The sequence below is a fragment of the Desulfobacula phenolica genome, assembly GCF_900105645.1.
GTDB classification, from domain to species: Bacteria; Desulfobacterota; Desulfobacteria; order Desulfobacterales; family Desulfobacteraceae; genus Desulfobacula; species Desulfobacula toluolica.
The window spans coordinates 1-57,671 of record NZ_FNLL01000017.1 but is presented as its reverse complement, the minus strand read 5'-3'; the positions used below and the strand labels follow the sequence as shown (position 1 = coordinate 57,671).

General features: G+C 40.9%; 47 protein-coding genes and 1 riboswitch (1 of these 48 running past the window's edge). Of the genes, 27 read left to right on the top strand and 20 right to left on the bottom strand.

Translation table 11 applies throughout. From position 1 onward, the window contains the following. From BLT94_RS19840 to BLT94_RS19820, 5 genes are all read right to left on the bottom strand, one after another. Positions 1 to 3,799: the 5' portion of a cobaltochelatase subunit CobN gene (locus tag BLT94_RS19840; RefSeq protein WP_092238050.1), read on the bottom strand. 182 nt of this gene lie to the left of the window's left edge; the window shows 3,799 of its 3,981 coding nt (coding positions 1-3,799); the start codon lies at positions 3,797 to 3,799; its stop codon lies beyond the left edge, outside the window. A gap of 30 nt (positions 3,800 to 3,829) precedes the next feature. Continuing rightward, positions 3,830 to 4,165, bottom strand: a complete 336-nt coding sequence (locus BLT94_RS19835; RefSeq protein WP_014958464.1) for a DUF2149 domain-containing protein — start codon at positions 4,163 to 4,165, stop codon at positions 3,830 to 3,832. Further along, positions 4,146 to 4,757, bottom strand: a complete 612-nt coding sequence (locus BLT94_RS19830) for a MotA/TolQ/ExbB proton channel family protein (RefSeq protein ID WP_092238047.1) — start codon at positions 4,755 to 4,757, stop codon at positions 4,146 to 4,148. Before BLT94_RS19830 ends, BLT94_RS19835 begins: the two co-directional genes overlap by 20 nt. A gap of 2 nt (positions 4,758 to 4,759) precedes the next feature. Beyond that, complete coding sequence (locus BLT94_RS19825; RefSeq protein WP_092238044.1) at positions 4,760 to 5,482, bottom strand: DUF2162 domain-containing protein; 723 nt, start codon at positions 5,480 to 5,482, stop codon at positions 4,760 to 4,762. Between the two features lie 66 nt (positions 5,483 to 5,548). Next, on the bottom strand, positions 5,549 to 7,537 hold the full coding sequence (locus BLT94_RS19820; RefSeq protein WP_092238041.1) for a TonB-dependent receptor plug domain-containing protein: 1,989 nt from the start codon (positions 7,535 to 7,537) through the stop codon (positions 5,549 to 5,551). A gap of 234 nt (positions 7,538 to 7,771) precedes the next feature. Then, positions 7,772 to 7,956, bottom strand: a riboswitch (cobalamin riboswitch). 133 nt (positions 7,957 to 8,089) lie between these two features. On the opposite strand from BLT94_RS19820, the gene rplU reads away from it, so the two are divergent. Genes rplU through BLT94_RS19785 form a run of 7 tightly spaced genes read left to right on the top strand, consistent with a single transcriptional unit; the run spans position 8,090 to position 12,770 of the window. Continuing rightward, entirely contained in the window at positions 8,090 to 8,401 is a 312-nt protein-coding gene (rplU, locus tag BLT94_RS19815) for a 50S ribosomal protein L21 (protein WP_014958469.1), read from the top strand. 19 nt (positions 8,402 to 8,420) lie between these two features. Continuing rightward, complete coding sequence (gene rpmA / locus BLT94_RS19810; RefSeq protein ID WP_014958470.1) at positions 8,421 to 8,675, top strand: 50S ribosomal protein L27; 255 nt, start codon at positions 8,421 to 8,423, stop codon at positions 8,673 to 8,675. Further along, the gene (gene obgE, locus BLT94_RS19805; protein WP_092238038.1) at positions 8,672 to 9,667 is read left to right on the top strand and encodes a GTPase ObgE; all 996 of its coding nucleotides are present in this window, start codon (positions 8,672 to 8,674) and stop codon (positions 9,665 to 9,667) included. The genes rpmA and obgE overlap by 4 nt, the downstream gene beginning before the upstream one ends. Positions 9,668 to 9,669: 2 nt before the next feature. Then, positions 9,670 to 10,317: a nicotinate-nucleotide adenylyltransferase gene (gene nadD / locus BLT94_RS19800; RefSeq protein ID WP_092238035.1), complete on the top strand. Its 648-nt coding sequence runs from the start codon at positions 9,670 to 9,672 to the stop codon at positions 10,315 to 10,317. After that, positions 10,314 to 10,712 carry a ribosome silencing factor gene (rsfS, locus tag BLT94_RS19795; RefSeq protein ID WP_092238032.1) on the top strand — a complete coding sequence of 133 codons (399 nt, stop codon included), beginning with the start codon at positions 10,314 to 10,316 and terminating at the stop codon, positions 10,710 to 10,712. The genes nadD and rsfS overlap by 4 nt, the downstream gene beginning before the upstream one ends. Further along, the gene (gene gpmI, locus BLT94_RS19790) at positions 10,702 to 12,258 is read left to right on the top strand and encodes a 2,3-bisphosphoglycerate-independent phosphoglycerate mutase (RefSeq protein WP_092238029.1); all 1,557 of its coding nucleotides are present in this window, start codon (positions 10,702 to 10,704) and stop codon (positions 12,256 to 12,258) included. The genes rsfS and gpmI overlap by 11 nt, the downstream gene beginning before the upstream one ends. Further along, positions 12,255 to 12,770, top strand: a complete 516-nt coding sequence (locus tag BLT94_RS19785; protein ID WP_092238026.1) for a type I restriction enzyme HsdR N-terminal domain-containing protein — start codon at positions 12,255 to 12,257, stop codon at positions 12,768 to 12,770. The genes gpmI and BLT94_RS19785 overlap by 4 nt, the downstream gene beginning before the upstream one ends. A 43-nt stretch (positions 12,771 to 12,813) precedes the next feature. Here the strand turns inward: BLT94_RS19785 and BLT94_RS19780 are convergent, their stop codons facing one another. From BLT94_RS19780 to BLT94_RS19760, 5 genes are all read right to left on the bottom strand, one after another. Then, positions 12,814 to 13,491: a zinc ribbon domain-containing protein gene (locus tag BLT94_RS19780; RefSeq protein ID WP_092238023.1), complete on the bottom strand. Its 678-nt coding sequence runs from the start codon at positions 13,489 to 13,491 to the stop codon at positions 12,814 to 12,816. A gap of 74 nt (positions 13,492 to 13,565) precedes the next feature. Further along, positions 13,566 to 15,593, bottom strand: coding sequence for a pyruvate carboxylase subunit B (locus BLT94_RS19775; RefSeq protein WP_092238020.1), 2,028 nt, complete (start codon positions 15,591 to 15,593; stop codon positions 13,566 to 13,568). A gap of 133 nt (positions 15,594 to 15,726) precedes the next feature. After that, positions 15,727 to 15,948 carry a hypothetical protein gene (locus tag BLT94_RS19770; protein ID WP_092238017.1) on the bottom strand — a complete coding sequence of 74 codons (222 nt, stop codon included), beginning with the start codon at positions 15,946 to 15,948 and terminating at the stop codon, positions 15,727 to 15,729. 15 nt (positions 15,949 to 15,963) lie between these two features. Then, the gene (locus BLT94_RS19765) at positions 15,964 to 17,517 is read right to left on the bottom strand and encodes an acyl-CoA carboxylase subunit beta (protein WP_092238014.1); all 1,554 of its coding nucleotides are present in this window, start codon (positions 17,515 to 17,517) and stop codon (positions 15,964 to 15,966) included. 45 nt (positions 17,518 to 17,562) lie between these two features. Beyond that, positions 17,563 to 18,321, bottom strand: a complete 759-nt coding sequence (locus BLT94_RS19760; RefSeq protein ID WP_092238011.1) for a DUF6125 family protein — start codon at positions 18,319 to 18,321, stop codon at positions 17,563 to 17,565. Positions 18,322 to 18,564: 243 nt separating this feature from the next. Here BLT94_RS19760 and BLT94_RS19755 point away from each other — a divergent pair, with 243 nt between their 5' ends. The 3 genes from BLT94_RS19755 to BLT94_RS19745 are packed head-to-tail and all read left to right on the top strand — an operon-like array spanning position 18,565 to position 22,052. Beyond that, a complete protein-coding gene (locus BLT94_RS19755; protein WP_014958481.1) occupies positions 18,565 to 18,837 on the top strand; it encodes a MoaD/ThiS family protein in 273 nt (90 codons plus the stop codon). Between the two features lie 51 nt (positions 18,838 to 18,888). After that, a complete protein-coding gene (locus BLT94_RS19750; RefSeq protein ID WP_092238008.1) occupies positions 18,889 to 19,593 on the top strand; it encodes a response regulator in 705 nt (234 codons plus the stop codon). Next, positions 19,593 to 22,052, top strand: coding sequence for a flagellar assembly protein A (locus BLT94_RS19745; RefSeq protein WP_092238005.1), 2,460 nt, complete (start codon positions 19,593 to 19,595; stop codon positions 22,050 to 22,052). Before BLT94_RS19750 ends, BLT94_RS19745 begins: the two co-directional genes overlap by 1 nt. On the opposite strand, the gene BLT94_RS19740 is transcribed toward BLT94_RS19745, so the two are convergent. Further along, the gene (locus tag BLT94_RS19740; protein ID WP_014958484.1) at positions 22,049 to 22,894 is read right to left on the bottom strand and encodes a glycosyltransferase family 2 protein; all 846 of its coding nucleotides are present in this window, start codon (positions 22,892 to 22,894) and stop codon (positions 22,049 to 22,051) included. The two genes, BLT94_RS19745 and BLT94_RS19740, sit on opposite strands and share 4 nt — an antisense overlap. A gap of 202 nt (positions 22,895 to 23,096) precedes the next feature. Between BLT94_RS19740 and BLT94_RS19735 the strand changes: the two genes are divergently transcribed. From BLT94_RS19735 to BLT94_RS19720, 4 genes are read left to right on the top strand one after another with little or no spacing between them, the layout of a single operon-like run. After that, a complete protein-coding gene (locus BLT94_RS19735; protein ID WP_014958485.1) occupies positions 23,097 to 23,324 on the top strand; it encodes a 4Fe-4S dicluster domain-containing protein in 228 nt (75 codons plus the stop codon). Further along, entirely contained in the window at positions 23,317 to 24,471 is a 1,155-nt protein-coding gene (locus BLT94_RS19730; protein WP_014958486.1) for a 2-oxoacid:acceptor oxidoreductase subunit alpha, read from the top strand. Before BLT94_RS19735 ends, BLT94_RS19730 begins: the two co-directional genes overlap by 8 nt. A gap of 1 nt (position 24,472) precedes the next feature. Continuing rightward, entirely contained in the window at positions 24,473 to 25,297 is an 825-nt protein-coding gene (locus BLT94_RS19725) for a 2-oxoacid:ferredoxin oxidoreductase subunit beta (RefSeq protein WP_092238002.1), read from the top strand. Beyond that, positions 25,297 to 25,842: a 2-oxoacid:acceptor oxidoreductase family protein gene (locus BLT94_RS19720; protein WP_092237999.1), complete on the top strand. Its 546-nt coding sequence runs from the start codon at positions 25,297 to 25,299 to the stop codon at positions 25,840 to 25,842. Before BLT94_RS19725 ends, BLT94_RS19720 begins: the two co-directional genes overlap by 1 nt. Here the strand turns inward: BLT94_RS19720 and BLT94_RS19715 are convergent. From BLT94_RS19715 to hisC, 7 genes are all read right to left on the bottom strand, one after another. Beyond that, the gene (locus tag BLT94_RS19715) at positions 25,839 to 26,126 is read right to left on the bottom strand and encodes a hypothetical protein (RefSeq protein ID WP_092237996.1); all 288 of its coding nucleotides are present in this window, start codon (positions 26,124 to 26,126) and stop codon (positions 25,839 to 25,841) included. The two genes, BLT94_RS19720 and BLT94_RS19715, sit on opposite strands and share 4 nt — an antisense overlap. 394 nt (positions 26,127 to 26,520) lie before the next feature. Next, positions 26,521 to 27,903, bottom strand: coding sequence for a sigma-54-dependent transcriptional regulator (locus BLT94_RS19710; protein WP_014958489.1), 1,383 nt, complete (start codon positions 27,901 to 27,903; stop codon positions 26,521 to 26,523). A 10-nt stretch (positions 27,904 to 27,913) separates the two neighbouring features. Then, entirely contained in the window at positions 27,914 to 29,584 is a 1,671-nt protein-coding gene (locus BLT94_RS19705; protein WP_175530433.1) for a GAF domain-containing sensor histidine kinase, read from the bottom strand. Between the two features lie 544 nt (positions 29,585 to 30,128). Then, the gene (gene sppA, locus BLT94_RS19700) at positions 30,129 to 31,037 is read right to left on the bottom strand and encodes a signal peptide peptidase SppA (RefSeq protein WP_092237991.1); all 909 of its coding nucleotides are present in this window, start codon (positions 31,035 to 31,037) and stop codon (positions 30,129 to 30,131) included. Between the two features lie 121 nt (positions 31,038 to 31,158). Next, entirely contained in the window at positions 31,159 to 33,009 is a 1,851-nt protein-coding gene (locus BLT94_RS19695) for a 30S ribosomal protein S1 (protein ID WP_092237988.1), read from the bottom strand. A gap of 118 nt (positions 33,010 to 33,127) precedes the next feature. Then, entirely contained in the window at positions 33,128 to 33,787 is a 660-nt protein-coding gene (gene cmk, locus BLT94_RS19690; protein WP_092237985.1) for a (d)CMP kinase, read from the bottom strand. Positions 33,788 to 33,796: 9 nt separating this feature from the next. After that, positions 33,797 to 34,888, bottom strand: a complete 1,092-nt coding sequence (gene hisC / locus BLT94_RS19685) for a histidinol-phosphate transaminase (RefSeq protein WP_092237982.1) — start codon at positions 34,886 to 34,888, stop codon at positions 33,797 to 33,799. Between the two features lie 110 nt (positions 34,889 to 34,998). On the opposite strand from hisC, the gene BLT94_RS19680 reads away from it, so the two are divergent. Continuing rightward, positions 34,999 to 36,174, top strand: a complete 1,176-nt coding sequence (locus BLT94_RS19680) for an exo-beta-N-acetylmuramidase NamZ family protein (protein ID WP_092237979.1) — start codon at positions 34,999 to 35,001, stop codon at positions 36,172 to 36,174. A 108-nt stretch (positions 36,175 to 36,282) separates the two neighbouring features. Here BLT94_RS19680 and BLT94_RS19675 read toward each other — a convergent pair whose 3' ends face one another. Beyond that, entirely contained in the window at positions 36,283 to 36,501 is a 219-nt protein-coding gene (locus tag BLT94_RS19675) for a hypothetical protein (protein WP_014958496.1), read from the bottom strand. Between the two features lie 206 nt (positions 36,502 to 36,707). Here BLT94_RS19675 and BLT94_RS19670 point away from each other — a divergent pair, with 206 nt between their 5' ends. The 12 genes from BLT94_RS19670 (at position 36,708) to BLT94_RS19615 (ending at position 55,664) form a co-directional block, all read left to right on the top strand. Further along, positions 36,708 to 39,353 (top strand): 1-acyl-sn-glycerol-3-phosphate acyltransferase, encoded by a 2,646-nt coding sequence (locus BLT94_RS19670; protein WP_092237976.1) that lies wholly within the window; start codon positions 36,708 to 36,710, stop codon positions 39,351 to 39,353. A gap of 4 nt (positions 39,354 to 39,357) precedes the next feature. After that, positions 39,358 to 41,010 carry a sugar phosphate nucleotidyltransferase gene (locus tag BLT94_RS19665; protein WP_092237973.1) on the top strand — a complete coding sequence of 551 codons (1,653 nt, stop codon included), beginning with the start codon at positions 39,358 to 39,360 and terminating at the stop codon, positions 41,008 to 41,010. A gap of 14 nt (positions 41,011 to 41,024) precedes the next feature. After that, positions 41,025 to 41,858 carry a dihydrodipicolinate reductase gene (dapB, locus tag BLT94_RS19660; protein ID WP_092237970.1) on the top strand — a complete coding sequence of 278 codons (834 nt, stop codon included), beginning with the start codon at positions 41,025 to 41,027 and terminating at the stop codon, positions 41,856 to 41,858. Positions 41,859 to 41,862: 4 nt separating this feature from the next. Further along, positions 41,863 to 42,360, top strand: coding sequence for a DnaJ domain-containing protein (locus tag BLT94_RS19655; protein ID WP_014958500.1), 498 nt, complete (start codon positions 41,863 to 41,865; stop codon positions 42,358 to 42,360). A 12-nt stretch (positions 42,361 to 42,372) separates the two neighbouring features. Beyond that, on the top strand, positions 42,373 to 43,140 hold the full coding sequence (locus BLT94_RS19650) for an alpha/beta fold hydrolase (RefSeq protein ID WP_092237967.1): 768 nt from the start codon (positions 42,373 to 42,375) through the stop codon (positions 43,138 to 43,140). A 180-nt stretch (positions 43,141 to 43,320) separates the two neighbouring features. Further along, positions 43,321 to 44,124, top strand: coding sequence for a DUF3786 domain-containing protein (locus BLT94_RS19645; protein WP_092237964.1), 804 nt, complete (start codon positions 43,321 to 43,323; stop codon positions 44,122 to 44,124). Positions 44,125 to 44,847: 723 nt separating this feature from the next. Further along, positions 44,848 to 46,878 carry an acetate--CoA ligase gene (gene acs, locus BLT94_RS19640; protein ID WP_092237961.1) on the top strand — a complete coding sequence of 677 codons (2,031 nt, stop codon included), beginning with the start codon at positions 44,848 to 44,850 and terminating at the stop codon, positions 46,876 to 46,878. A 34-nt stretch (positions 46,879 to 46,912) separates the two neighbouring features. Further along, positions 46,913 to 48,814: a propionyl-CoA synthetase gene (locus tag BLT94_RS19635; RefSeq protein WP_092237958.1), complete on the top strand. Its 1,902-nt coding sequence runs from the start codon at positions 46,913 to 46,915 to the stop codon at positions 48,812 to 48,814. Positions 48,815 to 48,961: 147 nt separating this feature from the next. Continuing rightward, positions 48,962 to 50,743 (top strand): sodium:solute symporter family protein, encoded by a 1,782-nt coding sequence (locus BLT94_RS19630; protein ID WP_092237955.1) that lies wholly within the window; start codon positions 48,962 to 48,964, stop codon positions 50,741 to 50,743. A gap of 207 nt (positions 50,744 to 50,950) precedes the next feature. Then, complete coding sequence (locus BLT94_RS19625; protein ID WP_092237952.1) at positions 50,951 to 53,086, top strand: exonuclease domain-containing protein; 2,136 nt, start codon at positions 50,951 to 50,953, stop codon at positions 53,084 to 53,086. A 17-nt stretch (positions 53,087 to 53,103) separates the two neighbouring features. Then, positions 53,104 to 53,736, top strand: coding sequence for a LemA family protein (locus BLT94_RS19620; protein WP_092237949.1), 633 nt, complete (start codon positions 53,104 to 53,106; stop codon positions 53,734 to 53,736). Between the two features lie 56 nt (positions 53,737 to 53,792). After that, positions 53,793 to 55,664 (top strand): DUF294 nucleotidyltransferase-like domain-containing protein, encoded by a 1,872-nt coding sequence (locus BLT94_RS19615; protein WP_092237946.1) that lies wholly within the window; start codon positions 53,793 to 53,795, stop codon positions 55,662 to 55,664. A 76-nt stretch (positions 55,665 to 55,740) separates the two neighbouring features. On the opposite strand, the gene BLT94_RS19610 is transcribed toward BLT94_RS19615, so the two are convergent. Beyond that, positions 55,741 to 57,671: calcium-binding protein (locus BLT94_RS19610; protein ID WP_139169084.1), on the bottom strand; the 1,931-nt coding region annotated here is incomplete at its 5' end.

Here is a 57,671-nt window from a genome sequence, read left to right as displayed (position 1 = left end):
CAGTATCGTTGTTCAGGGATGAATCCTTTTTTTCCGATGTGGCCTCCTGTGCCGAAGGTTCTGGTGCAGGTGCTGCCAGTTCCGCCAGCAGAGCCTTTTGATCAGCCACCTGCTGTTCCATGGGTTTTCCCGCCATCTGTTCCACAGCCAGCTTGAACTGTTCAACCAGCTTGGGGTTTAACACCCCGGGAATTGAAATAATGGAAATCACCATCTGATTGAGTACGGGATTATTGCAGGTATGATCACAACAGGCAATCCCTTTTTGAATAACGCTTGTGGCATATTCGGCAGCCAGGGTTTCCAATATTGCCTGATCAGGCTCCCAATATCCTTTCCGGCTGGTTTCAAGCATTCTTGCCGTTATGGACTGGAATGCCCAGGGAGAAGCTTTATTAAAAAATTGATTCAGCTCAAGACCGTATTTGTCTTCCACATAGACTTCATAAACCTGCCGCCATTTGCTTGCATCAACCTTTTCAGGCGTGGTCATATTCCATCCCCAAAGATATTCAACAAAGTCGGCCATGGCTTTGGCACCGGCATAATCTTCTTTTTTCATGCCGTCAATCCATTTGGGATTCAGATAACGGCTGCGCATTTCCCGGCCCAGGGTCTTTGCCATATCTTCCACATTGACCTTTCCCTTTTTCTGCTGCTGCGTGATCAAAGTTTCAGGTGTTTTTCCTGATTCATGACGCGCGGCCATGGAAAGTCCTCCCAAATACTGAAACATATCATCATTGTCCAAAAGACCGTAAACATTGGAGGATCGGGAATGAAGCGTGACATCAACGGTGGACAACTGTTCTTTTAACAGCCCCTTTGCCCGGATGCCCCATTGACCTGCTCCAAAGGCAAACCCCATGCGGTTTTCAAATACGTTCACCACCTGGTCAGGATTTTCCCATTTGGAAGAGCCGGAGGCCATTTCCGATACTCCGTTACCGTATGATCCAGGTGCTTCGGAAAAAACGCGGAACCTGGACATTTGATCGGCTTTTTCAGGGTCCATCCCCTGTTTGATGAGACGTGTTTTTATATCCCGGTTATGCCGGGCAATCAGATTTTCAATATCCGTCTGTTTTGCGGCAAGCCTGATGGCCTTGTCCAGGTATAGCATTTTCTCAGGAAAAAGATCCCGGTACAAACCCGAGGCATTAATCATGACATCAATTCTCGGCCGGTTGAGCCGGTTGGCAGGAATCACGTCAATACCCAATACCCGTCCTGTTTTGGACCATCTGGGTTTTGTCCCGATCAGATACATAATGGTGGATTCATTCACTCCTTCATTGCGAAGGGTTTCAACAGCCCACAGAACCACGGCAACGTTTTGGGGATAACTGCCGTTTTTCATGATATGGTTCTCAATGATCTTCCGGGCCGCTTTTTTCCCCAGGCTCCAGGCGGCAGGACTGGGCAGCTTGCCCGGGTTGAATCCATAGAAATTTCTGCCCGTGGGCATGGCGTCCGGATTTCTGACAGGATCATTTCCCGGTCCTGGTCGAATGTATCTGCCGTCAAGGCCGCTGATCATGGCATTAACTTCATCCCTGCCGGATCTTGCAAGCCTTGATGCAAGATCTTTTTTAGTCTGTTCCGGATTCCATTTGAGAATTGCATCTGCCATTTCAGTAGTCTCATCAGGATCAGGGGAACGGCCAAAGGTGTGCATGCCAAATGGAATCAAATTTTCCTTGATCTCCTCAAGATAATGTCCCAAAAGATGTACCATTTCATCCTGGGAAACATCCTCTCCAGCAGTTTGAGAGGAATATTGACCATCATCTTGAGTATGATCTTGACCGTGCTTATGGTTGTCAGCAGTGGTCTGGATATCCTTTAAAATACCTGTCTTTTTTGCCAGAGCCATAAGCTCTTTGAATTTTTCTTCTGCCGTGACGCTCTGCCGTGCTGTGGCCCGTTCATATTCATTTGCCAGTTCTGCCATACGGCTGTAATCTTCATGCAGATCCGCTGTTTTCAAGATCGGCGTCAAATGAGAAATAATGACCCCTCTTCCCCGTCGCTTTGCCTGAATGCCTTCCCCCACATCATCCACAATATAAGGATAAATATTGGGGATATCACTTATCAGAACTTCCGGCGAGCATGAAGGTGAAAGCCCGGCCTGTTTACCCGGAGTCCATTCATAGGTGGAATGAGTCCCCAGATGGATCATGGCATCGGCCTTAAAATGTTTGGACAGCCAGAGATAAACCGCCAGATACTGGTGATGGGGATAAAGTGTGGTGTCATGATAAAGCTTCATGGGATCATCTCCCCATCCACGGACAGGTTCGGGAAGCAGGATCATGTTTTCAGCCTGAACAGCCGGGATAATAAAATCCTTGCCGTGTATCATTATCCCGGACTCTTCAGGCCCCCCCCACTGTTGAATAACCTTGTTCTTAAAATCTTGAGGAAGGTCTTCAAACCAGTGATTGTATGTTTCAACCGGCAGGCGCACCACCTTGCCGGTTGAAATCAGCTTGTCAAGTTCTCCGGGTGCCCAGGACCCGATGTTTCTGGCTGAACTGAGAATCAGCTCTTTTATCTCTTGTTCGGAAAGGGGCTTCCCGGTTGTATACCCATTTTCCTTAAGGGCCTGAAGGATGGTTTCAAGACTTTGAAATACATTCAGATAAGAGGCTCCGATATTCTGTTTTCCCTGGTGATGGTTGTAAAACATAATGGCCAGTTTTTTTTCAGGATTGGGTTTTTGCTGGAGCGCAATCCATTTTTTCAGCCTGGGGATAAGCCGGTCAATATTTTCCATGACCGGTCGGCTCAGGAAAAAAGATTTTTTTGTTTTCGGGTCAACAACCTTTTGCTTGGCCGAAAGCACGTTGGGCTCAACCAGGCCGGACAGTTCAGGTACGGCCAGAGACCAGGCCACCTCAATGGAATCAATACCAACAGGACTTTTTCGCCAATGGTCGATGGTGTTTTTATACAGGCTGACCGCACTTATTACAGGTACGTCCAGCTGATTGAGCAGCAGGCCAAGTTCCGGAGTCAAAGCATTATAAAACTTAAAGGAATAGGCCAGCACCAGGTCCACCCTGGCTGATCCTGATTCATCCAGAAGAAAGGATTTCAAGATGTTCTGCTCACGGCCAAAACAGGGCATGACATTGAATCCATTATTTTCAAGCTGCTGAATCAACGTATCAATGGGTGCCTTCTGCCCCTTGGTGAGAAAGGATGAAAAAAAAACCAGGCCGATTCTTGGACATTTTGAATCAAATCCAGGCCGATTTTTTTGCCAGGTTAAAAAGTCTTTGGCCCGAACGAAAACATAAGGGGCATCCGGATGATAAACGCCAAGCCGGGGGATTTTGACCACCTTGTCATAGGATATGGTATTGTCAATGTGGCGATGGGCGATCAGGCGAAGCATGTTTTGAATATTTTCTTTGGAAAGGTTGCTGTAATACTCTGCCACCTTAGAATCAAACACAAACCCTTTTTTTACGAGCGATTCATTATCAAGGGAACCGCGAAGGGCATATATGATTTTTGAATCAAGATCAATATGATCCGTCAAAAAAGTTTCAAATTCCCGGCCCATGACATCCGCGACAATAATGTTTGTTCCCTGGATCTCTTGTTTTATTCTTTGAGCATCCCGTGTCACGTCATGACTGGTGATGACCTTAATATCAATGGGAAGATCAAGTTTTTCTACAGCCATGCAGGCAAGATAAGAATTATGATCCAAAACCATAAAAGCCATATCCGCTGCATACAGATGCCATGGCCAGAAAAAAAGAAGAACAATCAAACGTTTCATGAGGTGTTTCCTTAATTACAGCAACAGTGTTTAATCCGGGATATAAATCATTGAACCGTTTGCCAGTTTATAGGCGGTTCCAAGACGCTCTCCTTTGCCTTTGGCTTTTTCTTTGGTCACTTTTACAGCGTCTATTGTTTTCCCTTTTTTTGAAATAATTTCCATCTGGCCGTCTGCAGATTTTTTAACAATGGTCAGTTCAGATGTCTGCGACAGCAGGTCCTCAATATGATATGCACCAAACAGGGCAATCAAAAGTCCCACAATAAAGACAAGGCCCAAATCAAACAGGTTGGCAACGCCTGACATTGGATCATTGTCGGAAAAACCTGTGCCCCGGTTCTGTTTAGGTTTCAGATATCTCATGACCATGTGTATCTCCTGTTAACAATTCAGCAGCCAGTTCCATATTTTTGATATCCTGCTCAACCCACCGGCGCTGAATTGTAAAATAAAAATAGGCCAGCAATCCCAAGGCCATGCCCACAACCGTTGTGGTAAACGCAACCACAAGGTCCTGGCTCAACTGGCCCAGATCTCCCTGACCCAGGGATGCCAGTCCCGTACCCATGGGAATCAGCGTGCCGATCAGCCCCAGTCCAGGTCCTATCCGGATCATAATTTTCAACGGATCAAGGGATTTCCACATGCGATGCTCGGCATCCCTTAACAGGTTGACGACCAAAATGGGATCATGTGTTCCTTTTAAGAACTCCAGGGACTGCACAATCCTTGCGACCGAAACAGGAAGACTGTTTTGATATCTGCCTGACATCATTTGTTCCGGCAGTTTCTGTTCCTGTTTTTTAAGTCGGCTTCTTTCCAGCCAGAGCCTGAAAAAGGTGCCGGAATAGACCAGCATCCAGACAAACAAACAGGACAAAATCAGCAATACCGGCAGGAACAGGGAAGAGGCAATCAAATAAATAAATGTTTTTAATACAGCCATTATCTGCATGGTTATTCTCTTTTTAAAGGGTTAATAAAGCCTGTAATCAAGGCGCTTATGCTCAGGATGAGCAGGATGATTTTCTCCCGGGACAGCTCAAACATATTGTCTGTGAAAGATATCCTGTAAATTTTATCCAAATCGGCAAATTGTGGAATCACAATGACCGAAAGAATAAAGTAAACGGCAATATAAAGCATCAGCCTGCCCAGAAATGATTTGGCAGCTCCCTGGTTAGAGACCAGGCGTCTGACAGTGAACGCCACAACCAGGCTGATCAGAATAAAGCCTGCATAGAGAGCGAAAAAAACCACGGAATTATCCGGGTAAATAGCACTGACAAAACTACAGGATAAAAGGATGACGGCAAAACAAACCGGACAGGGCACCACCAGGGGAATCCATCCCCTGGTGGATGTTTGTTTTTCATGGCGGTTCTTTATCAGATTGCCCCCCCAAACCAACAGCAACAAGGCTAAAAGGAGATGAAGGGTCATCCCGCTCTTGAAAAACACCTGCAGCAGATCAATATGCGCCATCAGATCGACGTTCAGCAAAACAGCAGCAGCAACGGCAAAGACAATGCCGTACCCTGCCATGAACAGCAGGGTTGTCAGAAGTTGTCTTGTTCTGCCGGGCGCCTGCAGAAAAACATAAGAGAGACCTCCGCCGCTTTTAACGGCAAAAGCCCCTGTTGATAGAAACAGGCCCAATATAAGCGATTTAAGTTCCATTTAGTCATTTACCTTATAACAGAACAGACACTGGTAAAGTCTGGGCTGTGTTTTTTTAATATCGAATTAAAAATCATATCTCATACCGACATAGAAATTTCTTTCCGGCATGGGGTATCCTTTTATATATTCATATTCTTCATCAAACAGATTGTTGATACTGGCATTTAATGCCAATCTGCCTTTTTTATCCGTGGCAAATAAAACTTTGGTAATGGTCAGATCTGCAACGGTAAAATCCCGGGCTTTTATATCCTGATAAGGCCATCCGCTCTCATAATCGGTTATTGTCTTTTCTCCGAAATAGGCAAAATTAAGTCTTGCTGAAAATCCATTCAAATCAGATACTGAAATACCATAAGATGCTGTTAAATCTGACGTCTCCAAAAGATCATTACCCGTTATTCTGTCCTCATATTCCGTCAGATAGGTAAATCCTACAAAAGGTTTGATTTCAAAATCCCATCCAAAATAATCGCCAATATCAACGCTTAGATTTCCCTCAAAACCTGATATTCTGGCTTCTCCTACATTTTCCCATGATCTGTCTGCGTTTGTCCTTGTGACAGATTCTATTTTATCCTTAAAATCAGTATAAAAATACCCCAGAGAACCGGACAGGGATCTATAAAAAACATCCAGACCGCCTTCGCAGGTTTTACTTGTTTCAGGCGAAAGGTCTGGATTACCCACATAGTTGCTGCCAAAGACAGAGTAGGCGGCAGCCATCTGATCCGCACCCGGCATAACAAAGGCTTCGGAGTAACCTGCCCGCAGTTTTAAATAATCCGTCAAAAGATAGGAAAGACCAATATTAGGCGTCAGGTTATTGTCGTCCGCAGTCTTGCCTGCAGGGTCTATGACCTCCACCTCATAGGTATCATACCGTAATCCGGCAGACAAAGTCAGTCGGTCATCCAAAAGTTTTAGTTTACCCAATAAAAATCCTGCAGGATTTTCATAGGATGTTTTTTGGGGATTCCAGGACGCTTCAATATCGTAATCCGCCCAGTCAAAACCGGTGGTAATAAGCGCCTGCCCTAAATCAACTGAAATCTGGGCCTGGATACCTTTGCTCTCTGTTTTTTGTTCGGACAAAATTGCGTCATCCCATCCATCAGGGTTGCTGCCGGTTGGATCATTCCATGTGTCCTCATCTTTACCCTGGAAATATTTTAATTTCCAAACAAAGCGTGAATCTGTTGTCTGGCCGTCCAGTACGATATCAAAAGAATAATTTGATTTGTCTGTATAATCATCCAGATCATTCTGGCTTAAATAACTTGGAGAACCGGCTTCATCCACATTAAAACCGTGATAAAGAAACGCAATTCGATTATTGGGAAACGGTGTATACCCCATATTCATGCTGATGCTTTCCCTGCTGTCAAACCCGGTATTATGGTATTTTGTTCCATTGGCTGTGGTATAATCATCTTCCGTCTCTCTTGTGACACTGCCGGAAAAATCAAACCCATTATACTCTCCTGCAAAACCGGCACTGATATCTTCGTGCCCGAAACTGCCCAGATTTCCTTCACCAAAAGCAGACAACTTGCCTTTTCCTTGGCGGGTAATCACGTTCACAACCCCACCTACAGCGGCAGACCCATATAGAATAGATGCCGGTCCTCTGATGATTTCTATACGCTCAACATTTTTGGTCATAATTTTTGCCACATTTCCAGTGCCCGCTCTTCGACCGTTAAGCAGAATCAACACATGCCCTTTCAGGTCATTCCCATGGGAATCTGTTCTAAATCCCCTGATGCCTATTGTAGTCAGATTTCCAGGATATTTTTTGATGGCACCGATGCCTTTTTGCGCTAAAAGATCGCCAACATCCCTGGCAGACGACAGTCGGATTTCCTGCTCATCAATCACGGTAACATTATTGACAATCTCTTTTTTGGATTCTGTAACTCTTCCTACTGTTACAACAATATCCTCAAGTTTAGTTTCAGACTGATTGTTATCAGAAGCCAAAGACTGCCCCATGACAGGCACCAATAACATGACAGCAGCCATCATGACTGCCAATATGGATTTATTCATATTTTTCCCCTTTTAAATCGGGGGAACGTGAAAAAAAAGCTCACAGCAGGAATGAAAAAAAAACAATTTTAATTTTACATCCAGATATTGCTCAGGCACCTTTTTTCCAAGGCCTCCCCTTTTTTGCCGGGGATTTGCAAAAAAAACCCCCGGACCATTTTATTGATAAATGATCTGAGGTTCCCTGATTTTTCCACAGATTGGATTTGCCCCACCCTTGTCCACGAGGTATGACAGATTAAACTTTTTCAGGCAGGTCTTCTGACTTTCGGGTCATCCTATTAACTGCGTCTTCCCAGCGTTATAAAGCCAGTGACATAAATGCAGCGTTCGTCTCCGATCACAGCGGCGGGCCCATCCCTGATTCGCACAGGGTTCCCTATTGTGCCTTAACAGGCACCTGAAATTTTTATATTGACTTAAATTAAAAAAGAATCTAAGTCAATATAAAAATTTCAAATATGTTTATCTTGACAAATTCAGACAATAAATATAGAATTCAGAGTTTTTTAAAATTGCGAAAAGTATTGAAATAATAAGGAGAGTTTAAAAATGTACGCAGTTATCAGAACCGGGGGAAAACAATATAAGGTTCATGAAGAACAGATCCTGAAAGTTGAAAAGCTTGATGGTACGGAAGGTTCTCAGGTTGAATTTGATGATGTCCTCATGTATTCAGATGGTGAAACCATCACTCTTGGAAGTCCGAAAGTTGAAAATGCTGCAGTCAAAGCGCACATTCTTGAGCAGGGAAAGGACAAAAAGAAACTGGTCTTCAAATATAAACGCCGGAAAGGCTTTAGAAGACTCAAAGGCCACAGACAAAATTATACTGAAATTAAAATCGAATCCATTACGGTTTAGATAGCAAGGAGAAATTCAGATGTCACATAAAAAAGCAGCAGGTAGTTCAAAAAACGGTCGCGATTCAAACTCACAGCGCCGTGGTGTTAAAAAATTCGGCGGAGAAAATGTTCTTGCAGGAAATATTCTTATCAGACAGGTGGGAACTAAAATCCATCCGGGCAACAATGTTGGTATGGGCAAAGATTATACTATTTTTGCCAAAATTGACGGTGTTGTGACCTTTGAAAGAAAAGGCCGCGACAGAAAAAAAGTCAGCGTATATGCCGCGTGAAATTTGTAGATGAAGCAATTATCACTGTCAAGTCAGGCGATGGTGGCCGAGGATGCACAAGTTTCCGAAGGGAACGGTACATTGAATTTGGAGGACCTGACGGTGGAGATGGCGGCGATGGTGGTCATGTTATTCTGAAAATTGATCAGAGTAAACGAACACTTTTTGATTATCGCCGTCAAAAATTGCTCAAGGCCAAAAATGGTGAGTCAGGCCAGGGCAAACAAAAACATGGGAAAAACGGGAAAAACTGCACAATCACCCTTCCCCCTGGAACCATTGTCTCCAATGCAGATACCAATGAAATCATTGTCGACCTAACCGACACAGAGGATGAATATATTATTGCCCGTGGCGGCATGGGAGGCCGAGGCAACAAACGGTTTGCAAGTTCCACCAACCGGGCACCCAGGTATTCCCAGCCAGGACTCCCCGGGATTGAAATACATCTGAAATTAGAGTTAAAACTGCTTGCCGATGTCGGACTTGTAGGATTACCCAATGCCGGTAAATCAACGCTTATCAGCTGTATCTCAGCAGCCCGTCCCAAAATAGCCGACTATCCGTTTACAACACTGTCCCCTATCCTTGGGATGGTTGAACCTCCTTTTGGAGAACCGTTTGCTGTGGCCGATATCCCAGGTCTCATTGAAGGTGCCCATGAAGGAATCGGCCTTGGGATCAGTTTTTTAAAGCATATTGAAAGGACAGGCATCCTGGTGCATCTGATTGATGTTTCCCAGATAGATCCGGAGTCTCCACTGACATCTTTTGACCTGATCAACAATGAGTTGTCCAAATACAGCCAATCTCTGGCCCAAAAGATGCAGATTGTAGTTCTCAACAAAATGGACTTGCCGGATACACAGGAAAAAGCTGATGCTTTCCAAAACGCATTAAAAAACATCCAGGTACTGACTCTGTCAGCTGCAACCGGGAAAGGGGTAAAAGATCTTGTAAAGCTTTTATCATCCAAGCTTACAAAGAGTTAAAAATGAAAGTGGGACTTTTCGGAGGAACATTTAATCCCTTTCACAATGGCCATATTGGAATTCTTCAGCATGTCAAACAAACCTGTGGCCTGGAAAAAATATTTTTAATCCCTTCTGCAACACCTCCCCACAAACCTGACATCAATCTTGCACCTGCCGGTGAAAGATTTAAGATGGTAAAAGAAAGCTTAAAGGGTCATAAAAATTTTTGGGTGTCTGATAAAGAATTGCTCAGAAAAGGCCCCTCTTTTACCATTGACACCATCAAAGAATTTAAAAAAGAATATGGCCTGCAAACCTTTTTTTTTCTGTTAATGGGATCTGACGCTTTTTTAGATATAACCACTTGGAAAAAAAAGGATCAAATTTTCAAAGCAGTTCCCATTATCATCATGTTGAGAGGAGATTGGAAAAACACCCATGCCATTACCTCTTTTATTGACGAAAACATATCAAAGGGGTACATCTTTAATGAACAGAACAATACATTTTCCCATACAAAGAAACAGAAAATTATCATTTGCAAGGTGCCCAGAATAGATATTTCATCCACCATGATCCGGGAAAGGGTCAAAAACAATAAATCCATAAAAGAGTTTGTGCCTGCAAATGTTGAAAAAATTATTAGAGCAAAGGAATTGTATAAATGACAAACCCCATCGCATTACCAGACGATCTTAAACCATATCTTATTCCGGCATTTGAAAGAAAGGCAAAATCAATTACCGCCATTAATGTCAAAGCGCTCACCTCTTATACCGACACCCTTGTCATTATTGAAGGAAGTTCCCACCGCCAGGTGACATCCATTGCAGAACATTTGATCAAAAGCTTGAAAAATCAGAAAAAAAAAGCCATTGGTGTAGAAGGCGTTAAAGAAGGTGAATGGGCTTTGCTTGATTACGGAGATGTCATTATTCATATTTTCGAATCTGAAAAAAAATCGTTTTATGATATCGAAGGCTTGTGGGCCGATGCCAAACGGATAGATCTTTCCGAATTTAAAGACGCTTACAGATCAGAGGAGACCGACGATGAGTTCTAATTCCCACCCTGTCAATATCTTAATGATCCTTGACGGCTGGGGAATACGTGATGAAACACATGGGAATGCATTTGCACTGGCCAAAACGCCGTTTCTGGATTCTCTGATAAAAAAATTTCCAACCTGCAAACTTTTATGCTCAGGCAATGCCGTCGGACTTCCAGAGGGAACCATGGGCAACTCGGAAGTCGGGCACATGAATATCGGTGCCGGTCGAAAAGTGCTGCAGGATTTTGTAAGAATTAACAAAGCCATTGAAGATCAGTCTTTTTTTAAAACCCCTGCTCTTTTGGATCTCATGGCACAGGTTTCAAATAACCAAAAAAGCCTCCACATCATGGGACTGCTGTCTGACGGAGGGGTTCACAGCCATATTTCTCATTTGTTTGCCTTGATTGACATGGCAAAACAAAACAAAGTGGAAAATCTGTTCATTCACCCCATCCTTGACGGACGGGACACCTCACCTGCCAGCGGTATAAACTATATAAAACAACTGCAGGCATATCTGAATCACCATGAATACGGTAAAATTGCCACCCTTGTCGGCAGGTACTGGGCCATGGACAGGGATACCCGATGGGACCGGGTTGAAAAGGCATATAAACTTTTTACGGCAACCGCAGGTGTGATGGAACAAGACCCGGTTTGCGCCGTACAAAACGCCTATGATTCAGATAAAACTGATGAATTTGTCCCCCCGATTTTTCTTGAAAAGAATTTTTCACAAAACAAAAAGATCAATAACGGAATAGTTCAAGATGGAGACGGCCTGATTTTTTTTAATTTCAGGGCGGATCGGGCTAAGGAAATCACCCGGGCGTTTACAGAACCTGATTTTAATGAGTTTGCCAGAGAAAAAAAGATAGACCTGGCAGGATTTGTCTGTATGACCCAATATGATGAAACCTTTAATCTTCCAGTAGCCTTTGCTCCTCAGCATCTGGATCAGGTTCTGGGAGAAATATTGAGTCAAAACAGTATTTCCCAGCTTAGAATTGCCGAAACTGAAAAATATGCTCATGTCACCTATTTTTTCAATGGCGGAGATGAAAAAGTTTTTGACGGGGAAAAAAGGATTCTGATCCCTTCTCCACGAGACGTGGCAACCTATGATGAAAAGCCCCAGATGAGTGCTTTTGAGCTTGCCGACAAAGCATGTGAACAAATAAGGGCAGGAGCATTCCAGTTTATTATCCTGAATTTTGCAAACATGGACATGGTGGGACATACCGGAATCCTAAAAGCTGCTATTAAGGGATGTGAGACCGTGGACAAGTGCGCACAAAAGGTTGTTGAGGCTATATGGGAAACCGGTGGATTTGCCATAGTCACAGCCGATCATGGAAATTCGGAACAGATGATCGCCGATGACGGTTCCGCCCACACTGCCCATACCTTGAACCCTGTAAGACTGATACTTGCAGGGGACAAGCTAAAAGAAAAAAAACTAAAGGATGGTATTCTCGGCGATATCGCACCGACCATTCTGAAATTATTAAATATAGAGCAACCGCTACAAATGACAGGAACATCTTTAATATGAACTTTAAGTATATTATCACTGACTATATTACCGGAAAATCCGTAAGAAATATTGGCCCTGAGGCCAGCAGACAGATATTTGAAAAATTCCTGGTGGATGAAAAAGGATATGCAAAAGAAGATATCTGTGTGGATGAAGAACTGATTGTCCAGTTTAAAGGGGAAGACTATATTTCATCCATTGACCTGATTGTAAGTTGCAAAGATAAGGCATTGATGGCCATTACCTGTGTTGCAGGCTCCATAGGGTCCTATGAAAGAGAGATCCTGGCCGGTGCCAGGCTGGTTCATGACTATCAAATTCCTTTTGCCGTTTCAACCGATGCAAGAGATGCCGTGGTAATGGATACACTTTCCGGTAAAACAGTTGGCAAGAGCCTGGATGCGATTCCATCAAAACAAGAGGCTCTTGAGCTTATTAAATCAATTGAGTATAAACCTCTTGATAAAGACAGAAAAGAGCGGGAAATGATCATTTACCGCTCTTTTAACCTGGAAAAAGTCAACAAGTAACGCAAAATTTTAGTCTATGGGGGACAGATTTCAAATCTGCCCCTTAACCACGTGGTATCTCTTTGTTGCAATGCTTGCAAAGCGTGGCCCGTTTTTTAATAATCTCGGCACAATAGGGACATTCCCGGGTAAAATGTCTTTCATGAAGCTGGACAATTGCATCTTCCACGCCTTTTTGAAGAACAGGAGTGGGAAACTTATGATTGATTAAATGCTCTGTTGCTTCAATACCACCCAATTCCCCTACCATCTCAGCAGCTTTTAACCTTGCCTTGGGGGGAATATTGGGATCAAGACAAATTTTTAAAATTTCATCCCAATCTTTTGACATATAATAATCAGTTAAAATTGAGAAAGTTTTTTTCAACAGCTCTTTTCTGGCTTCCTCCCGGATCAAAACTTCATCATCCAGTTTTCCACCCTGGGCACCCATGGGACTGAATACCGGCATATACTCAAAATTTTTCTGTCCCGGTTCAACATAGCATCTGTAGGATGCAGCCGCCTCCATGGTTTCACTCATGTTATCCCAGCCGTGTTTATAGCTTGAGCAGTCATCATTAAAACAGACAAACAAATAGGGGGTTCCCCACCCCAATCCATCACTAAAATTAATGGGGGGAACCTCCCATAGTGTCATATCGGTATCACAGTGCGGACACCGTGGTTTATCCATTTTTATATATTTTTCAAGAAGTTCTTCTTTTGTTTCAAACGCCATTATCTCAATCTCCTTTGGTAGTCTGTCATTCCAGACTACCAAAGTAAGCATATCAAATGTTTTGTCAAACCGTATTATTCGATAACAACCAGGACATCTCCCTTGGCAACGTTATCACCGCTGCTGTAGTTCACGGCACTGATAACACCACTTACAGGTGCAGGCAGAGCATTTTCCATTTTCATGGCTTCAATAACCACAACTGTTTCTCCTTCATTTACCGAATCCCCTACATTTTTCTCATAGGCAATCACCATCCCAGGCATGGGTGCTTTAATAGGTGTTCCGGTCGCAGCTGCAGGTGCGGGTTTTTCTTTTGCTTCAGGCACAGGTTGGGCTTCAGGGGCCGCTGCAGGCGCCTGAGCAGGTGCTGCAGGTGATGCAGGTGCTGCAGGTGCCATCTGGGCTGGAGCAGGCTGAGCAACTTGAGCCGGAGCCGCATAGGTAATAACAGGAGCGCCGCCAACTTCATCAACCCCCACTTCAAAATATTCCCCTTCTACAAAAACATTAAAGGTACGGGCATTTTCACTTTTTTCAGGGGCATTACCCAATTTGGCTTTTTCAACCAGCTCGCCTCTTTTGAGTTTTTCAATCATTGCATCTTGTTTTGCCACATCTTCAAGGGTAATAGGTCTTATGCTGTCAGGCATCTGTTCCTTACCATATTTTTGCATAAGATATTTTTTGCCGGTAACAGGGAAAAGAGTATATAAAATAAGATCTTCATCATCTTTGGCCAGGGTGCCGATCTTTTCTCTTGCTTTTTCAAGTTCCGGTTCAAGAACTTCTGCAGGCCTGCATGTAATAGGCTCTTCGCCTCTGTCATAGCCTTTGAGGGCTTTTTTCTGCACTTCAGGATCAATGGGGACGGATGTTTTTCCATAAAGTCCGTAACAAAGGTCTTTGACCTGAGCAGTTACCATCTTATACCGTTCATCAGGTGTATCAAACAGCACATTATTAACTGTCTGGATACCAACAATCTGACTTGTCGGTGTCACAAGAGGAACCTGACCCAACTCTTTTCTAACCCTTGGCAGCTGTTTGTAAACCTCATCAATCTTATCCAGGGCATCCATCTCCTTCAACTGATTCACAAGATTGGACAGCATTCCGCCGGGTGTCTGATGCAGCAACACGTTAATATCAATCACAGACACCTTTGAATCATCCAGAAGGTGTTTATATTTGGGCATCACTTCTTTTTCAAGGGTTTCATTGATATCGGCCAGTGCATTTATATCAAACCCTGTATCCCTGTTGGTTCCCAAGAGCGACATCACAAAAGGCTCCAAAGCAGCATGGGATGTTCTGTAGGCATAAGGAGTCAGGCAGGTGTCAATAATATCAACCCCGGCTTCAATGGCTTTAAAAAGAGTCATGGGAGACATGCCGGATGTAAAATGACTGTGAAGATGAATCAAAGGTTTGACATTCTCTTTTAATGCTCTGACAAGTCTGTAGGCATCATAAGGTGCCATAAGCCCTGCCATGTCCTTGACACAGATACTGTCCGCGCCCATGTCTTCAAGCTCTTTTGCTTTTTTAATATAGTAATCAAGGTTATAAACATCTCCGCCAAGTCGCGGTTCTGTCAATGTATAGCAGATACAGCCCTGAAAATGAGCTCCGCATTCCTTGATCACAGGTACAACCGATTCAAAATTACGATAATCATTGAGCGCATCAAAGGTTCTGAAAACTTCCATCCCGTTATCAACTGTCTTTTTCACAAACAGCTTTGCCACGTCATCAGCATAATTTCTATATCCCACAAGATTCTGACCTCTCAGGAGCATTGAAAACGGGGTCTTTTTAAAATACCGTTTAAGGGTCCGAAGTCTTTCCCATGGATCTTCCCCTAAAAAACGGTGCATGGTGTCAAAAGTTGCGCCGCCCCATACTTCCACGGCCCAGAAACCGATTTCATCCATTCTTTCGGCAACAGGAATCATATCTTCGGTTCTTCCACGAGTGGCAAATAAAGACTGATGTCCGTCACGCAAAGATAAGTCCTCTATTTTAAGGGGATTTTTTGCTTTTGGCCTGTCTTTGCCATACTTCATTTCAACCATTTCAATTTCAGTGTGATTACTCATCAATTTTCTCCCAAATATTTTATTTTTATTTCATTATTTCAGTGTGTTATAAAAGCTTATGCTAACTCCAGTCATGACTTTCAATTTTTGTTATTGGCAAATCATTACAAAAAGCCAGGCCTGCCCGTGGCAGTCACTTGAACATACGCAATTGTATCATTGAGTTGGCCTGCATATGGGTCTGACGTCCCGATATTCCCCAGATATTATTTGGCTGCATGATCTGGGGCTGTTGTGCGCAAGTTTCCGGAACCGATCCATAAGCTCCGGAAACACTATAAGCTGCAGCTTCTTCTGATGTTTTTATGCAGGCAAAAACGGCAGAAATGGCTGCCGCAAGTTTCTTTTTATCCATTTTAATCCCTTTGTCCTATACAGGTATATTTCCATGTTTTTTGGCCGGTCTTAATTCTCTTTTCGTTGCCATGGCCTCAAGGGCATCAATAAGCACCGGTCTTGTCTGAGACGGTTGAATAACTGCATCAACATAGCCTCTGGCAGCAGCACAATACGGGTTGGAAAATTTTTCATTATATTCTTCTATTTTTTCCTTTCTTTCTGCCACAGAATCCTTTGCTCCGCTAATTTGCTTTGCATGTATAATGTTGGCAGCCGCATCAGCCCCCATGACGGCAATCTCTGCAGTGGGCCATGCAAAGGCCATATCAGCACCCAGATGTTTTGAACACATTGCAAGGTAGGACCCGCCATAAGCTTTGCGTGTAATCAGCAACAGCTTGGGCACGGTAGCTTCAGAATAACACCATAAAAGCTTGGCTCCATGCCGTATAATACCACCCCATTCCTGGGTGCTTCCCGGCAGATATCCGGGCACGTCGGCAATTGTCAGCAAAGGAATATTGAATGCATCGCAAAACCGGATAAACCGGGTGGCCTTGTCAGAAGCATCAATGTCCAAACATCCGGCCAGGTGATTAGGCTGATTGGCAATAATCCCAATGGACATGCCGTTGAGCCTTGCAAAACAAATCACCATATTTTTGGCATAATACTGGTGGGGCTCAAAATATTTTTTGTCATCCACAATCGCGGTGATCACATTTTTAATGTCATATGGTGCATTGGGATTGTCCGGTATGATGGTATCCAGGGATTTATCAGTCCTGCCGGGATCATCCTTGCTCGGAACATATGGGGGATCTTCCATATTGTTGGACGGCAGATAAGACAGGAGTTGTTTTATCTGCAAAATAGCATCTTCATCAGAGTCACATGCAAATTGTGCCACACCGGATTTCTCATTATGGGTCATGGCACCGCCAAGCTCTTCAAAACTAATCGCTTCACCAGTAACCGCTTTAATAACATTGGGTCCGGTGATAAACATATAACTGGATTTTTTAACCATGAAAACAAAATCCGTCATGGCAGGTGAATACACAGCACCACCGGCCGTGGGCCCCATAATTGCTGAAATCTGGGGAATAACACCGGAAGCCGCTGAATTCCTGAAAAAGATTTCTCCATACCCGGCCAAGGCATCAATTCCCTCCTGGATTCTTGCGCCGCCCGAATCATTCATACCAATGATTGGGGCACCCGCTTTTATGGCCATATCCATTACCTTACAGATTTTCTTGGCGTGCATTTCCCCCAGAGACCCTGCCCTTGCAGTAAAATCCTGGGCATAGGCAAATACGACCCTGCCGTCAACCTTACCATGCCCTGTTATAACACCATCCGCCGGTATATCTTTATTTTCCATTCCAAAATTGGTACACCTGTGGCTAACAAACATATCCAGCTCTCTAAAGGTTCCCTTGTCAAACAAAAGATCAAGCCGCTCTCTGGCATTCAATTTTCCTTGTTCGCGTCGCTTTTCAAGGACTGCTCCCTCGCCCATTTCCAAAACTTTCTGTTCTTTTTGCTTTAGCTCCTTAATCTTGTCAGATGTGACTCCCATAAGATAAATCCCTTCTTAATAATTTTATTTATTATTTTAAACTATTTATTCATTACTTTGATTGCTCAACTTAAACCGCCATGCACAAAACCAATCTTCCGGATGAATATCCGGTGGACACCCTATACATTCCGTTTCAATTCTTTTATCAATGCCCCTTGCAAAATATGCATATTCAACCAGTCCTGCTGATTTACAGGGATAATCATCCAATTTTTTCCTTTTTCTCGCAGACTGTACCCTGCAGTCGTTCATTTGGAAGATAAAACTTTCAGGACCTTCATCAATAATAGATTGCTTATTGATAATTGAATACATCCTGAAATTTAACGCTTTTTTTAACCCTGCAAGCCCGCAACCGTCATTGAGTTTTAGAAACTTTTTTATCGCAAAGGCTTCGTAGGGTGAAAACTGTGCCCAACAAGAATCATTACATCTTTTGGCATCATTCATTCCATTGTCAAATTCAACCGCCTGAAACCAGACCCCATCATTAACCAACCAGTTTTTTGCCACTGCCGCCATTAAGGCGTCAATGTTTTCTTCCTTCATGTCCATTAATACTTTTGGCAAACCATCTTCAAGCTCGAAACCCAAAACATCTGCGAATCTTTTCAGGCCAATTGAAAAGCTTTTTTCCGTAGCTTTTTCAAAAACTTCCAAAGCCTTTTCCATGCCCATCTGGTGCCTGACTTCCGTAAACCAAAAACTATAGTGAACTACAATTCGAGTTAACATGTCAACAATTAATCTTGTTTTCATACTTTTATTCAGATCTGAAAAGTTTTCATTTTCATTTTCCATCAGGCTTATTTCCTTTTTTAAATGATTTTAAGTTTCTATTATCATTAACATATTCCGCCAAGAACCAATTCAAGGCAAAATTATTGTCAAAATTTGATTACAATATTTTTCAACGGCTGAATCAAAGGCAAAAATCATTGAATTCAGAATAAAAATATTCTATTAATAAACAAAAAAAAATGTTTTTTTCAAATTAAGATAAAATTTTTACAATATTAAGGTTATCAGCAAGGACAAATTAAAATGAGTGTTAAAATAAATATACATGTTACACATCGCCAGCATACCAATGGAAAAAAAACAATAGAAGTTGAAGGAACAACTGTTGGTGAAGCATTAAACGATTTTGTTGCCATGTATCCTGATATGAAAAAGGAGTTGTTCGATAAAAAAGGAAAACTGCTCAACTATATTGAGATCTACCTGAATAAAAAAAGTGCATACCCCGGAGAACTGGAAAAAAAGGTGACAGATGGTGATGAAATCCAGATCATAACCTTCCTTGCCGGTGGATGATGCATAACACTGACGATCACATCGCGTTTGAATGAGTGTCGAGGCAAATGAATGAAATCTGAATATCAACACAAAGTACTGATAGTTGACAATGACGACCGAATCAATGAAACCATTAATCAAGTTCTTCAAATGGAAAAAATTCAGGCTGTTTTTGCAGACAGTGGGGAATCCGCACTTGAGGAAATTAAAAAAACGAACCACCCCTTTTCATTAATCATTGCAGATCAAAATTTGCCGGGTATGAAAGGAACCGAGTTTTTTGAGCATACAAAGAAACTCACCCCGGAGACTGCCCGTTTTATGACTACAGACCATATGCAAGTGGAAACCATTATTAATGCCGTCAATAAAGGTGCAATTCAAAGGTATAATCTCAAACCATGGCAATATGATGATCTTGTCGAGGCTATCAAGACCGGTATTAAACAGTATGAATTCTTTTTAGACTATGAAAACCTTTTAACTCTTGCCAAAAAACAGAATGCTGAATTATATGAACTTGCTTGTGAATTGACAGAGACAACAAAAAGCCATGGCAGGATACTCCACGAACTTGATAATGATATTGAACGAATTAAAAAAGAAATTAAAAATCTTTTATCCCACCCCACAAATCCGGATATATTTCCGGATGAAATAGAAAAAATTGAGACTCTTTTTTCAGAGACCATTAAAGAGATGTATTGCCAATTCAAGGAATTAGGCTATAGAAACGGTTTTGATATGCCTTATATAAAATATGAAAGAAAATAATGGAAAGAAAAAGACCTAAAGCCATCATCCTTGAAAACAATGACACTGTCCGGGAGCATGCCAAATCCATCTTGAATAAAGAGGGATGGACGGTAATTTGTGAACAAATACCCGAAGATGCAATGAACACACTTTGTCAAGCATCTAAAACAATACCCTTTGCTCTGGTCATAAGCAACTTTAAACTGCCTGAAATGGGAAACAATGATATTCTGCAAAAGGTAAAACTCATATCCCCACTAACTCAAAGAATGCTGCTGGTATCGGCTGACAAACTCGAAACTTTGATCCATGCCGTTAACAAAGCGAATATTCATGCATGTATCACCTCACCATTTAAAGATGAGGATCTGATTGATCAAACCAGGAATTGTTTTCGACAATTCAAACATGCATTAAAAAGGCAACAATTAAAACGTGTAGTGCTTCATCAAAACAAACAATTGCTTGAAATCACACAAAAACTCAAAAAAAAAGAGACCGCATATACGCATCTTATTAATGAAAAAAAAAATCAAATATTGAGACTGAAATCAAAAAAAAGAGAAATTGAAGCCGCTCATGATTTAAATATCAATATATCCCTTTCTCGCCTAATGGACGATAAAGGGATCATGCCATCACAAGATGCGTTTAAGAAAGAGTTTATTGCTCTTTATGAAACCATCCAGAACTTTTTTGATCAACTGAGCAACAAATACCATTCAGATCCGATAAATCTTAATCTGGAAGAAATTTTATATCCTGAAAAACACGATGCCCAACAAGCCCCCCAAACGAACCAACCAGAATACCCCGAACTTATAGAAAAAATTTTAAAATCAGCTTTCATCCATAGGGCAAATACAAAAAAACAGGATCATGATCTGATATTTGAACCCAATAATACCATGATAAATACCAAAGAATTTATTATGGACAAGTACTTTGAAATTTCAATTTCTGAAGATCAGACAAAGGCTTATGTTCAAAAAATCAAGAGGGCTGATCATAACAAACCATTGCCCAATTTTTTCAACCTTCTTGACCTGCTGAAACAAAATAGAATTTGCCATGGGATTCTCGATGATGAGAGCATTAAAGCCTGGATTGCCAAACCATCTGCAGAAAAATTTCTCATTGCCAAAGGAACAAATCCGATTTATGGCCGTGATGCTAAAATAACTTTTTATTTTAAAACTGATTTTACAGATCCCGGAAAAATCGAAGAAAACGGCAGCATTAATTTCAGGGAAAGGGGAGAGATCTCCCATGTCAAAAAGGGAAACCTTCTTGTCCAAAAAGTACCGGCACAAGACGGCAAACCCGGAATTTCCATCTTTGGTGTCCCAATCACTGTGGATGAACCAATGGAAAGTATTTTCATCCCCGGTTCTGGAACTAAAATATCAGAAGATGGCTTAAGACTGTATGCCGCTATTGATGGCCAACCACACATAGATGCCCTATGTACTGTTTCGGTTAACCCGGAACTTGTCATCCCGGGTGATGTAGATTTTAAAACCGGCAATATCAACTTTGAAGGGGATATTATTGTCAAAGGCACTATCAAAGAAGGATTCACCGTAAAGGGAATAAACCTGACTGCCCGAGAAATAGAAGGAGCTACCATAGATCTGTCAGGAAATTTGAAAGTTTCTGCAGGAATTAAAGGCTCAAGCATTTCAACCCATGGAAACCTTTATGCAAAATTTATCAATCATTCCAATATCATGGGATTTGGAGACCTGATTATATCAAAGGAAATTATTGACTCGGACATTTTATTGAGCGGGGCTTGCCTAAATCAGACAGGCCATATTATTTCTTCCCAAATTACTGCCAGACTGGGTATTGAAGCAGGCAATATCGGTACACACGCTTCAATATCGTCCAAACTCAAAATAGGTACAAATGATCATATAGAGGCAATTGAAAAACAAATTAGTAAGGCTTTAAAAATATCGGTTGATGCATCCAACGTATTAAGAGATGAAATTAAAAAGCTTGAGCATCAGGATCAGGAACTCTACCGGCAGATATCTGAAAACGCCCATATACAGGATCGCGCCCAGATAGAAATAAAGGAATTTAAAAAAAATCTGGCAGATATCGAAACATCAACTAAAATAGAAAAGCTGATCGAAGCAGTAAAAAATTCTGAGCAGGAATTAAACACTGCTTTTAAAATTCAGGATAAAATAGCCGACAAAATCGAACAGATTAAAACACAACTCACTGAAATGGAAGAAAAAAACAAGCAGCTTGTCATTAAAAAAACTGCATTAAAAGAATTTTCAAAAAAAGACATCACCCGGGCACTTGTCACCATAGCAAAAACCATCACCCAGAATTCAGCCATCATGGGGCCAAACTCTTCCATTATTATAAAAGAAGACATATCCCGGTGCAAAATCCAGGAAATTGTCTCATCAGCGAACGATGGTAAACTCCATGAAATGAATATTTCAGCAATTTAAACCGATAAACCCAGATTCAAATAGTATTCCCCTTCTTCTTCTTTTCCGCGTTTTATGCAGCCATTCCCATATATGGTGCATTTTTTTTTCAAGACCTTTTTTGTTTTTTCAACCTGATCTTGCGTCAGACTGTTTGATTCCAGAAGAGCTGATAATGAACGAATTCTGAATTTATCCTGAGAATGAAAGCTTGAAAGTTGATCTTTATGTCCTCCCCGCTTTATGGTATAGGGCTTATCAATCAAAAAAATCGGAATGGTGGAACTGACACGGAGCCATAGATCATAATCCTCACAAACAATAAATTCTTCATTAAAATACCCTTTTAATTCAAACAATTGTTTTCGCATCATCACTGCAGACGGGCTTACCAGGCAAAGATTCAATGAAGGTTCAAATATCATCCCGGAAGGTTTCTTGTGTTTGACTTTTGGATTAACCCGCTTGCCATTCCTGATCCAGATCTCTTCGGTCTGACAAATAAGGGCCTCTGAATGGCGCTTAAAAAATGCCACCTGGCAGGATATTTTTCTTTTATCCCAGGTGTCATCGGAATCCAGCAAGGCAATAAATGCCCCTCTGCTATTTTTTATCCCTGCATTTCTTGCAGCGCTGACCCCTGAATTTTCCTGTTTTAAAACAATGAGTTTATTTTTATATTCCTCTTTATATTTCTCAAGCAATTTTTGCGTATGGTCTGTTGATCCGTCATCTATCACAATCAGTTCTATATGGGGATAATCCTGTGAAAAAACGGAGTCCAAGGCGTCTTTTAATGCCCATGCACGGTTGAATGAGGGCAGAATAACACTGACAAGATTTTCATTTGTTTTATCATTCATTGCACCTGTATATCATTTATTTTTTGGCGGGGCAATCATGGCTAAAAGTTGCATGCAAGGCATAAGAAGAAAAATCATTCTTATAAAATAAAAAGAAATAATCATGATTAATTTAAATATTGGTTATCCTTGACATACAAATATAAATCACTTAATGAAAAGCCTTAATTCACAGATATTTATTATCTAATATGAGGATATTATGGGAAAAGGCAAAACGTCTAAACATTTAATTGACAAGGAATGGTGCAAAGGGTGTGGTATCTGCATTCATTTTTGTCCAAAAAATGTACTTGAATTTGATGAGTACGGAAAGGCACAAGCAATAAGGCCTGAGGATTGTATTTTATGCAAACTGTGCGAAATTAGATGCCCCGATTTAGCAATACAAGTCATGGAAAAAGAGGAAGGGGAAGAGAAAAATGAATAATGAACAGGATGTAAGGTTTATTCAGGGAAACGAAGCCTGCGTGGAAGGCGCTCTCTATGCCGGGATTGATTTTTTCGCAGGATACCCGATCACCCCATCCACTGAAATTGCAGAAACCCTTGCATTGAGGCTTCCCCAAAAAGGCGGCAAATTCATCCAGATGGAGGATGAAATCGCATCAATGGCTGCCGTTATAGGCGCCTCTCTCACAGGAAAAAAGGCAATGACAGCCACATCCGGCCCTGGCTTTTCTCTTAAACAGGAAGCATTGGGCTATGCATGCATGGCTGAAATCCCCTGTGTTATTGCCAATGTACAGCGCGGCGGCCCTTCAACAGGCAATCCCACCCATGTAAGCCAGGGAGATATTAATCAAGCCAGATGGGGAACACATGGAGATCATGCCATAATTGCGCTTACCGCATCCAATCATCAGGACATTTTTAAAATCACAGTTGACGCCTTTAATATGGCTGAAACCTATCGAACCCCGGTTATTCTCCTGCTGGATGAAGTCATCGGACATATGCGGGAAAAACTTGTGATTCCTGAACCCGGTGAAATTCCCGTGGTGGAACGCCTCAGAACCTCGGTCAAAAAAGGGGTGGATTATCATCCATACCTTCCAAGAGAAGACGGTCGGCTGCCCATGTCTGATTTCGGCGGTGAACACCGTTATAATGTTACCGGACTATTCCACGACATGTGGGGTTTTCCCAGCAACAACCCCAGAATTGTTGACGGACTCTTAAGGCACCTGATGGATAAAATAGAAAACAATATTAATGACATCAGCATGTATAAAGAATACTGGCTGGATGATGCGGAATATATTCTGATCTCTTATGGATCTTCTGCCAGATCCGCTATTCACATGGCAAAAAACAGGCGTTCATGGGGAGTTAAGATAGGGGTTCTGGAATTACAGACCCTCTGGCCCTTTCCTTCTGGTATGGTCAGGGAAAAATGCGCGAGAGCCAAAGCAGTTATCGTGGTTGAAATGAATATGGGCCAGGTGGTCACCCAGGTCAAAAATGCAGTCAACAACCCCAATGCTGTTTTTCTTGCAAACAGGGTGGACGGAGAATTGATTTCACCGACTAATATTAAAAGCATTCTAAGGATGATCCAGGGAAAAGGGGTATGAGATGACAAAAAAACCATTTGACGCTAAAGACTATATTCGATCACGGTTCTTTCCCCATCTCTGGTGTCCCGGCTGCGGTCATGGAATCGTTTTGAGTGCCTTGCTGCGGGCGGTTCATGAACTTGAGCTGGATAAAAATGAAATCGTTGTAACTTCGGGTATCGGTTGTTCATCCAGGATTTCAGGATATGTTGATTTTCACTCACTGCATACCATCCATGGAAGGGCACTTGCCTTTGCAACAGGGGTTAAGCTGTCAAAACCCAATTTAAAAGCCATTGTTCCCATGGGGGATGGAGATGCCCTTGCCATTGGCGGCAACCATTTTATACATGCGGCCAGACGAAACATAGACATTACAGCCATTGTGATGAACAACAAAATTTACGGCATGACAGGCGGACAGTTTTCTCCTTTGTCCGGCTGCGGTAAAAAAGCCACAACCGCACCTTTTTCAAGTATTGACAGAAGTTTTGACATTGCCGAACTGGCCAGGGGTGCAGGTGCGAGCTTTGTGGCCAGATCCACTGTATACCATGCCAATGAATGTAAGGATTTTATAAAAAAAGGCATCACCCACAAAGGATTTTCAGTTGTGGAAATCCTGACCCAATGTCCGACCCATTATGGAAGAAAAAACAAAGAAGGGGATGCCATCCAGATGATGGAAGGGTATAAAACCCAAACCGCTAAAATAGGCTCCAAAAAACTGGAAAAAAATCCAGGGTTGATCCAAAGAGGAATTTTTGTTGAAAATACGGATATCCCGGAATATTGTGAGGCATATGATCAAATTATTGAAAAAGCAAAGAAAGGAACAGCATAATGGAACGGTCACGATTGGTTTTTTCAGGTTCAGGAGGCCAAGGCGTCATAACTGCTGCCATCATACTTGCAAAGGCTGCTGCGATTTTTGAACATAAAAATGCCATTCAGTCCCAAAGTTATGGTGCGGCTGCAAGGGGCGGCATCACCAGAAGTGATGTCATTATTGATGATTCTGAAATATTTTTTCCCAAAGTAACACAACCCAATATTCTGGTCAGCCTGACCCAGGAAAGCTACAATAATTTTGCTTCCATCATCAGGCCGGGGGGACTGCTTTTGGTGGATTCAAAATATGTCACCATTGAAAACAAAGTAGTGGCAAAACATATCAGTCTCCCCATGTATGATACAGTTATAAAAGAGATCAAAACACCCATTGTGTTTAATATCTGCATGCTTGGAACCCTGATAGGGATTTCAGAACTCATCAAGCCTGAATCCATTATAAAAGTTCTTGAAAACATCATTCCCGAAGAATTTATGGAGATGAACCAAAAAGCCCTGAATATAGGATTAGAAATGGGTGGAAAGAAAAAATATTAATTGTCTTTTGAAGTCGGTGCCGGCGAACCGGCTTCAGGGAAAAGATCTTCTAAGTTCAATCCTTTTATTTTTTTTAAGCAGTCTTCCAATGCGTTTTGCTCATTGTCACCTGCGCCCTGGTGTTCCGGTTTTGCCACAATATTGACCAGATTGGGAACCGCTATGAATTTATCTGCCAGGTTTCCCTGGATTTTCTGATGAACATCAATATAAATCATTCTGCCATTCCTGATAAGATTATACCGTGATACTTTTGTTAAAATATCGGTTTGATGAAGATCCATATTCCCTTTTTATCCTTTTTCTCTCACATGAAACCCTGTCTAACATACCGTAATAACAATAGTTTCAATTATTATTGTGACAAACAAATCTGCCACGACATTTTTCATATAACTGCCACGGGCAGACCTGGTATTTCATCCTGGTTTGCCCACAACAAAGATTGAAAGTCACTGTTTTGATTTTTGAAGACTTTCATATAAAAACACGCCACCCGTAAAAGGGAATAGCGTCCCATTGATTTTTGGCTATTTTATTCCAGTAGCACTTTAATTAACAATACAAACGGAAAATATCAAATCAATAAAATTATTTCCATTGTGTTAATACGTCAGCAACAGAAGGCAAGTTTTTGAATCATCAGCAGTGGAAAGTTGGTTATAAAAATTTTAAATGTTATTTTTTAGAAATCTTTTTCCACCTGTATCTAAAAGTATGATGGTTCATGTTTAACAATCTTGCGGCTTTGCTTTCATTGCCTTTGGAAAATTCAAGAGCCTGTTCCATATATTTTTTTTCAGTGGTTTCAAGCAATTGGTCAAGATCAATTCCCTCAGGGCCAAGCTTATGATCCTGTTTGATGTCAAGCGGTGGGGTATCATTTATTAAAGTTGGTGCCCCCTTGAGTTTATCCAGCTCCAGCCGATCTGTTTTTGAAATAAGTACGGCCCGTTCGACCATGTTTTTCAATTCCCTGGCATTGCCAGTGAATTCATAGGACAAAAGATGATTTTCCGCATCTTTAGAAAATCCTTTTAAAGTTTTTGAAAATTTTTTATTAAATTCATGCAAAAAATGTTTGGCAAGAGGAAGGATATCCTCTTTTCGTTCATTCAGGGACGGAACTTCAGCCTTGATCACACACAACCTGAAATACAAATCTTTTCTGAATTTTTCCTCATCCACAAGATCATCAATTTTTTTATTTGTTGCTGAAACAACACGAGTCCTGACATGGTATCTTTTGGTTCCGCCCACCTTGTAAAATTCCCCGTCTTCTAAAAATCTCAACAGCTTTGCCTGGCCCGCCAGACTCAAATCCGCCACCTCGTCCAAAAAAAGGGTGCCGCCATCCGCCTCTTCTATAAATCCTTTCTTTCCCTGGCTGCTGGCCCCGGAAAAGGCCCCTGATTCATATCCGAAAAGCTCTGACTCAATAAGGTCTTCGGGAAATGCCGAACAATTTACAGGAATAAACGGCCCTTGAAAAACAGGACTTCTGGCGTGGATGGCCTTTGCAATAAGTTCTTTTCCCGTGCCGGTTTCCCCCAAAATCATAATAGGCGTATCAGAACTTTTTGAAACCATATTAATAAAATCCATTACATTTTCAATATTCTTGCTCTCCCCGATAAAACAGGGCAGGTTATCTTGAAGATACTTTTCCTGGAGAATTTTGACTTCCTTTATCAGAGCAATAGACGATATAGCCTTTTGAATGGTAAGTTCAAGGATATCGAGATTAATGGGTTTCAAAATAAAATCAAACGCCCCGATTTTCATGGACCGGATCACCATATTAATATCTTCATATGCAGTTATCATAATAACGGGAATGTCATTATGTTTTTGTTTCAGGATTTCAAGAGCCTCTATACCAGTCATTATGGGAAGGCCGATATCCATCAACACCAGATCCGGGGTTTGTTGTTCAAGGGACGCTAAAAAAGATTCCGCGCTTTCGAAAAGGATTATATCATATTGATCGGAAAGTGTTATATCAAGCGCATCCCGGATGATCTCTTCATCATCAACAATGGCAATGGAATACTTTATCATAATAACCGGATCACCCCTCTTTATGTTCGATGGGCAGTTCGATAATAAACCTGGCTCCACCGTTTTTAGTTGTATGAAACTTTAAGGCTCCTCCGTGATCTAAAATGATACGATGACAAATACTTAATCCGATACCGGAACTATTGGATTTTGTAGTATAAAAAGGATCAAAAATTTTGGACTGTCCCGACAAAGGTATACCCGGCCCCGTGTCCCTGACACTTATGACTACATTATTATCCTTTTTAAAGGTTTTCAGAATTATTAATTTTTCACCTTGAAACTCTTTCATTGCTTCTGCCGCATTGGTGATCAAATTTAAGATGACCTGTTCTATTAAATGAGGTTCAGCAAAGCATTTGGGGATATTCGGATCAAGGTATTTTTCAAATCTAATCCCGCTTTTTCTTAAGGTAACCGATGTCAGTTTTGTCACTTCGTCAATATAATCATTCAAATTTGTCATGATAAATTGAGGCTGGCTGGGTTTTGAAAAATCCATTACCCGTTTTATAATGGATTCGATCTTGTATGACGCCAGTTCAATTTTATCAATAATTGATACCACCTTGGTGATATCCCCCATTTGATTATAAATTTTTTTCAAGGCTTTAAGATAAATATATATTCCGGATAACGGATTTCTAATTTCATGTGCAATGCCTGCTGTTACCCGCCCAAGGGAAGTCATTTTGTCCTGTATCCTTAAAAAATCCTCTCCCTCTTTTGAATCCGTGATATCCATGATATTTGTCAATACGGATTCAACCCCCAGATAATTGATTTTGGTCGCGCTTAAGAAAGCCCACCTGATTTCAGGATCGGCTTTATCCTCATCAAAAGGGCTGTATCTGAAATCAGTTTGAATATGCTTAATTTTATTTGACAGCAATTCAATGTACAATTTTTTTATCCGGGCACGGTCATCCACATACACATCTAAAAATCCAGGTGGTTGAAATACGTCCGTCATCAAACCATGAATCTTTCTAAGCCCGGCTTTTTTATATACGATTTTATGGTTCTGTATAATGGAGATGCAATTCAAGGAATTCTCTATAAGGGTTTTGAACCTAACCTGGCTTTGCTTACGGTCTTGTTCCGCAAACTTTCTTTTTTCTTCCAATTCAAGCCGATACAGTCCAAAAGCAATATCATTTGAAATTTCCTTTACAATATTCTTTTCCGTTTCATCCAAAGCAAGCTCTTTGGGTATTGACACGACCATAAACCCATAGTTCGTCTCCTCGTATTCCAGCCGGACGGCCAAAGCGCCTCTGTGTGAATAATTTTCAGACAAGAGACAGTCCGCACATTCTTTAATGGGATCATCAGTTGAAAAAACCTCTTTTGAAACTAGTGTATGCTCAACACAACGGGTAAAAATCTGGTTTTCAATATTTTTTTTAACATCATCAAACCGGATGTCCATGCCGGAATCAGCAATGAGATCAATTATTTTATCACTGGCTTTGCCACTAAAATTACCACTGAATTTGCCAGAGCTGAACAACCCTATCCAGGCATTATAATATCCCCTTTTTTCAACCAGGATATTACAAATCCCTTTGATTAATTTTTCCCTGTTATTTTCACTGATCAAAAGCCTTCCCACATCCCGGATTGTTCTCAAAACCAGGTTGAGACGTTCAATCTTTTTTATTTTTAAGTCTTTCTCCACAAACATTCCTTACAGGTTAAAAAATATTATTCCCTTGATTATTTGTTTTTTACCTTAATGACAAGAAAAAACCAAACTTTTTCCAAGGTTAATCCTGTTAGAGATATCTGCGGTTTCAAAGAATCAGTCATATCAATCATAGAACATGCCCAATATGATTAGCTTTGACAAACTGGTTAACCTAGCTTGAGCCATAAAGGTCTTTTTGGTCTTGGTGACCTTTAAACTCAAACCTGGTTGTTTATTATCACAATACCAATAAGGCTTAATGCCTTTGGCAATAAGATTTTTTTAATAAAGTTGGCTGTAAATTTTATGACCATGTCACCCCCCAGTAGCTTTCAAGTACCAGTACTCGCCTGGTACTCCTTTTTTACCAAAATGAATTAATTTTACTGAAGTGACATATAGATAACAAACAAAGTAAGGCGATAGAGGTAGTAATTTTAATCATCCAAGTTTATATAAAAAAACTTTTAACCATCTGAAATTAAATATCTTTCATTATTGTGGCAGAGTGATCTGCCATGGCCGTTATTTATACTTAACGCGCACCAATGATATACCGGAAATTATCCATAGCAGTGCCGGAAATGTTGAGATCTTTCAATAAAGTATCTGCAAGTTTTTTAATAAATGTAATTTTATCTTCTTTTGGGTAAACAGGCTTTAACTCCCCTTTGATATTGGCCAGTTCCCCTGTCCACCGAACTGCATCATCAAGATTTCCCAGACGGTCAATCAATTTCAAATCAAGAGCTTTTGCACCTGTATAAATTCTTCCGTCCGCAAGGGCCTCCATGGTCTTAACAGCCATACCCCTTGCATTTGCAGCATCATTTACAAATTGGAGATGAAGTTCATCCACAAGGGCTTGAAGAATTTTCTTTTCCGGCTCCTTAAGCTCCCTCAACGGTGAGCCCATATCCTTGAACTGGCCACTCTTAATAACAACCGGAGATATACCGATTTTCCTGGCAATTTCCATAACATTGGCATATTCCATGATCACACCGATACTGCCGGTAATGGTTCCCGGATTAGCAATAATCTTGTCAGTTGCAGATGCAATATAGTACCCGCCAGAAGCTGCTACAGATCCCATGGAAGCGATGATTTTTTTTTCCATTCTGGTTTTCATGACTTCCCGGTAAATTTCCTGAGAGGGTCCGATTCCTCCGCCGGGAGAGTCGATTCTTAAAATTATGGCTTTGATCGCATCATCATCACGAAAAGTTTTAATATTTTGGATAATATCTTTTGAAGACAGAATCATTCCATTGATTTCAACAATACCTATATTGCCGCCGGCAGATGTATAGTGCCGGGAAAATTGCGTGTTCAGCATTGTTGAACTCAGTGACACAAGCACTACAAATCCTGAAAACATAACCGTTAAACAGACTGAAACAATCATCAAAAAAAAGAGGAATGGATGTCTTCTGGCAAACATATAACCGTCCTGATAAGCAATATTAAAAAAAGGGTTAAAAAAAAGGCCGGATTAACATCATGTTATCCGGCCCTTTATACACTATTTTACATCAGAAAACGATTGTGTCGTTTCCTTAATGTTATTCTTCAGATTTATCAGCATCTTCACTGTCTTGCTTTTGTGCTTCCTGAACTTTATTTGCTTCAATCTGCTCCTGTATATTGGTTCTCAAAATTTCTCCAAAAGATGATGTTGCAGGTTTCATGTTTTTGGCAAAATCTTCAAGATATTTATCATCATCGTCTTCTTCAAGGCGTTTGATAGAAAGACCGATACGTCTTTCATCACTATTGATGTTCATTACTTTTGCAGTAATGCTTTCGCCAATCTGATAATGTTCTTTCGGACTTTTAACATTTTCTTTGCTGATTTCAGACACATGAACAAGACCTTCAATGCCTTCTTCAAGTTCAACAAACACACCAAAATCCGTCAGATTTGTGATAACACCGGATATTTCCTTACCCACTTCATAACGCTGACTAACCGATTCCCATGGATCTGCCTGGGTCTGTTTGATGCCCAGAGAAAATCTTTCATTGGCTTTATCAATATCGAGAACCACAGCCTGAATGGTATCGCTTTTCTTGTATACTTCAGACGGATGTTTGATCCTCTTAGTCCAGGAAATATCAGAGATATGAACAAGACCGTCAATATCATCATCAATTCCGATAAAAAGACCAAATTCCGTAATATTTTTAATTTTACCTTCAATAATAGTGCCTACCGGATATTTCTGAGAAATAACTTCCCATGGATTATCAACGGTCTGTTTGATACCAAGAGAGATTCTTCTGTTATCCGGTTTAAGATCAAGAACAACCGCTTCTATGATTTCACCAACCGTTACCATCTGGGACGGATGACGAATCTTTCTTGTCCAGGACATTTCAGACACATGAATCAGTCCCTCAACACCCTCTTCAAGCTCAATAAACGCACCGTAATCTGTCAGACTGACCACTTTACCGGTTATTTTTGAGTCAACCGGATATTTATCAACCGCTGTTGTCCATGGATCCGGAGTCAATTGTTTCATACCAAGTGATACTCTCTCTTTTTCAAGATCAAAAGAAAGAATCTTAACATTGATTTTGTCACCGATAGAAAAGAGTTCTGAAGGATGTTTGACCCTGCCCCATGAGATGTCGGTAATATGAAGAAGACCGTCCACTCCGCCAAGATCGACAAACACACCGTATTCAGTGATGTTTTTAACGATCCCTTCCATGACCTTGCCGTCTTCAATCGCCTCAAGAGTCGTACTTCTAAGCTTATCTCTTACAGCCTCAAGAAGAACTCTTCGTGAAAGTACGATATTGTTTCTCTTTTTGTTGTATTTGAGAATTTTGAATGTATAGGTCTGGTTAACCATTTCATCCATGTTGCGGATGGGTCGAAGATCTGCCTGTGATCCCGGAAGGAATGCCAAAAGCCCGATATCAACCGAGAACCCGCCTTTCACCCGACTGGTGATAACACCTTCAATAGTTCCATCGTCATCGTAAATGTCTTTAATTGCGTCCCAAACCTTAACTTTCTTGGCTTTTTCATGGGACAAAAGAACAGTTTCCTCTTCTTCATCCCAGACTTCAATCATTACCTCAAACTCATCATTGACATTGACATTGACATTGCCTTCCTCATCAATGAATTCCTGAATAGAGATCTGCCCCTCAGACTTATATCCGACATCCACAAGGACCGAATCCCTGCCAACGGATATTACAGTTCCGGTTACGACCTGCCCCTCTTCAAATTTTTTAAGACTGGACTCATAGATGTCCAAAAGCTCTTCCATTGTTTCTTCGCCTGTAATTTCAGGCGAAGATGCATCCTGTTTTTCTTCAGGTGCAGGTGTTTCCTGTTTCTCTAAGGTTTCAGTATTCATTTTTTGATTTTCGTTTTCTTCAGCAATGTTGTTCATTAATATTATTCCCCCTAATCGAATTTTTATACCCTACTATAAAGAACAGAATATAGGTAGGTACAATTTTCTTTTATATCAAAAAAAAATAAAATTATCAATAAAATTATTACGATTTTCAAGGTTTTTCAATAATTCCAATCATTCTTTCAACAACTTGTTCAATAGTTAAAAAAGAGGAATCTATTTTTATGGCATCTTCTGCCGGTTTTAGAGGCGCTGACTTTCTCCGGGAATCTTTATCATCCCTCATCTCCATTTGTTTTTGAACCCTGCGAATATCCTTTTTTTCATCCGGCATCTCATCGTATCGTCTTGCTGCACGAACATTTAAATCAGCAAAAAGAAAAAACTTATATGCCGCATCCGGGAAAACCACCGTCCCCATATCCCTGCCTTCAAAAACCGCATCTTTTGTTTTGGCAATGTTGCGTTGAATATCCAAAAGAGCTGCTCTAACCTGTGGTTTTGCCGAAGAAGAAGATGCCAGCATGGTGATGTCTGGCGTTCTAATAAAGTTGGTGATATTTCTTCCGGATGACATTAAGGCAAGCGCCTTTTTTTCAATAACAAAATTAAGATCCAGATCTTTTAAAAATTCTTCAAGTGCAGCATCATTTTCCCAGTCAATTTTCTGCTGCCGGATTTCAAAGGCCACCCCTCTGTAAAGGGCTCCGGTGTCAACATGGACGCACCCAAGCCTTTGTGACAACAAACGGCTTACCGTCGTCTTGCCCGCTCCGGCAGGACCGTCAATGGTAATGATTCGCGTGTTCATCTTTAATCCTTATTTTTTTAAAACCTTTTTAAGGGCCTGAATAAAAGCGATATTTTCTTCTTTTGTTCCCGTATTAACCCGTAAAAACGTATCATACCCGTACGAACTCATTGACCGCACAATAACACCCAGTTTCAGCATTTGTTCAAATACTTGAGTGGCATCAATTTCAAGATCCAGCATCAGAAAATTAGACTGGGTAGGCAAGCAGCGGATACCAATACCGGCAAGTTCATCAAACAGAAAATCAAGGCCGTCATGAGTGGTTCGGATACTTTTGTTTAAAAACGCCTCGTCATCAAGGGCGGCGACAGCCGCAACCTGGGCAAGACTGTTCACATTAAACGGCTGCCTGATTCTGTTTAAAATTTCAGCAATTTGCGAATCCATTATGCCGTACCCTACCCTGAAACCGGCAAGTCCATAAGCCTTGGAAAATGTCCTAAGTGTCACAACCCTTGGATCCTGCAATGGATTTTTCAAGGAATTATAAACCGCATCATCTCTTACAAATTCAATATAGGCTTCATCCACAACAATAATGACATCGTCCGGTACATTTTGAGAAAATTCATTAAACTCATCACAGGTAATCGTACTGCCTGTGGGATTAAACGGATTGGTAATAAAAATCAACCTGGTTTTAGAGGATATGCTGTCAACAAGACCTTCAAGATTGGTTGCAAAATCAGCCAGAGGAACCATGACCGGCACCCCTTTTGCTGTTTTAACACTGATTTCATACATCAAAAAAGACGGCAGAGGCATGAGTGCCTCATCCCCTGGATTTAAAAACCCATGGGCCAATAATGCGATAATATCATCAGAACCATTTCCCAAGACAATATTCTGCGGGGTAATATGAAATTTTTTTGCAAGCTTATTGTTTAAAACATAGGCTGAAGATTCAGGATACCGATTCATATCCTTCATATGTTGCGACACGGCATCATAAACTTTTGGAGAAAATCCAATGGGATTTTCATTGGATGCAAGCTTGATAGGATTTGAAATATGGTACTCTCTTTCAACTTCCTTGAGCGGTTTACCCGCCACATAGGGTTTAATCGTAGCTATCTGTTCGCTGACTTTAAATTTCATAACCTTCAGTCTCCTAAAAAATAAAAAGAATTATATTTAGTTAGGATTTGAAATTTTGTCAATGGTTATGATATTTAAAACCCTTAACCCATAATAAGCTTAAGGATTTTATGAATAAATATGTAACCATCGGACTTGAGAATCTGATTGCAAATCCGCCGGATTTTTTAAAAGGAAAACGGCTTGGCCTTTTATCCAACCCCGCATCAGTTGACCGTCATTTCAACCACGCTTCAAAACTGATTCATCGCCTTTTCCCGGATCAATTAAAAATACTTTTTTCTCCCCAGCACGGATTTTATGCGGAAAAACAGGACAATATGATTGAATCCGAACACTTTGTGGAACCTGATCTGAATATCCCGGTGTACAGTTTATATAATGAGACAAGAATCCCAACCAAAGAGATGTTTGATCAAATGGATGTTCTGCTCATTGATATTCAGGATGTCGGCACCCGGGTCTATACCTTTATCTATACGATCTCCTTTTGCCTTGAAGTGGCGGCAAAGTTCAATAAGCAGGTTGTTATCCTTGACCGGCCCAATCCCATCGGCGGAATACAGATCGAGGGCAATATCCTGGCAGAAGAGTATGCCTCCTTTGTCGGAAGATTTCCTATTCCCATGCGGCATGGATTAACGGTGGGAGAAATATCTCAATTTTTCAATAAGCAATTCAATATGGGGTGCGATCTGACCATCATCCCCATGACTGGATGGACAAGACAAATGTATTGGAAGGATACAGGGCGTTTCTGGATACCCCCTTCTCCTAATCTGCCGACACCGAATTCGTGTATAGTCTATCCGGGACAAGTTATTTTTGAAGGCACCAACATATCAGAAGGACGCGGCACCACTCTGCCGTTTGAACAATTTGGAGCCCCTTTCCTGGATACAAAAAAAATCAAAGCCAAAGCAGATAAAATAATTAAAGGTGCCTGTCTTCGTCCGGTTAATTTTGAACCGACATCTGGAAAATGTCAGGGCAGTATTTGTAAAGGCTTTCAAATTCATGTAACCTCCCCCTATGAATTCAAACCATATTTTTCATCCATGATCTTACTTCAGCTGATTATCCGGCATCACATGGATGACTTTAAATTCAAAGAACCCCCTTATGAATATGAATTTAAAAAGATGCCCATAGATCTTATCTTGGGCAGCAAAGCTCTGCGTAAAAAGCTGACGAATTTGGAAGATTTAACTCTTTTGCCAGACAAATGGCAACAAGATCAGGAAAGATTTAAAAGCCTTTCAGGAAAATATCATCTATATGAATGACACAGCTGATTTGCTTGCAACTTTTGTCATCAAAAAAAGTCCTGCTGTAAAGCAGGCTTTTTTTGATGACTGTATTTTTATTTTTCTGTTCGTTTCAAATGTATCAATTTAAGATTTAGCATCCTGAGATGTGGGTGCATCAACGCCCTCATCTTTTTTCCAGGAATCTTTCAACTCGTCAAATCCCAGATAAAGACCAAGACCACCACCCAAAAGAAGAACAAGTGGAACACACCCTGCCAGAAGCTTTAAAAATTCATCAAACCAGACAGCCAAGCCCACAACACCCAGAAGAACTGCAATCGCTCCACCAATTAATGTTTTCATAAAAAGGTCCTCCTAAAATTTTAATTTAAGCAGTAAATTATTCATTCACAATCAAATAAATATGAGAATTATCAACATAAGTTTCGAAAAAATAGCACAAGCCTTTGTTTTTTTCAAGGCTATTTTAAGATTGCCATTCCAACAAACCTTTGATAATTAGGGCACAGTTATATCATTAATTGAAAAATCCTTTATAAGGAAAACTAATGGCGTTATTTCAAAAGCTTAAAGGCCTTAGTCTAAAACTATGGCCTAAGCTTGGCAGGCTGACAAACCCCATGCCGGAGAATACAGATGATCACTTTCTATGCTTTTATCCCGGCAATTCAGGATATCTTATTCAAAAGCTGATTAAACGATTGATCAACAAGCTTAATTTTGATGATCACAATATAGAAAAAATAAAAAATATCGATACAAACAACATAGTTGTTTATGCCAGTAAAAACAAAAGAGTCCTGGATTTTTTGTATTTTCACACAAAATTAAAAAACCTTAACCTGCCATATCCCCAGATAGGGTTTGATTTCAGGTTTCTTTTTCTTTTGCCTGTAAAACAACTGTGCCGGATCTTTATCTGCCATATGAATTATTTTTTCCGCCATTTTCATTTTGAAGATGCCTATACAACAGGTTATGCCACAAAACAATTATTAAACGGCAGATCCGGATTTATCTGCTTAATTGAAGAAGAAGATTTCTATAAAAGATTTATTAAATCAACCCCTGATCCACTTTTCCTTTTAATTGAACTTCAAAAAAACACAAAAAAATCCGTCATAATTATCCCGGAAGATATTATTTATATCACAAAACCAATGAGAAAAAATCCGACATTAGCGGATATCCTTTTGGGAACCCATGAAAAACCAGGATTAATTAAACGTTTTTTTATCATATTCAAAAAGCCTGAAAAAATAAGGGTTGAAATCACAAAACCGGTTAATTTAAAACAATTTATCAGCAGGCCCGAAATTGAACAGCTTGCTTCGGAATTCCAGGTCCATCGATTGAGAAGCCACCTGGTAGACATCCTGAACAGGCAGAGAAAAAGCATTACCGGTCCTGTTTTAAAATCCAGACAGGAAATCACCGAAGACATACTGACAAAAAAATCTTTACGCGAGTACCTGGCTGAATATGCATCGGAAAACAAGCTTACCTTGAGCAAGACCCATAAAAAAGCGGCCGGATATATTAAAGAGATTGCAGCAAATTACAATCTTCAAATCATCAATTTCGGCAACTGGCTGTTGGCCTGGGTGTTTAAAAATATTTTTGAAGATCTTGTTGTCAAACAGGAACAGATCAACCGAATGAGGGAAAAGTCAACCAAAGCCCCGCTTATCCTTGTGCCATGTCACAAAAGCCACTTGGACTACCTTTTATTGCCCTATGTCATGTTTAAAAACAATATGCCCTGTCCACACATTGCCGCCGGGAAAAATCTGTCTTTCTGGCCATTAGGCCCTTTATTCAGGGGGGGTGGAGCATTTTTTCTCAGACGCACCTTTAAAGGTGCGCCGCTCTATGCAAAAATTTTTGCCGCATACCTGGAAAAACTTCTGTATGAAGGATTTAATATAAAAATTTTTATTGAAGGTGGAAGAAGCCGGACAGGAAAACTTTTAAGCCCGAAACCCGGAGGGCTTGCCATGCTTATTAACGCATATATTAATGGTGCATGCAGCAATCTTTACTTTGTGCCTGTTTTTATCGGTTATGACCGTGTTCTTGAAGAAGATGCCTATCTAAAAGAAATTGAAGGCGGCAAAAAAACACCGGAAACGTTGAAAGGACTCATCAATGCCCGTAAATTTCTAAAGAAAAAATACGGCAAAGTCTACATGAGATTTGATGAACCCATCTCCATAAAAGAGTATATTCAAAAAAAGAATATTGATCTTTCCAAAACTTCAAGTGATGAGTATATAAAATTTATAAAAAGTTTTGGTTATAAGCTTATAAATGCCATCAATACCAATGCCGTTGTAACCCCCCATGGTATTATTGCAAGCGCCGTATTAAACTGCTCTAAAAACAGTTTTACAAAAAAACAGATGATTGCCAGGGTCAACACCTATATGAATCTGTTGACCTTTATGAATGCAGAGCTTTCCGATACACTTTTGATTGATTCTGATAATACACTGAATTCGGTCGTCAACGACTTTATTTCAAGAAACTTTATCGAACTTGCAGATGAAGATGACAACGATATCACAGAACACACTGTTTTTATTGTAAAAGACAACAAACGGGCAATTCTGGACTATTATAAAAATTCCGTGATATCATTTTTTGTTAAATTTGCTTACACTGCAGTTGCCATCCTTGAGACAGACAGGTTTCAATTTTCTTCTTCAGATCTTGTTGTCCGATATAAATTCCTGGAAAAGATATTCACGGATGAATTTTTCTTTGATGAAGAGACAACTTACGAAGAAGATATTTCAACATGTATCAAAGGATTTATAAACGACGGTATAATTGTACCTGATTCCCGGCAATTGGATATGTTCAGCATCACATCCCAGGGGTTGCGCAAACTCAAATGGTTTGCAGCCTTTTTACAGCCTTTTTTTGAATCTTACAAAACCACCCTTCTTTATTTTGAAAAATATGAAGCCGGCAAGCATGAGGGAAAAGAGCAAATCAAAAAAATTCATTCCAAAGGAACTAAACTTTATAAAGGAAAAATAATCACATTTAAAGAATCCTTATCCCTGGTGAATTATAAAAACGCGGTCCATTATTTTACCAAATCCGGGATTAACGGGTCCCAGGATCATACACAGATTGAGTATTACAAAAACATTATTGACCGATTAATTATTTTAATAGCATCATAAAACCATGAAAGCACTTATTCTTTCAGCAGGATTCGGCACCCGGCTGTTACCCTACAGCAAAACAATCCCAAAGCCTTTGTTTACATTGATGTCAAAACCCTTGCTTGAACATGTCATCAAACACCTTGTGGACAATGGATGTGACTATATCCTGATCAATACCCATCATTTGCACGACCAGATAGAAGCCTTTGTTGATCAACTTGATGTTCCTATTGATATTAAAACCATCCACGAACCTGTTATCCTTGAAACCGGAGGTGCCATTGCCAATGCAAAACCTTTTTTAACGGATGATCCTTTTTTTGTCATTAATTCCGATGTCATTTCAAATGTGAACCTGAACAAGTTATATGCGTTCCATAAAGAATCAAAAAGTCTGGCAACGCTTGTTCTTCATGATCATGACAAATTCAATAAAGTCAGCATTGATGATCAGGGATATATCCAAAATTTTGATTCAAAAGCAAATGGTCTTGCATTTACCGGCATACAGGTTTTGTCTCCACAAATTTATGATTATTTTCCCGACAAAAAATCATTTTCAAGCATTGAAGTATATCAACGCCTCATCCGTCGAAAAAAAGTAAAAGCATTTGTGGAAAAAAATATTTTCTGGTCTGATATCGGTACATTAGAATCTTATTCAAGAACTTCCCTTCTTGAACTGGCTGCATCCCGGTTCGGGGTTGAACACGACAAAATCAAAGACATTCAAATTGACACCCTTGCCGGAGACGGATCAGACAGGCAATGGTACAGGGCATCATATGGTAATCAAACCGCTGTTATCAGCGACCATGGCATCTGCATGCCGGCAACGGATCGCCTGCGGCAACTCAAAGCCTTTATCCATATCGGAAATCATATTTTTTCCAGGAACATTCCAGTCCCCCGCATCCTCAATCACGATGAACTTTCAGGAATGGTAACCCTTGATGATCTTGGAGATATACACCTTGAAACCAGGATCAAACAAAAAAATAACACCTCATTTACATTAAAGATTTATAAACAGGTAATCGACTTTGTCATTGATTTTTCAATCAAGGGCTTACAGGGATTTAATAAAAAATGGACCTGCCAGACCGAAACCTACTCAAAAGAATTGATTATTGAAAAAGAATGCCGGTATTTCATAGAGGCATTCATCCAGGGGTATTTAAACCTTGATATATCATTTCATGAGTTTTCAAATGAATTTGACCATATTTCAGACCATGCATTAAAACACGGATTTATCGGGCTGATGCACCGAGATATGCAGTCAAGAAATATCATGATACACAACAATAAGCCGTTTTTTATTGATTTTCAATCAGCCAGATCCGGGCCTTTGCAATATGATCTTGCATCTTTGCTCATCGACCCTTATGTTAACTTAACAGGTAAAATACAAAAGGATCTTTTGCAATACACCACGGAAAAATTAAAATTGAGCCAAACGGAAAGACAAAATTTTTTAGACTGCTATCAATATTGCTGTTTAACAAGAAATCTGCAATTTTTAGGCGCTTTTAGTTTTTTGACTCAAACAAAAAAGAAAACCGGGTTTGAACAGTATATCCCATATGCTGTAAAATCTTTAAAAAAAATCATCTCCGGTTTGAATACGGATAAAATACCCAAACTGTCAAAACTTGTTAAAGCTATATAAGGAATTTTTTTAAAATGGAAAAAATAAATATCATGATCAATGGGCTGCCGGGCAATGTTGCTAAAACAATGGCCCGGTCCGGCATCACCGACAACCGGTTCAATGTCATGCCCTTTTCCCTTACGGGTCAGGAAATCGAAGACAAAACCATTACGATCGACCAGATGAGATTTGAACTTGTCAAACCAGATGTAAGGGATGAAAAAATCATCCGGATTAAACGCCAGTTTAACTCTTTTATTACCATTGATTATACTCACCCCAATGCCGTAAACTCAAATGCGCTTTTTTATACCCAAAACCAGATTCCCTTTGTCATGGGAACCACGGGAGGAAACAGGGAGCAACTTGAGCAGGTTGTAAAAAAATCTTCTACTCCTGCTGTTATTGCGCCGAATATGGCCAAGCAGATTGTGGGATTCCAGGCAATGATGGAATATGCGGCAAACACATTCCCAGGCCTTTTTGAAGGGTATACTCTTCAGGTGTCGGAAAGCCATCAAAACGGAAAAGCAGACACTTCAGGGACTGCCAAGGCAATGGTAGGATATTTTAATCAGCTGGGCGCAAATTTTGATGTGAACAAAATTCAAATGGTACGAGATCCTGAAGTACAAAGAAAAGAATGGAAAATCCCCAAAGAACACATAGCCGGTCACGGATGGCATACCTATACATTAACCGCACCGGACGGATCAGCTTTGTTTGAATTCAAACACAATATCAACGGCCGGGATATTTATGTCAGCGGCACCTTTGATGCTGTTGTTTTTTTGATGGAAAAACTTAATAAACCTGATGACTCCAAAAAACTATATACGATGATTGATGTATTAAACAGGCCGTAATAAATTGAATTTTTATGTAAAACTGGCTTTAATCATATTCGCACTGGCATATCTGATCAGCCCTGTGGATATCATTCCTGATCTATTATTGCCCTATATCGGCTGGATTGATGATGGTGTTATTCTCGGCACCATTGTCTATCTGATCCGTTATGGAAGACTGCCCAATTTCCTGTTTAAAAACCAGGCACCTTTCAACCAGTCTTTTGAACAAAAAAATGCGAATTTTACCTCAAACAAAAAATACAGACAAAAGACCAGCCAAAAGACAAGTCAGGCCTATCAGGAAAAAACCACCTCTGAAAATATTCCCAAAAACCCTTATGCTGTTTTAGGTATTGAACCCGGTGCATCAAAAAAAAAAATCCAGGAGGCATATAAGGAGGCTATAAAAAAATACCATCCTGATAAAGTATCCCATATGGGCAAAGAATTTTCCGATCTTGCCAATAAAAAATTCCTTGAAATCCAACAGGCTTATGACACATTAATGAATAAATAAGGAAAGTGGCCTATGGAATTTTTAAAAATAGGTTCCAAAAAGATTGAAGTGCAGTGGCATAAGCAAAGACAAAAAGATCATCCCACCCTGATCTTTTTGCATGAAGGTCTGGGGTGTGCAAAAATGTGGAAAGATTTCCCCCAAAGGGTCTCCCAAATGACATCTTGTCCCTGTTTGGTTTTTTCAAGATTTGGATACGGCAATTCAGATCCATGCCCCGTCCCCTGGAAAATCAACTTTATGCACAAACAGGCCCTTAGCATCCTGCCGGCCATCATAAAAAAAGCTCAAATTAAAGATTATATTTTGATTGGTCACTCGGATGGCGCATCCATTGGCATCATCTTTGCCGGCAGCCCATATGCACGAGGCTTGAAAGGGCTTATCACTGAAGCCGCCCATTTGTTTTGTGAACCCGTCACTGTAGAGTGCATTCAACAGGCAAAAACCAATTATGAACAGCATGATTTAAAGCAACGCCTTGAAAAATATCATGGTAAAAATACAAAGAATGCATTCCGCGGCTGGAATGATGTCTGGCTAAACCCGAATTTTATCAACTGGAACATTGAAAAATACTTGAAGCACATCAATGTTCCCATGCTTGCCATCCAGGGAAAAGACGATCAATATGGAACCATAAGGCATATTCATTCCATTCGCCGCCATGTAAATCATGCCAGAACTTGCCTGATTGATGACTGCAGGCACTCTCCACACCTTGAGCAGCCTGAAAAAGCATTAAACATCATAACTGAATTTATTAGTCATATTCTATGAAAGCAGCATAAAAAATAAAAAGTCAGGCATAATAACCACTCATATGATCAAGCCTGACAATTCATGAAGTAATATGTTTTTCATTGTAAAATTCAAATACCTCTTTATTTTTACACAAATAATTGTTACTGGATCGCAAATAATTAAATTAGAGGAAATCTAAAAAAGGAATATTCTTGAATGTCACATATCAATAATCCCATGGAAATCTTTAAGTTGCTGAATGGTTCTAACTGTAAAGAATGTAATGAAAAAACCTGCCTGGCATTTGCAGTGGCTGTATTTAAGGAAAAAAAACCGATACATGCGTGCCCTTATTTGGAAAAAAAAGTGATTGAACAGTATGGGGGGGCAATTGAAAAACCCAATACCATTGATGAATATAAAGCAGAAGCTATTGAAACACTCAAACAAAAGATATCCTTGATTGATATTTCCAAAACAGCGAAACGCATAGGAGCCCAGTTTTCCAACAATAAACTTACCGTAAAAATTTTTGGTAAGAATTTAAGTATTGATGCAAAGTGCAACATATCATCTGAAATTCATATCAATGCATATATGATGGTGCCTGTATTAAACTATATCTTGAACGGATCAGGTAAATCTCCGAACGGAAATTGGATCACATTTCGTGAGTTGACTGGCGGAGCTTCCCGATATGCTCATTTTCAACAGCGTTGTGAAAAACCGTTAAAGCGGATTGCCGATACCTATACGGATCTGTTTAAAGACATGCTGGAAATTTTTGACGGAAAAAAGATTGTAAGTCATATTGATTCGGATATTTCAATTGTTTTGTATCCCTTGTCTCTTTTTCCTATGATGGTTTGCTACTGGAAGCCGGAAGATGGCCTTGAGTCTAGTCTTCACATCTATTTTGATGCTACGTCTGATGATAATCTTGACATTGAATCCATCTATACGCTTAGTGAAGGTTTTGCTTTGATGTTTGAAAAAATCGCCTTGAAACATGGTTTTTAATAACGGCCATGGCAGATTTGTACGATAAAAATTCCAAAATTATTATTTTTTTATTGAATAAAACATCAATCTTTAATATATTTTTATATCTGCGATATTTATTCACCAAGATGACAGGTATTAAAACACATTAAATAATGTTATGATTTATTTATCCATAATTATTTTAATAGGTTAAGATTTATTTCATATTACCCACTTGCAGTATTTATTATTTTTAGAAATAATTTTTCGAGTTATTTATTAACACGCATTATTTATTAAAAATGGTTCGGTAATTTTTTTAACCTGCAGCATATAAAATCATAACTATCTAAATTTACCATAACCTGACTTTTAGAATGGCTTCCATAAACTATTGTTATAATTTAAAGATATTTTTTACCAAACCTTTTTACCGACCATTGATTAAAAAAATCAACTTTTTTGTTGACTTAAGCCTTATATCTTAATATGGGTTAAATACAATATATAAACAGAATTCACTTTATAATTACGATTTTTCTTCTCATTTGGCGCATCGTATGTACTTGACCTGAAACGGCTGAAGCATACTGGTATCAATGTAATTAAACTTTGTAAGTAAACCTTAAATGAAAAACATTTCAATTTTTTAATACCGTATTTTATTCTGTAAAAAAGGAGGTGGTGCCGTCTTTATCGTTTTCTTTATCATTTTAACACCTTGACCGTTAAAACCGCATAAACACAAAGGAGATGATCATGAGCAAAAAAGAAGTCGTTGAAACCACAGAAGCACAAATCGCAGTTCACTGGAAAGAAGAAAACTATTATTATCCATCCACAAAATTTATTGCTCAGGCCAACCTTAACGATGTTGAAGTTTTTGACCGGTTCAGCCTGGATAATTTCCCGGACTGTTACACAGAATATGCCGAACTTCTAACCTGGTATAAATACTGGGATGAGGTATTGGATTCAAGTGATGCCCCCTGCTTTAAATGGTTTAAAGGCGGACTTTTAAATGCCAGTTACAATTGCATAGACCGTCATCTGAAAAACAATAAAAACAAAACCGCGATCCATTTTGTCCCTGAACTGGAAGAAGAAAAAATTGAGCATATTACCTACCAGGAACTTTATGTAAAAGTAAATGAATTTGCGGCATTATTACGGGATTTTGGCGGGTTAAAAAGAGGAGACAGAGTTACCATTCACATGCCCATGTCGGCAGAGCTTCCCATCACCATGCTGGCCTGTGCAAGGATCGGCGTCATCCACTCTGTTGTATTTGGCGGGTTTTCCGCCAGTGCCTGTGCCGACAGGATTGTGGATTCAAATTCCCGTGTATTAATCACCATGGACGCCTATTACAGGGGAGGAAAACTTCTCAACCACAAGGTGAATGCAGACGAGGCAGTAAAAATTTCTGCTGATGACGGCCAAGTGGTTGATAAAGTATTGGTATGGCAACGATATCCGGGTAAAATTTCGTCTGACACACCCATGGTAAAAGGTCGCGATTTTTTTGTTAATGATGAACTCAAAAAATTCTATGGTGCCCGGGTAGAGCCTGAAAAAATGCTGTCTGAAGATCCTCTGTTTCTTATGTATACCAGCGGGACAACCGGCAAGCCCAAAGGTTGTCAGCATGGCACCGGTGGCTATCTTGCCTATGTGACGGCCATGTCAAAATACATCCAGGATATCCACCCTGAAGATGTTTACTGGTGTATGGCTGACATTGGATGGATCACAGGACACTCTTTCATCGTATACGGTCCTTTGGCCCTATGCGCCTCTTCTGTGATTTATGAAGGCGTGCCTACCTATCCCGATGCCGGACGTTCCTGGAGAATTGCCCAGGAACTGGATGTCAATATCTTCCATACGGCTCCCACCGCTATCCGGGCGTTAAGAAAATTAGGCCCGGATGAACCTGCCAAATACAATTACCATTTCAAACACATGACAACTGTTGGAGAACCCATCGAGCCTGCTGTATGGAAATGGTATGAATCCGCTGTCGGCAAAGGGGAAGCCATAATAGTAGACACTTGGTGGCAAACGGAAACCGGTGGATTTCTTTGCAGTACCGTTCCGGGACTCAGTCCCATGAAACCGGGCAGTGCAGGTCCCGGAGTTCCCGGCATTCACCCCATCATTCTGGATGACGACGGCAATGAAATCACTGAACCGGGCATTGCCGGAAATATTTGCATCCAAAACCCATGGCCTGGAATGCTCCAGACAGTGTGGGGAAACAGACAAAGATTTGTTGACACCTATTTTGCCCAGTATTGCAAAGACCCCAACAGCAAAGACTGGAGAGACTGGCCCTACCTTGCGGGAGATGCTGCCACAAGATCGGAAGACGGATACTACAGAATTCTGGGCAGGATTGATGATGTTATCAATGTGTCGGGTCACCGCCTTGGAACCAAAGAAATAGAATCAGCAGCCATGGTAGTCGATGAGGTTGCAGAAGCCGCTGTTGTACCGGTTTCCCATGATATCAAAGGCAAGGAGCCCGACCTGTATATTGCCCTTAAAACTGGGGTTGAACCAAGTGAAGAGCTGGCCAGAAAAATCTCCGATGCCATTTGCGACCAAATCGGCAAAATCGCCAAGCCCAGAAAAGTATGGCTGGTTCCTGATATGCCCAAAACCAGATCCGGTAAAATCATGAGGCGGGTCTTGGGTGCCATCTCCAACAAAGGGGATGTGGGCAATGTCATGACATTGGCAAACCCGGAAGTTGTTGAGGAAATCAAACACATGGTTCAAAAATAATAATTTATCCGCTGAAGTTTCAGGAGGTTATTGTATGTCCAATTTGTATGCAAAAGCTTATGAACAATCCATAAACAATCCTGACAAATTCTGGGGATCTATTGCTGAAGACTGCCACTGGTATAAAAAATGGGATAAAGTTCTGGATGACTCAAACAAACCATTCTACAGGTGGTTCACAGGTGCAGAAACAAATTCCTGCTACAATGCAGTTGATCTTCATGTGGATAACGGCAATGGGGAACAAGATGCAATTATTTATGACAGCCCGGTAACAGATACCATCAAAAAATACACTTTTTTTGATCTCAAAGACCGGGTTGCAAAATTTGCCGGGGTTTTAACCTCAAAAGGCGTTGGCAAGGGAGACAGGGTTATTATTTATATGCCCATGATACCGGAAGCCGTATTTGCAATGCTGGCCTGCGCAAGGATCGGTGCTGTCCATTCCGTTGTTTTTGGCGGATTTGCAGCCAATGAACTGGCCACCCGGATCAATGATGCCAAACCCAAGGTGATTGTATCGGCATCCTGCGGCATTGAGGTGACACGCGTCATAGAATATAAACCTCTTTTAGATGAAGCCATTAATCTGTCCGAGTCAAAACCGCAAACCTGTATCATTTTCCAAAGGCCCCAGGCAACAGCAAATATGATTGAGCAAAGGGATTATGACTGGAATGATGAAATGGCAAAGGCAGTTCCCCAGGATTGTGTTCACGTCAAAGCAACAGACCCACTCTACATTCTTTACACGTCCGGCACAACCGGACAGCCCAAAGGTGTTGTAAGGGATAACGGCGGACATATGGTGGCGTTAAAGTGGACCATGAAAGCTGTTTATGGTGTTGATAAAGGGGATGTATACTGGGCAGCTTCCGATATCGGATGGGTCGTAGGCCACTCATACATTGTCTACGGTCCACTCTTTAAAGGGTGTACCACCATCCTTTTTGAAGGCAAACCCGTGGGAACTCCTGATGCAGCAGCCTTCTGGAGAGTGATCTCTCAGCACAAAGTCAAAACAATGTTTACAGCTCCAACGGCATTCAGGGCCATTAAAAGGGAAGATCCAAATGCCCAATTGATGAAAAATTTTAACCTGTCCTGTTTCAACTACCTGTTTCTGGCCGGAGAACGGCTGGACCCGGACACATTGTCGTGGGCTCAAAATGCCCTCAAGATACCGGTGATTGATCACTGGTGGCAGACGGAAACCGGTTGGGCCATTGCAGCCAATTGTGTAGGACTTCACCGGTTTGATGTCAAACCCGGATCTCCCACAAAAGCTGTTCCAGGATGGAATATGGTTGTTCTGGGCCCTGACGGACGGGCTGCCCGTGCAGGGGAGATAGGTGCCATCGTAGCCAAATTGCCGCTTCCTCCGGGCACATTGCCCACACTCTGGCAAAACGATCAAAGATATGTTGATTCATATCTGACAATGTTCCCTGGATACTATGAAACTGCTGACGCAGGATTTATTGATGAAGACGGGTATGTCTATGTTATGGCCAGGACAGACGACATTATCAATGTGGCAGGCCACAGGCTTTCCACCGGAGCTATGGAAGAAGTCATTGCAGAACACCCGGATGTTGCAGAGTGCGCCGTCATGGGTGTTGAGGACAAACTCAAAGGCCAGATTCCTCTTGGGATGATGGTATTAAATGCCGGTGTGGATCGGGATAATGATGAAATTGTAAAGGAAGTTGTTGACCTGGTCAGAAGTAAAATCGGGCCGGTTGCTGCGTTTAAAACCGCAACCGTCGTAAAACGGCTTCCCAAAACAAGATCCGGGAAAATTCTCAGGGGAACCATGCGGGCAATCGCAGACAAAAAAAAGTATAAAATCCCTGCTACCATTGATGATCACACAACACTTGATGAAATTGAAGAATCCCTTGGAAAAATCGGATACGGCAAGATGGCTTGAGATTTTCACAGATGAAGCAGCATCAAACATATAAAACAATTCACGGAAGGGAGGTGGTGCAGTATGCCCTGATTATCTTTGTCAATCGATAATCATGTAAGTGATCCGATCAATCGAAATGTAAGACGAAACAAAAGGAGACGTATTATGGATCCAAAGATGTGGGTATACATCCTGCTTGGACTATACATTATTTATTGTTTCTGGTGGGGGTTAAGGGGCTTTTTTACTGAAAAAACCGCTTCAGGTTATGGAATTGCAGGGCGTTCCATACCTTTTATCGCATTTTTGATGGCGGCAACGGCTGCATCTTTTTCCGGGTGGACATTCATAGGGCATCCCGGTTTGATCTGGAAGGCAGGGCTTGTGTATGCTTTTGCCTCGTTCTATGTTCTAACCATACCCATCACAGGTGCATTTTTTGCCAAAAGAAACTGGCTCATGGGCAAACGGTACGGGTTTATCACACCGGGTGACATGTTCGCCTACTATTACAATAATGAAGGTGTCAGGTGGCTGACGGTTCTTGCAGCATTTCTCTACTCTATTTTTTACTCAGGCCTCCAGCTTATTGCCGCAGCAAAACTCTTTTACTGGGTTGCCGGTGTTCCCCAGACCATTGGCCTGATCTTCATGGCCTTCATTGTGTGGTTTTATGTTGTAACCGGCGGCTTGAAAGCCAGCACCTGGGTCGGGGTTCTTCAATTCTGTCTCCTGGTCGGCGGTATTATACTCCTGGGTTTTTATGTTATCACATCACCTCTTTTTGGCGGCTGGACAGGTTTTGCCGCATCCATGAACGGCCTTGAAGACAAATATATGAAAGTTCCCGGTCTGATCCACTTTGGCCTTGGCACTGGAGGCTGGACTGCGGTGATGATTTTAACCTACATGTTTGCTCTCATGGGTATTCAGTCATCACCTGCTTTTACACTATGGAACTTTGGCCTTTCATCTCCCAAACCCCTTGCCTGGCAGCAGGTATTCATGTCAACCTTTGTTGTTGGCCTGGCTCTTTTCTTTTTTACGGCTTTCCAGGGTATTGGTGCAAGGATATTGATGATGGCAGGTGAACTTGCCCCCAAAGTCGACGGTGACGTAGTGCCTATGCTCATGACCAAATTCTTGCCCGGACCGATCCTGGGACTGGTTTTCCTAGGGGCCATTGCAGCCATTCACTCTACGGCTGCTCCCTATATCGGAACCGGTGGCACCATCATCCAGAGGGATGTCTGGTGGCGGTATGTTCGAAAACAGGGGGGGTCGCACAGAGAGCAGATCTGGACCAATCGTATTTTTGCAACCATTCTGGCGGTAGCAGCAGTTGTGGTAAGTTTGACCTCCACTGATGCCATTGTTATGATCGGTGGTTTTGCAACCGCTTTTGGCACGATTATGTACATATGTCTGCTGGGTGTTCACTGGGGATTTAAATTCCCCAGCATTGGTGCTGTGTTAGGCCTTATTTCAGCCATTGTTGCATGTTTTTTAACCTATTATGTCTGGAAATATCCGCTTTCCATGCATACTGCTTTCTGGGGTATTTTTACAGGGATTATCGTGGCTTATCTTTGTCGTGGTCTCGGGTTTAAAGACAGTGAAGAAACCATTGCCCGTCAAAAAGAAGTTAGAGCTTGGCTTGACTCTGTGGATGGCCCGTCTGAAAACGGTAAAAAATGGCGATCCAGAATGAAAATAATTGTTCCTGTATGGTATTTACTGGCTCTTGGTCCGGGTGTTCTTATCGGCAACACCGCATTTACGTTCTGCGGATTCCCTCCCATCTGGGCATGGCAGATCGTCTGGTGGATACTGGGTATTGTAATGATGTGGGCTCTTTGCTTTAAAGCTGAAATGTCAACAACGTCCGATGAACAGATCAGACGCGCAGATACAGAGACAATGGATGTGACAAAGGAGGCGGATTAATTGTTTTTAAACAATTTAATTTAAGGAGAACATATCATGGCACTAGAAGACAAATACCTGATTGCAACCATTTTGTTTTGCATCCTTTTTGTTGCCAGTTTCGGCTGGGGATGGTGGGGATAATTCTAAATTAATCAACATTAAACCTTAAAAAAGAAGAATTCCGGATAACTGTTTTAGCCGGGATTCTTCTTGTCTTTGGATAAAATGAAGCAGACCAACCGATTCTGGAGATTTGTCTTTTTTGCCCTGGCTGCAACCCTTGTTGTTATTACCGGGATTTTGTTTTTGTTATGGCAAACATTGAGCCGGGAAGAAGGCCGGATTCTCATTTCCCTGGCCAATGATTATTTTTTGTATATTATCAGTGCGGTTTTTATTTGCATTGCCGTTACATTTGCCGGGCTTGAAATAATATTTGTTACATACATCAAGCCTTTAAAAAAAATTTGTGATGAAGCCTCCATGATTTATTCATCCAACCCCTCCCACCGTATAACCATTAACGGAAACAAAGATATAAAAGACTTGTCATCCGTTATCAATAGTTTTGCAGACCTGTTTGAAAACCTGAATAAAAATATTACCGAACAGATACTGGCTGCCAGAAAAAAAACAGAAGAAGAAAGAAATCTTTTGGCAGCTATTATGGCTGAACTTCCCCAGGGTGTATTTATCTGCAATAAATGCGGCAGAATCCTGCTGTTTAATTCTCTTGCAAAAAAAATATTTTCACAGGAAAGCCCATCTTTGAAAGCCGAATATTTTATCGGACTTGGCAGATCCATATTTCACCTGATTGATAAAGAATTGATTGGCCATGCCATTGAAGAAATTCAAACACGTCTGAAAAATGAGCAAAAAAGTGTGGCATCTTATTTTATTACCCCCATTCATACCGGGCATTTAATCAGTGTTGAGACCATTCCAATCCTTGACCAGAAAAAAGAAATGACCGGTTTTATTCTCACATTTCAGGACGTGAGCGATGACATCAATACCTATGATATCACCCATAAAACCCTTGTAACCTTAAAAAAAGAACTGTCAAAATATATTTTGCTGGTAAAAGAAGAATTAATTCAATCATACGATAAAAACAGAATGAATTCATCAGGACGACTCCCTCTGATTAAGATTCTTGATCAGCTTCCCCGTCACCACGAAAGGGTTTCAGATATCGTGCTTGATGCCATATTAACCAAAGTGCCCTTGACAAAACTCTTGTTGTCGGATTTTCTCAATTCAATGAAATCAAAGGCTGATTCGCAATATGGAATAAAACTGAATATCATCCATCAGACTGAAAACAACAGGATACAGGCTGATAAATATTTATTCACAACAGCATTGATCCTATTGTTTAAAAACCTGTCGGATATTATTTTGAACAATGAGTTTAACATCGCTTCTCTAAAAACCGGCAACAGAATAATTTTTGAAATAACCTGGCAGAATCGTCTGTTCAACAAAAACCAGATAAACAAAAACCAGGTCGAAACACTTCTGTATAAAAGGTTTAATGACCTGCCCAGTCTTTTTTATATTTTAAAACTTAACAAGGCTCAATTGCGGATTATCTGTGACAGTTTTGACTTTTGTTCTCAAATCAATATCATCACCAGAGCTGAATTCAAGACACCTTTAAGAGAAAAACTACGCCCCCCCGTTATTGCCGGCAGCAGACCTGAATTTTATGATTTTAACCTGTTCAAGACAGAAGATGAAAACCTTGATCTTCTGGATACAAATTTGAGAACCATCACTTATACGGTTTTTGACACGGAGACAACCGGCCTGAATCCGGATGGCGGTGATGAGATCATTTCCATTGCTGCAGTGAGAATCGTCAATCTCAGGATCGCATACCAGGATATTTTTGAGGAACTGGTGGACCCGAAAAGAGACATTCCCATGGAATCTTATAAAATTCACGGCATTAATTATGAAATGGTGAATGGTAAAAAAGATATCCGAACCATTTTGCCAATATTCAAACAATTTACTTCAAACACGGTGCTTGTGGGACATAATATCGCTTTTGACATGAAGATGCTGAAAGTCAAGGAAAAGACCACTCAAATCAAGTTTTCAAACCCGGTACTGGATACGCTTCTTTTATCTGCCATCCTGCACCCGGTCCATGAACGGCATGATATGGAAAATATTGCAAAACGCTTGGGGGTGAATATTATCGGCAGACATACGGCCCTTGGGGATGCCATTGCAACAGCAGAAATTTTTTTAAAACTGCTCCCTATTTTAAACAGCAATGGTATTCTGACCCTTAAAGATGCCATTAAAGCATCCAAAAAGAGTTACTATGCACGGTTAAAATATTAATTTCAAAGGAGCTGCACATGCTTGAACCATGGTTAAAATTTACTGGAATCTGTTCTGTTGTGATGGCAATTATTGTATTTTGTGTTATTTTCGGAGGGTACAGCAGTTTTGTAAGATCTCAGAATCGAATTGAAGCGTCAAAATCACTTTTGACCGATGCCTGCCAAAAGAGGTTGGATATAGTGCCGGAACTTGTTGAAATAATAAAAACAAGCAGGATAAAAACATCCATACCATCCATAAACCAGACAGCACAAAAAGCAGCCATCATCTTAAAACAGGTCATTGCCCATGAATCTGCCGTTGAAAATGCTTTGATAAAAGATTTTGAACTTTCACAAACACAACTGACGTTTCATATAAAGCAAACATTATCCCAATTGGAAGCCTTGGTTGATAAAAACAGTTCACAATATGTTAGTTCACAACAATTTTCTGCTTTAAAAAAACAAGTTGATACGACCCAGGACAACCTGTTTGTAATACAAAAACGGTATAACAAAGAAGTGGCATATTTTAATTTAAGAACAAAAGTATTTCCCGGATTTTTAATCGCAAAACTGTTTGGATTCAACAAGATTCACTATACAAGTATTTCAAAAGATCTTTTTTTGCCTGCCCAAAAAACTTTTGCACCCGTAACATCATGAATTTAAAACATGAACTCTAAATTTGAAACAAGAACTCTAAAAAGGATGAGTTTAATTTGAAAAAATCAGATATTTATCCATTTTCAGTGCTTTCAAAGCAGGAACAAACCAAACTGTATTCTGCTTTTTCCTATGAAAAACTCAAAAAAGGCACTGTCCTTTTTGTACAGGATATCACAAAGGTGGAAAAACTTTATATCCTCTCCAAAGGCCTTGCCCAATATTATTATGTACTCAACCATACAAACATACTTACCGGAGAATTACGGCCCGGAAACAATTTTGGCGGCATTTCAATTTTATTGAATGATGCAATTGCCATCAGGTCTTTAAATGTTCTTGAAGATTCTGTTTTTTTAACCCTTAAGGCGGATATTTTCCTGGCCGCCTGCAAAACAAATTCAAAGTTTCAAGATTATTTTACCAATGAATTTGGAAAATGCATGTTGAACAAATCCTTTGCCGGAATCATTGCAAGACAGATCAACGACAAGGAGTTCAACCTGCCCTTTTTCAATCAGCCCATACGGTCTATTTTCAAGCCAAATATTTCCACATGTCCCATGGAAACAAGCATTGAAAGCGCTGCCCTTAAAATGAGCCAAAATAATACCAGTGCCATGCTGATAAAAAAAAACAAGCACACCATTCATGGCATTGTAACTGATGCGGATCTTAAAAACAAAGGCATTGCAAAAAACCTGGATCTGTCTGAACCTGTTTCAACCATCATGTCCTCCCCCCTTGTTTCAATTTCAGCGGACTGCCAGGTTTTTGAAGCATTTTTATCCATGGTTGAACATGACAAGCGGCATTTGGTTGTTCGTGGTCAATCCGGTGACATTACCGGTATCATCAGTGAAAAAGATCTGATCCTTGCCCAGTCGCAATCCACGCATCTGCTGATAAAAACCGTTCAATCGGCCAAAACCATACGGGAAATTGAAAACATTCATTCAAAGCTTGAAAACATGCTGGTTGACCCAATCAAGAACGGAGCCAACCCCGAATATATAACACGGCTGATCACTGCGTTTTCAGATGCTATCATTGATAAAATAATTGTCTTCTCGCTTGAAAAAATGGGGCCTTCGCCTTGTAAATTTACCTTCTTAACCATGGGGTCTGAGGGCCGTGAAGAACAAACCCTGATATCCGACCAGGACAACGCCATTGTTTATGAAGATACAGCTGATCCAAAAACGGCAAAAAACTATTTTGACGGCCTGGCAAATTTGATCTGCGACCAGCTGGATATGGCGGGATACCGGTTCTGTGAAGGCAATAACATGGCCAAAAATCCGAAATGGTGCCAACCCCTGTCGCGTTGGAAAAACTATTTTAACACCTGGATTAAAACCTCAAATCCGGAAAATTTGCTTCATTCCAGCATATTTTTTGATTTCAGGGGAACCTGGGGGGATCTGACCATAGCGGAAGACTTGAAACACTATCTTCTGGATGCAATTGCAGGCTGGTCAGGTTTTTTACGCAACCTTACGGAAAACACACTTTATTTCAAACCACCCATCAATTTTTTCGGCAAACTTGTGGTAGAAACCCAGGGGGCTCAAAAAGGGTCTCTGGATTTAAAGCTTGCCATGCTTCCGATCATTGATTTTACACGGGTGTATGCCCTGAAAAACGGAATTTCGCACCCCAACACCCTTACAAGACTGTTCAGACTCTATACCAAACATGCATTAACAGACAAAGAGTACAAAGATATTGTAAGGGCCTATAATTATATGATGCAATTAAGATTCTTAAGACAGATCACCACCATCATGGATGAAAAAAAAAGCCCGGATAATTATATTAACCCCCACAACCTTTCGGCCATAGACCGGACTCTGTTAAAAGAAATTTTTAAACTGACCGACAATCTTCAACAAAAACTGGGAATTGAATTCACAGGGGTCGCTTGACAGGGTAATCCTAATCTCACGGCAAACAGGACCAGACAAATTCAACCTCGGCTATGAAAGCCCCTAAGAATAAAGATCAACCTGAGTAAATATCAAAATGGGCCTCTGTAAAACTGCTAAAATCAGAACTGTCTATATCCTGCAATTCGGCAATCAGCTTTAATTCGCCGGCATCGATTGAATCGTTTGAATCCGTATCCCCGTCCCAATAGTAAATTCTGCTATTGCTTCCCGTAGTATTTCCATTGCTTACAAAAAAATAGGTGTCATCGTTATCTCCAGTCATGCCTCCCGTTATGCTGGCAACATTGAGAATGCTGACAACATCGGCCCAGTCTGCTGAAGCCGTATCCATTACACCAACAACTTTACAATCCGTTGGAGAAATAGAGGCACCGTTGGCCACAAGAGTGAATTTCTGCTCACCATCCGCTGAAAATCCAAGATCGGTCTCCATAAAACGTATCACATCCGAACTGTCGTCAAAATCCACTATGATATCAGAGGAGCTGAAGTCACCAAAGGCTCCGGCATCCATAAACTCAAATGTATCTGATCCGGCCCCGCCTTCAAGGGTATCCACACCTCCAATATAGCCGTTGAGGATGTCATTGCCGTCATTGCCGGACAGCCAGTTGTCGGCACTGGAACCCATTATCTTGTCAGCCTGGGCAGAGCCATGGACGTCTTCCACATTTTTCAGAGTATCGGTAAAAAGGATGGTACTGCCATCAGATTTCAAACCTTTGGCATAGGCAGTGGTTTCGGTATCCACTATTGTCGAAAGATCAATATCCACACTGAAAAAATCTCCCTGACCGTCCAGGAAACTGTAATCCACCCAGTCCTTGGAACCTTCCCTGCCGTCAATGGTATCGTTCCCAAATGTGGCAAAAAAACCGTCCTCATTGGTTGAACCATAAAGAAAATCGTCAAAATTCGAACCGGATACACCTTGAATATCGTTAAGAGTATCTGTATTTCCCCAGCCATCGGTTGCCGTTGTTGCTGCAAGATCAACGGTCACACTGTCCGGGTCGTCCAGGTACATGGCCATTGTTCTTTCACCAAATGTTCCCGTCAGGGTGTCTTCACCATCCATACCCCACATATACCAGTCAAGATCTGAAATATTTTGCCCATCCGTAATCGTAATGGTCAAGTTATCATCAAATTCCGATCCAATGATATGGGATATATTGGTAAGGGTATCTGTGTCTCCCCAGCCGTCGGTTGCTGTGGAATCTGTGAAGTAGTTCCCATTGCTATCGTAATTGATCAATACAGTGACCGGGCCGGGATCATCTTTATACACGACATAATTTCCCGGATCAACACCGAAAAAATCACCACCGTCAAGAAAATCATTGCCTTGGTCTCCGAATAGACGGTCGTGGCCGTCTCCGCCACAGATCTGATCGTCCCCATCGCCTCCTCCCAGCCAATTATTTCCTGCGGAGCCGTTAATAATATCGTTATAATCAGATCCCCAGGCATTTTCAATGCCTGATAATGTATCTGTAAATATTGTTTCTGAATTGATATTTAATCCTATTGCTATTGGTATATCCAGAAAGATATTCACACCATCAAAATAACTTTGGCTGCTTTCCAGCCACGCATAGGAGATCCAGTCAAAATCCCCGCCAGAGCCATTAATGGTATCATTGCCAAAGGTTCCAAAAAATCCGTCATTATTCGCTGAACCGCTCAATGTATCGTTATAATCAGACCCGCTGACCCCATGGATGTTGAGCAGGGTGTCGGTATTGCCCCAGCCGTCATTAACACTGGCAATGACATTTTCCTCTGCAAGAGTAATATTCACGGAATCTGGTGAATCCAGGTACATGGCCATTGTGCTTTCACCGAAGGTTCCCGTAAGAGAATCTGCCCCATCACCACCCCATAAAAACCACATGCCTTCAAAGACATCATCGTCATCTGACACGTCCACGGTCAGGGTGTCATTATAGGCAGAACCATAAATCTCGGATACGTTCACCA

Excerpts from the sequence above, each read along its gene's own strand:
- BLT94_RS19835 (WP_014958464.1), bottom strand. The coding sequence starts at position 4,165 with ATGAGATATCTGAAACCTAAACAGAACCGGGGCACAGGTTTTTCCGAC.
- BLT94_RS19830 (WP_092238047.1), bottom strand. The coding sequence starts at position 4,757 with ATGCAGATAATGGCTGTATTAAAAACATTTATTTATTTGATTGCCTCT.
- BLT94_RS19825 (WP_092238044.1), bottom strand. The coding sequence starts at position 5,482 with ATGGAACTTAAATCGCTTATATTGGGCCTGTTTCTATCAACAGGGGCT.
- BLT94_RS19820 (WP_092238041.1), bottom strand. The coding sequence starts at position 7,537 with ATGAATAAATCCATATTGGCAGTCATGATGGCTGCTGTCATGTTATTG.
- rplU (WP_014958469.1), top strand. The coding sequence starts at position 8,090 with ATGTACGCAGTTATCAGAACCGGGGGAAAACAATATAAGGTTCATGAA.
- rpmA (WP_014958470.1), top strand. The coding sequence starts at position 8,421 with ATGTCACATAAAAAAGCAGCAGGTAGTTCAAAAAACGGTCGCGATTCA.
- nadD (WP_092238035.1), top strand. The coding sequence starts at position 9,670 with ATGAAAGTGGGACTTTTCGGAGGAACATTTAATCCCTTTCACAATGGC.
- rsfS (WP_092238032.1), top strand. The coding sequence starts at position 10,314 with ATGACAAACCCCATCGCATTACCAGACGATCTTAAACCATATCTTATT.
- gpmI (WP_092238029.1), top strand. The coding sequence starts at position 10,702 with ATGAGTTCTAATTCCCACCCTGTCAATATCTTAATGATCCTTGACGGC.
- BLT94_RS19785 (WP_092238026.1), top strand. The coding sequence starts at position 12,255 with ATGAACTTTAAGTATATTATCACTGACTATATTACCGGAAAATCCGTA.
- BLT94_RS19780 (WP_092238023.1), bottom strand. The coding sequence starts at position 13,491 with ATGGCGTTTGAAACAAAAGAAGAACTTCTTGAAAAATATATAAAAATG.
- BLT94_RS19775 (WP_092238020.1), bottom strand. The coding sequence starts at position 15,593 with ATGAGTAATCACACTGAAATTGAAATGGTTGAAATGAAGTATGGCAAA.
- BLT94_RS19770 (WP_092238017.1), bottom strand. The coding sequence starts at position 15,948 with ATGGATAAAAAGAAACTTGCGGCAGCCATTTCTGCCGTTTTTGCCTGC.
- BLT94_RS19765 (WP_092238014.1), bottom strand. The coding sequence starts at position 17,517 with ATGGGAGTCACATCTGACAAGATTAAGGAGCTAAAGCAAAAAGAACAG.
- BLT94_RS19760 (WP_092238011.1), bottom strand. The coding sequence starts at position 18,321 with ATGGAAAATGAAAATGAAAACTTTTCAGATCTGAATAAAAGTATGAAA.
- BLT94_RS19755 (WP_014958481.1), top strand. The coding sequence starts at position 18,565 with ATGAGTGTTAAAATAAATATACATGTTACACATCGCCAGCATACCAAT.
- BLT94_RS19750 (WP_092238008.1), top strand. The coding sequence starts at position 18,889 with ATGAAATCTGAATATCAACACAAAGTACTGATAGTTGACAATGACGAC.
- BLT94_RS19745 (WP_092238005.1), top strand. The coding sequence starts at position 19,593 with ATGGAAAGAAAAAGACCTAAAGCCATCATCCTTGAAAACAATGACACT.
- BLT94_RS19740 (WP_014958484.1), bottom strand. The coding sequence starts at position 22,894 with ATGAATGATAAAACAAATGAAAATCTTGTCAGTGTTATTCTGCCCTCA.
- BLT94_RS19735 (WP_014958485.1), top strand. The coding sequence starts at position 23,097 with ATGGGAAAAGGCAAAACGTCTAAACATTTAATTGACAAGGAATGGTGC.
- BLT94_RS19730 (WP_014958486.1), top strand. The coding sequence starts at position 23,317 with ATGAATAATGAACAGGATGTAAGGTTTATTCAGGGAAACGAAGCCTGC.
- BLT94_RS19725 (WP_092238002.1), top strand. The coding sequence starts at position 24,473 with ATGACAAAAAAACCATTTGACGCTAAAGACTATATTCGATCACGGTTC.
- BLT94_RS19720 (WP_092237999.1), top strand. The coding sequence starts at position 25,297 with ATGGAACGGTCACGATTGGTTTTTTCAGGTTCAGGAGGCCAAGGCGTC.
- BLT94_RS19715 (WP_092237996.1), bottom strand. The coding sequence starts at position 26,126 with ATGGATCTTCATCAAACCGATATTTTAACAAAAGTATCACGGTATAAT.
- BLT94_RS19710 (WP_014958489.1), bottom strand. The coding sequence starts at position 27,903 with ATGATAAAGTATTCCATTGCCATTGTTGATGATGAAGAGATCATCCGG.
- sppA (WP_092237991.1), bottom strand. The coding sequence starts at position 31,037 with ATGTTTGCCAGAAGACATCCATTCCTCTTTTTTTTGATGATTGTTTCA.
- BLT94_RS19695 (WP_092237988.1), bottom strand. The coding sequence starts at position 33,009 with ATGAACAACATTGCTGAAGAAAACGAAAATCAAAAAATGAATACTGAA.
- cmk (WP_092237985.1), bottom strand. The coding sequence starts at position 33,787 with ATGAACACGCGAATCATTACCATTGACGGTCCTGCCGGAGCGGGCAAG.
- hisC (WP_092237982.1), bottom strand. The coding sequence starts at position 34,888 with ATGAAATTTAAAGTCAGCGAACAGATAGCTACGATTAAACCCTATGTG.
- BLT94_RS19680 (WP_092237979.1), top strand. The coding sequence starts at position 34,999 with ATGAATAAATATGTAACCATCGGACTTGAGAATCTGATTGCAAATCCG.
- BLT94_RS19675 (WP_014958496.1), bottom strand. The coding sequence starts at position 36,501 with ATGAAAACATTAATTGGTGGAGCGATTGCAGTTCTTCTGGGTGTTGTG.
- BLT94_RS19670 (WP_092237976.1), top strand. The coding sequence starts at position 36,708 with ATGGCGTTATTTCAAAAGCTTAAAGGCCTTAGTCTAAAACTATGGCCT.
- BLT94_RS19665 (WP_092237973.1), top strand. The coding sequence starts at position 39,358 with ATGAAAGCACTTATTCTTTCAGCAGGATTCGGCACCCGGCTGTTACCC.
- dapB (WP_092237970.1), top strand. The coding sequence starts at position 41,025 with ATGGAAAAAATAAATATCATGATCAATGGGCTGCCGGGCAATGTTGCT.
- BLT94_RS19650 (WP_092237967.1), top strand. The coding sequence starts at position 42,373 with ATGGAATTTTTAAAAATAGGTTCCAAAAAGATTGAAGTGCAGTGGCAT.
- BLT94_RS19645 (WP_092237964.1), top strand. The coding sequence starts at position 43,321 with ATGTCACATATCAATAATCCCATGGAAATCTTTAAGTTGCTGAATGGT.
- acs (WP_092237961.1), top strand. The coding sequence starts at position 44,848 with ATGAGCAAAAAAGAAGTCGTTGAAACCACAGAAGCACAAATCGCAGTT.
- BLT94_RS19635 (WP_092237958.1), top strand. The coding sequence starts at position 46,913 with ATGTCCAATTTGTATGCAAAAGCTTATGAACAATCCATAAACAATCCT.
- BLT94_RS19630 (WP_092237955.1), top strand. The coding sequence starts at position 48,962 with ATGGATCCAAAGATGTGGGTATACATCCTGCTTGGACTATACATTATT.
- BLT94_RS19625 (WP_092237952.1), top strand. The coding sequence starts at position 50,951 with ATGAAGCAGACCAACCGATTCTGGAGATTTGTCTTTTTTGCCCTGGCT.
- BLT94_RS19620 (WP_092237949.1), top strand. The coding sequence starts at position 53,104 with ATGCTTGAACCATGGTTAAAATTTACTGGAATCTGTTCTGTTGTGATG.